The 57,671-nt window shown below is 66.6% G+C and carries 46 protein-coding genes and 1 tRNA gene (1 of these 47 running past the window's edge); 19 read left to right on the forward strand and 28 right to left on the reverse strand.

Annotated elements, in window-relative coordinates; genetic code table 11:
• Nucleotides 1–1,154: aconitase family protein (locus ABDV78_RS12670; RefSeq protein ID WP_343527743.1), on the forward strand; the 1,154-nt coding region annotated here is incomplete at its 5' end.
• A 207-nt stretch (nucleotides 1,155–1,361) separates the two neighbouring features.
• Here ABDV78_RS12670 and ABDV78_RS12675 read toward each other — a convergent pair.
• Nucleotides 1,362–2,093, reverse strand: a complete 732-nt coding sequence (locus tag ABDV78_RS12675) for a hypothetical protein (protein ID WP_343527744.1) — start codon at nucleotides 2,091–2,093, stop codon at nucleotides 1,362–1,364.
• A complete protein-coding gene (locus ABDV78_RS12680; protein ID WP_343527745.1) occupies nucleotides 2,090–3,310 on the reverse strand; it encodes a TIGR04063 family PEP-CTERM/XrtA system glycosyltransferase in 1,221 nt (406 codons plus the stop codon). The genes ABDV78_RS12675 and ABDV78_RS12680 overlap by 4 nt, the downstream gene beginning before the upstream one ends.
• A 112-nt stretch (nucleotides 3,311–3,422) precedes the next feature.
• Between ABDV78_RS12680 and ABDV78_RS12685 the strand changes: the two genes are divergently transcribed.
• Nucleotides 3,423–3,587 carry a hypothetical protein gene (locus ABDV78_RS12685; protein WP_343527746.1) on the forward strand — a complete coding sequence of 55 codons (165 nt, stop codon included), beginning with the start codon at nucleotides 3,423–3,425 and terminating at the stop codon, nucleotides 3,585–3,587.
• Nucleotides 3,580–4,956: a putative O-glycosylation ligase, exosortase A system-associated gene (locus ABDV78_RS12690; RefSeq protein WP_343527747.1), complete on the forward strand. Its 1,377-nt coding sequence runs from the start codon at nucleotides 3,580–3,582 to the stop codon at nucleotides 4,954–4,956. Before ABDV78_RS12685 ends, ABDV78_RS12690 begins: the two co-directional genes overlap by 8 nt.
• Here the strand turns inward: ABDV78_RS12690 and ABDV78_RS12695 are convergent.
• Together ABDV78_RS12695 and ABDV78_RS12700 are read right to left on the reverse strand one after the other, a co-directional pair.
• Nucleotides 4,931–5,809: a right-handed parallel beta-helix repeat-containing protein gene (locus ABDV78_RS12695; RefSeq protein WP_343527748.1), complete on the reverse strand. Its 879-nt coding sequence runs from the start codon at nucleotides 5,807–5,809 to the stop codon at nucleotides 4,931–4,933. The two genes, ABDV78_RS12690 and ABDV78_RS12695, sit on opposite strands and share 26 nt — an antisense overlap.
• 143 nt (nucleotides 5,810–5,952) lie before the next feature.
• Entirely contained in the window at nucleotides 5,953–6,525 is a 573-nt protein-coding gene (locus tag ABDV78_RS12700) for a type 1 glutamine amidotransferase domain-containing protein (RefSeq protein WP_343527749.1), read from the reverse strand.
• Nucleotides 6,526–6,648: 123 nt separating this feature from the next.
• On the opposite strand from ABDV78_RS12700, the gene ABDV78_RS12705 reads away from it, so the two are divergent.
• Nucleotides 6,649–7,650, forward strand: coding sequence for a DNA topoisomerase IB (locus tag ABDV78_RS12705; protein WP_343527750.1), 1,002 nt, complete (start codon nucleotides 6,649–6,651; stop codon nucleotides 7,648–7,650).
• 25 nt (nucleotides 7,651–7,675) lie between these two features.
• Nucleotides 7,676–8,845, forward strand: coding sequence for a mechanosensitive ion channel family protein (locus ABDV78_RS12710; protein WP_343527751.1), 1,170 nt, complete (start codon nucleotides 7,676–7,678; stop codon nucleotides 8,843–8,845).
• Between the two features lie 49 nt (nucleotides 8,846–8,894).
• On the opposite strand, the gene ABDV78_RS12715 is transcribed toward ABDV78_RS12710, so the two are convergent.
• Complete coding sequence (locus ABDV78_RS12715) at nucleotides 8,895–11,825, reverse strand: L-glutamate gamma-semialdehyde dehydrogenase (RefSeq protein ID WP_343527752.1); 2,931 nt, start codon at nucleotides 11,823–11,825, stop codon at nucleotides 8,895–8,897.
• A gap of 577 nt (nucleotides 11,826–12,402) precedes the next feature.
• On the opposite strand from ABDV78_RS12715, the gene ABDV78_RS12720 reads away from it, so the two are divergent.
• Nucleotides 12,403–12,882, forward strand: coding sequence for a pyridoxamine 5'-phosphate oxidase family protein (locus ABDV78_RS12720; protein WP_343527795.1), 480 nt, complete (start codon nucleotides 12,403–12,405; stop codon nucleotides 12,880–12,882).
• Nucleotides 12,883–12,995: 113 nt separating this feature from the next.
• Here ABDV78_RS12720 and phaZ read toward each other — a convergent pair whose 3' ends face one another.
• Complete coding sequence (gene phaZ / locus ABDV78_RS12725) at nucleotides 12,996–14,228, reverse strand: polyhydroxyalkanoate depolymerase (RefSeq protein WP_343527753.1); 1,233 nt, start codon at nucleotides 14,226–14,228, stop codon at nucleotides 12,996–12,998.
• A gap of 228 nt (nucleotides 14,229–14,456) precedes the next feature.
• On the opposite strand from phaZ, the gene ABDV78_RS12730 reads away from it, so the two are divergent.
• On the forward strand, nucleotides 14,457–16,250 hold the full coding sequence (locus ABDV78_RS12730) for an ABC transporter transmembrane domain-containing protein (RefSeq protein ID WP_343527754.1): 1,794 nt from the start codon (nucleotides 14,457–14,459) through the stop codon (nucleotides 16,248–16,250).
• Between the two features lie 211 nt (nucleotides 16,251–16,461).
• Nucleotides 16,462–18,411, forward strand: a complete 1,950-nt coding sequence (locus ABDV78_RS12735) for a beta-N-acetylglucosaminidase domain-containing protein (protein WP_343527755.1) — start codon at nucleotides 16,462–16,464, stop codon at nucleotides 18,409–18,411.
• On the opposite strand, the gene ABDV78_RS12740 is transcribed toward ABDV78_RS12735, so the two are convergent.
• Nucleotides 18,395–20,935, reverse strand: a complete 2,541-nt coding sequence (locus tag ABDV78_RS12740) for a family 20 glycosylhydrolase (RefSeq protein WP_343527756.1) — start codon at nucleotides 20,933–20,935, stop codon at nucleotides 18,395–18,397. The genes ABDV78_RS12735 and ABDV78_RS12740 overlap by 17 nt on opposite strands.
• A 155-nt stretch (nucleotides 20,936–21,090) precedes the next feature.
• Between ABDV78_RS12740 and rnr the strand changes: the two genes are divergently transcribed.
• Nucleotides 21,091–23,289, forward strand: a complete 2,199-nt coding sequence (gene rnr / locus ABDV78_RS12745) for a ribonuclease R (RefSeq protein WP_343527757.1) — start codon at nucleotides 21,091–21,093, stop codon at nucleotides 23,287–23,289.
• Nucleotides 23,290–23,370: 81 nt separating this feature from the next.
• Complete coding sequence (locus ABDV78_RS12750) at nucleotides 23,371–24,339, forward strand: glutathione S-transferase family protein (RefSeq protein ID WP_343527758.1); 969 nt, start codon at nucleotides 23,371–23,373, stop codon at nucleotides 24,337–24,339.
• A gap of 153 nt (nucleotides 24,340–24,492) precedes the next feature.
• On the opposite strand, the gene proS is transcribed toward ABDV78_RS12750, so the two are convergent.
• Nucleotides 24,493–26,025, reverse strand: coding sequence for a proline--tRNA ligase (proS, locus tag ABDV78_RS12755; protein WP_343527759.1), 1,533 nt, complete (start codon nucleotides 26,023–26,025; stop codon nucleotides 24,493–24,495).
• A 92-nt stretch (nucleotides 26,026–26,117) separates the two neighbouring features.
• Between proS and ABDV78_RS12760 the strand changes: the two genes are divergently transcribed.
• The gene (locus tag ABDV78_RS12760; RefSeq protein WP_343527760.1) at nucleotides 26,118–27,014 is read left to right on the forward strand and encodes a DMT family transporter; all 897 of its coding nucleotides are present in this window, start codon (nucleotides 26,118–26,120) and stop codon (nucleotides 27,012–27,014) included.
• A gap of 31 nt (nucleotides 27,015–27,045) precedes the next feature.
• Here ABDV78_RS12760 and trxB read toward each other — a convergent pair whose 3' ends face one another.
• Nucleotides 27,046–28,014: a thioredoxin-disulfide reductase gene (trxB, locus tag ABDV78_RS12765; protein ID WP_343527761.1), complete on the reverse strand. Its 969-nt coding sequence runs from the start codon at nucleotides 28,012–28,014 to the stop codon at nucleotides 27,046–27,048.
• 121 nt (nucleotides 28,015–28,135) lie between these two features.
• Between trxB and ABDV78_RS12770 the strand changes: the two genes are divergently transcribed.
• The 3 genes from ABDV78_RS12770 to fdhD are packed head-to-tail and all read left to right on the forward strand — an operon-like array spanning nucleotide 28,136 to nucleotide 31,730.
• Entirely contained in the window at nucleotides 28,136–30,424 is a 2,289-nt protein-coding gene (locus ABDV78_RS12770) for an FdhF/YdeP family oxidoreductase (RefSeq protein WP_343527762.1), read from the forward strand.
• Nucleotides 30,421–30,927: a molybdenum cofactor guanylyltransferase gene (locus tag ABDV78_RS12775; protein WP_343527763.1), complete on the forward strand. Its 507-nt coding sequence runs from the start codon at nucleotides 30,421–30,423 to the stop codon at nucleotides 30,925–30,927. The genes ABDV78_RS12770 and ABDV78_RS12775 overlap by 4 nt, the downstream gene beginning before the upstream one ends.
• A 26-nt stretch (nucleotides 30,928–30,953) precedes the next feature.
• Nucleotides 30,954–31,730, forward strand: coding sequence for a formate dehydrogenase accessory sulfurtransferase FdhD (gene fdhD, locus ABDV78_RS12780; protein ID WP_343527764.1), 777 nt, complete (start codon nucleotides 30,954–30,956; stop codon nucleotides 31,728–31,730).
• Between the two features lie 4 nt (nucleotides 31,731–31,734).
• On the opposite strand, the gene ABDV78_RS12785 is transcribed toward fdhD, so the two are convergent.
• The 4 genes from ABDV78_RS12785 to ABDV78_RS12800 all read right to left on the reverse strand — a co-directional run bounded on the left by ABDV78_RS12785 (nucleotide 31,735) and on the right by ABDV78_RS12800 (nucleotide 35,946).
• Nucleotides 31,735–32,922, reverse strand: coding sequence for a GGDEF domain-containing protein (locus ABDV78_RS12785; protein WP_343527765.1), 1,188 nt, complete (start codon nucleotides 32,920–32,922; stop codon nucleotides 31,735–31,737).
• Nucleotides 32,923–33,349: 427 nt separating this feature from the next.
• Nucleotides 33,350–33,426: transfer RNA gene (locus ABDV78_RS12790), tRNA-Met, on the reverse strand.
• A gap of 55 nt (nucleotides 33,427–33,481) precedes the next feature.
• A complete protein-coding gene (locus tag ABDV78_RS12795) occupies nucleotides 33,482–33,985 on the reverse strand; it encodes a 2'-5' RNA ligase family protein (protein WP_343527796.1) in 504 nt (167 codons plus the stop codon).
• A 29-nt stretch (nucleotides 33,986–34,014) separates the two neighbouring features.
• Complete coding sequence (locus ABDV78_RS12800) at nucleotides 34,015–35,946, reverse strand: potassium transporter Kup (protein ID WP_343527766.1); 1,932 nt, start codon at nucleotides 35,944–35,946, stop codon at nucleotides 34,015–34,017.
• A gap of 214 nt (nucleotides 35,947–36,160) precedes the next feature.
• On the opposite strand from ABDV78_RS12800, the gene ABDV78_RS12805 reads away from it, so the two are divergent.
• Both ABDV78_RS12805 and ABDV78_RS12810 read left to right on the forward strand, forming a co-directional pair.
• The gene (locus ABDV78_RS12805) at nucleotides 36,161–37,438 is read left to right on the forward strand and encodes a threonine ammonia-lyase (protein ID WP_343527767.1); all 1,278 of its coding nucleotides are present in this window, start codon (nucleotides 36,161–36,163) and stop codon (nucleotides 37,436–37,438) included.
• A 117-nt stretch (nucleotides 37,439–37,555) separates the two neighbouring features.
• Nucleotides 37,556–38,341 (forward strand): arginyltransferase, encoded by a 786-nt coding sequence (locus ABDV78_RS12810; RefSeq protein ID WP_343527768.1) that lies wholly within the window; start codon nucleotides 37,556–37,558, stop codon nucleotides 38,339–38,341.
• 57 nt (nucleotides 38,342–38,398) lie between these two features.
• Here the strand turns inward: ABDV78_RS12810 and ABDV78_RS12815 are convergent, their stop codons facing one another.
• The 4 genes from ABDV78_RS12815 to ABDV78_RS12830 form a co-directional block, all read right to left on the reverse strand.
• Nucleotides 38,399–39,178, reverse strand: coding sequence for a transglutaminase family protein (locus ABDV78_RS12815; RefSeq protein WP_343527769.1), 780 nt, complete (start codon nucleotides 39,176–39,178; stop codon nucleotides 38,399–38,401).
• Nucleotides 39,178–40,113 carry an alpha-E domain-containing protein gene (locus ABDV78_RS12820; RefSeq protein ID WP_343527771.1) on the reverse strand — a complete coding sequence of 312 codons (936 nt, stop codon included), beginning with the start codon at nucleotides 40,111–40,113 and terminating at the stop codon, nucleotides 39,178–39,180. The genes ABDV78_RS12815 and ABDV78_RS12820 overlap by 1 nt, the downstream gene beginning before the upstream one ends.
• Nucleotides 40,113–41,606: a circularly permuted type 2 ATP-grasp protein gene (locus tag ABDV78_RS12825; RefSeq protein WP_343527772.1), complete on the reverse strand. Its 1,494-nt coding sequence runs from the start codon at nucleotides 41,604–41,606 to the stop codon at nucleotides 40,113–40,115. Before ABDV78_RS12825 ends, ABDV78_RS12820 begins: the two co-directional genes overlap by 1 nt.
• Before the next feature lie 101 nt (nucleotides 41,607–41,707).
• Nucleotides 41,708–43,735: a protein-disulfide reductase DsbD domain-containing protein gene (locus tag ABDV78_RS12830; protein ID WP_343527773.1), complete on the reverse strand. Its 2,028-nt coding sequence runs from the start codon at nucleotides 43,733–43,735 to the stop codon at nucleotides 41,708–41,710.
• A gap of 69 nt (nucleotides 43,736–43,804) precedes the next feature.
• On the opposite strand from ABDV78_RS12830, the gene ABDV78_RS12835 reads away from it, so the two are divergent.
• Nucleotides 43,805–45,496, forward strand: a complete 1,692-nt coding sequence (locus ABDV78_RS12835; RefSeq protein WP_343527774.1) for an alkaline phosphatase family protein — start codon at nucleotides 43,805–43,807, stop codon at nucleotides 45,494–45,496.
• A gap of 30 nt (nucleotides 45,497–45,526) precedes the next feature.
• On the opposite strand, the gene ABDV78_RS12840 is transcribed toward ABDV78_RS12835, so the two are convergent.
• The 7 genes from ABDV78_RS12840 to ABDV78_RS12870 form a co-directional block, all read right to left on the reverse strand.
• Nucleotides 45,527–46,123, reverse strand: coding sequence for an urea carboxylase-associated family protein (locus ABDV78_RS12840; RefSeq protein ID WP_343527775.1), 597 nt, complete (start codon nucleotides 46,121–46,123; stop codon nucleotides 45,527–45,529).
• Entirely contained in the window at nucleotides 46,120–46,839 is a 720-nt protein-coding gene (gene gntA / locus ABDV78_RS12845) for a guanitoxin biosynthesis heme-dependent pre-guanitoxin N-hydroxylase GntA (RefSeq protein WP_343527776.1), read from the reverse strand. The genes ABDV78_RS12840 and gntA overlap by 4 nt, the downstream gene beginning before the upstream one ends.
• A gap of 82 nt (nucleotides 46,840–46,921) precedes the next feature.
• Nucleotides 46,922–48,082, reverse strand: coding sequence for an EAL domain-containing protein (locus tag ABDV78_RS12850; protein WP_343527777.1), 1,161 nt, complete (start codon nucleotides 48,080–48,082; stop codon nucleotides 46,922–46,924).
• A 200-nt stretch (nucleotides 48,083–48,282) separates the two neighbouring features.
• Nucleotides 48,283–50,880 carry a methionine synthase gene (gene metH / locus ABDV78_RS12855; protein WP_343527797.1) on the reverse strand — a complete coding sequence of 866 codons (2,598 nt, stop codon included), beginning with the start codon at nucleotides 50,878–50,880 and terminating at the stop codon, nucleotides 48,283–48,285.
• 132 nt (nucleotides 50,881–51,012) lie between these two features.
• The gene (locus ABDV78_RS12860) at nucleotides 51,013–52,059 is read right to left on the reverse strand and encodes a homocysteine S-methyltransferase family protein (protein ID WP_343527778.1); all 1,047 of its coding nucleotides are present in this window, start codon (nucleotides 52,057–52,059) and stop codon (nucleotides 51,013–51,015) included.
• A 57-nt stretch (nucleotides 52,060–52,116) separates the two neighbouring features.
• The gene (metF, locus tag ABDV78_RS12865; protein WP_343527779.1) at nucleotides 52,117–53,058 is read right to left on the reverse strand and encodes a methylenetetrahydrofolate reductase; all 942 of its coding nucleotides are present in this window, start codon (nucleotides 53,056–53,058) and stop codon (nucleotides 52,117–52,119) included.
• Complete coding sequence (locus ABDV78_RS12870; RefSeq protein WP_343527780.1) at nucleotides 53,055–54,017, reverse strand: metalloregulator ArsR/SmtB family transcription factor; 963 nt, start codon at nucleotides 54,015–54,017, stop codon at nucleotides 53,055–53,057. The genes metF and ABDV78_RS12870 overlap by 4 nt, the downstream gene beginning before the upstream one ends.
• Nucleotides 54,018–54,140: 123 nt before the next feature.
• Here ABDV78_RS12870 and ABDV78_RS12875 point away from each other — a divergent pair, with 123 nt between their 5' ends.
• Nucleotides 54,141–54,518 carry a hypothetical protein gene (locus ABDV78_RS12875; protein WP_343527781.1) on the forward strand — a complete coding sequence of 126 codons (378 nt, stop codon included), beginning with the start codon at nucleotides 54,141–54,143 and terminating at the stop codon, nucleotides 54,516–54,518.
• Between the two features lie 112 nt (nucleotides 54,519–54,630).
• Here ABDV78_RS12875 and arfB read toward each other — a convergent pair whose 3' ends face one another.
• Both arfB and ABDV78_RS12885 read right to left on the reverse strand, forming a co-directional pair.
• Nucleotides 54,631–55,056, reverse strand: coding sequence for an alternative ribosome rescue aminoacyl-tRNA hydrolase ArfB (gene arfB, locus ABDV78_RS12880; protein WP_343527783.1), 426 nt, complete (start codon nucleotides 55,054–55,056; stop codon nucleotides 54,631–54,633).
• Nucleotides 55,057–55,065: 9 nt separating this feature from the next.
• A complete protein-coding gene (locus ABDV78_RS12885; RefSeq protein WP_343527784.1) occupies nucleotides 55,066–55,710 on the reverse strand; it encodes an RNA pseudouridine synthase in 645 nt (214 codons plus the stop codon).
• Between the two features lie 91 nt (nucleotides 55,711–55,801).
• Here ABDV78_RS12885 and ABDV78_RS12890 point away from each other — a divergent pair, with 91 nt between their 5' ends.
• Nucleotides 55,802–56,542, forward strand: coding sequence for a M15 family metallopeptidase (locus ABDV78_RS12890; RefSeq protein WP_343527785.1), 741 nt, complete (start codon nucleotides 55,802–55,804; stop codon nucleotides 56,540–56,542).
• Nucleotides 56,543–56,723: 181 nt separating this feature from the next.
• Here ABDV78_RS12890 and wrbA read toward each other — a convergent pair whose 3' ends face one another.
• The gene (gene wrbA / locus ABDV78_RS12895; protein WP_343527786.1) at nucleotides 56,724–57,326 is read right to left on the reverse strand and encodes an NAD(P)H:quinone oxidoreductase; all 603 of its coding nucleotides are present in this window, start codon (nucleotides 57,324–57,326) and stop codon (nucleotides 56,724–56,726) included.
• Nucleotides 57,327–57,354: 28 nt separating this feature from the next.
• On the reverse strand, nucleotides 57,355–57,671 hold the 3' end of the coding sequence (locus tag ABDV78_RS12900; protein ID WP_343527787.1) for a pirin family protein. It continues 406 nt past the right edge of the window; 317 of the gene's 723 nt are visible here — the last part of the coding sequence; its start codon lies off the right edge, out of view; its stop codon occupies nucleotides 57,355–57,357.

The following is a 57,671-nucleotide window of genomic DNA, read 5'->3' on the forward strand; positions in this document are numbered from 1 at the left end:
ATTCGGGTCCGCTCGCCGAGCCGATCTCGAAGGCGATCAACGGCAACGACATCGTCGCCGCCTCGGTCCTGTCGGGCAACCGCAACTTCGAAGGCCGCGTGTCGCCCGACGTGCGCGCCAACTTCCTTGCCTCGCCGCCGCTGGTGGTGGCCTATGCGCTGAAGGGCACTGTCACGCAGGACATGCGTGAGACTCCGATCGGGCAGGGCAAGGACGGCCAGGACGTCTATCTCAAGGACATCTGGCCCTCGAACGAGGAAGTCCGCACCCTGATGGACGCGAACATCGACGACGAGATGTTCCGCTCGCGCTACGGCAACGTCTATGCGGGCGACGCCAAGTGGTCGGCGATCGAAGTCACCGGCTCGGACACCTACGCCTGGCCGTCGGGCTCGACCTATGTCGCCAACCCGCCCTATTTCGAGGGCATGGAGATGACGCCGAAGCCCGTCACCGACATCATCGAGGCCAAGCCGCTCGCGATCCTGGGCGACTCGATCACCACCGACCACATCAGCCCGGCCGGTTCGATCAAGGCCGACAGCCCGGCAGGCATCTTCCTGCAGGAGCATCAGGTCGCCAAGAAGGACTTCAACTCCTATGGCGCGCGTCGCGGCAACCACGACGTGATGATGCGCGGCACCTTCGCCAATATCCGCATCAAGAACGAGATGGTGCCGGGTGTCGAAGGCGGCATGACCAAGTATGAAGGCGAAGTGATGCCGATCTATGACGCCGCGATGCGTCACAAGGCCGACGGCACGCCGCTCGTCATCGTCGCGGGCAAGGAATATGGCACGGGTTCGTCGCGCGACTGGGCGGCGAAGGGCACCAACCTGCTCGGCGTGCGCGCGGTCATCACCGAGAGCTTCGAGCGTATCCACCGCTCGAACCTGGTCGGCATGGGCGTCCTGCCGCTTCAGTTCGCCGAGGGCGTGACCCGCGAGACGCTGAAGCTGGACGGCAGCGAGACCTTCACCATCCAGGGCGTGGCCAATCTGCGTCCGCGTCAGGATGTCGAAGTGATCCTGGCGCGCAAGGACGGCTCGACCGAAACCTTCCTGACCAAGTGCCGCATCGACACCGTCAACGAGCTGGAATATTTCCTGAACGGCGGCATCCTGCAGTACGTGCTGCGCAACCTGGCGGCGTAAGCGGCCCGGCGGGGCGGGCCATGCGGTCCGCCACCGAATGCATCGAATGACGAAAGGCCCGCCCGGATCACCTCCGGGCGGGCCTTTTGCATGGGTAAGATCGGCGGTTCGATCGGCGCGGGGCGACGGTTTTCGGAACGAGGTCGGGACGGGGCAGGCGTCATGCCCCGCTATCCCATGACCTTCCTCGCCAGGCGAAGAAGGGGTTTAGTTTGACCGACCCGATTTGCGCAGCGCTGTTTCGCGCTCCAGCCGTTCGAGCATCGTCTCGATCGACATGGTGCTGTGATCGGGAGGCGCATCGGGCCGGGGCAGCGCAGCGCCCTGGTCGGCGACCTCGCCCCCAGGCGCGGGCATCGGCATGGGGCCGGCAGAGGGAGTGACAGGGCGGCGAGCGGACTCAGGCGTCAGCGGCGGCACCGGGCGGACCGGTTCGCGCGGCGACGACAGGATCGCGTCGGGATCGAAGGCTGCCAGCGGCTGGTCCAGATCGACGGGCAGGGCCCGCTCCTCCTCCGGTTCGTCGCCGCCCGGCGGGGGTGGCGGCACACCGAGTTCGGCGGCCAGCAGCGGACGGCGCGGCGGCGCGTCGGGATGACGATCGGAGCGGCGAACCGACGGCACATAGTCCTCGCCCCCATCCTCCGCGACGGGCTTGCGCCTGGCCATCAGGCCATCCGGCCCCCAGAGAAGATAGGTCGCGGCCCAGGCGACCGCCCCGCCACCGAACCCGGTTGCCAGGGCCAGCATCAGCCGAGCCTTGATGCCGAGCGGCGGCTGCGCCGCCGCCAGCAGGTCGGCCAGACCCGATTGCGTCACCGCCATGTCCAGTCGCCAACCCGGTGTGAGCAGCACCAGAAGGACGAGGAAAACAGCGATGGCCCCGCCGATCAGGGCGGGTGCAAAGCGTTGGGGCGAGGGTGTGGCGGTGAATGTCATGGGCGTAGCGTCGCTGGCTTCTCTACCAACCTTTGGTAAACGGGATCGTAACAGATAATATTGGACGCCCAGTCGCGTTCGTCTTCAACGAAATTCCGCGCGGCGACGCGCCTGCCGTCCCATATGGAGCGCTCGGCGAGCAATCCGGCCAGCGCATCGGCCAATGCGTCCGCATCGCCCGGCGGGAACAGCGTTCCCGTCTCGCCGTCTCGGATCAGTTCGCGATGGCCACCCACGTCCGACGCGGCGACCAGCCGATGCTGCGCCATCGCCTCCAGCGGTTTGAGCGGCGTCACCAGGTCGGTGAGCCGCATCCTCTTGCGCGGATAGGCGAGGATATCGACCAGCCCATAATAGCGTTCGACCTCCTGATGCGCCACCCGGCCGATGAAGCGGATTGCATCGGCGACGGGCGAAGCCTCCGCCTGCGCGCGCAGGCTCGCCTCCATCGGACCGCCCCCGACCAGCATCAGCCGGGCGCCGGGCCGTTTGGCGACCAGCCGGGGCATGGCGGCAATCAGGTCGTCCAGACCTTCATAATCATAGAAGCTGCCGATGAAGCCGATGACCTCCGCCCCGTCCAGCCCCAGCCTGCCGGCCAGATCCGCATCCCGCCCAGGCGGCTGGCCGAACAGGGTCAGGTCGACACCGTTGGGGGAAACGACGATCTTGTCCGCCGGAATGCCGCGCGCGATCAGATCGCCGCGCAACCCCTCGCAAATGACCGCGACCGCATCGGCCCGGCGACAGGCCCAGGTCTCGACCGCCCGCGTCGCACGGTAGCGCAGGCTTCCCTCGACCCCGGTGCCGTTGCCGACGGCCGCATCCTCCCAAAAGGCGCGAATCTCGTAAACGAGGGGCAGGCCGAAACGCCGCGCCACCATCCAGGCGGCCAGCGCATCGAGCACCGGCGAATGGGCATGCAGGATATCGGGCCGAAACGCCCGCACCGCCGCCGCGATGGCGCGGACATGCGCCCAGAGCCCATGTGCCTCGCGAACGATTCCACCGCCGCGCGCCGGACCGACGACCGGCGTGCGATGGAAGGACAGCCCGTCAAGCGTCTCCACCCCGCCCGACCCCGCCCCCTGACGCGGCCCTGTTACGGCCGCGACGTCGTGCCCCTGCGCGCCCTGCGCCTTCATGATGGCGCGGGTGCGAAAGGTGTAACCGCTTTGCAGCGGCAGTCCGTGATCAAGGATATGGAGGATACGCATGGGACGATGCCTGCCATGCCAGCCCTTAACGCAGCGTCAACCGTGCGCTTATAAGGATCGCCCGGGCCGGTTCTTCGGACCGCATCTGGAAATGGTCCGTCGGGAGGGGCGCATGATCGACAGCTTTGCCCTTTTGCTGACCCACGGCCTGATGCTGGTCGCTGCCTGGCGACTGCTCGGACGGCGTGATCTGGACCGGGACGAGGATTCGCCGCCCGCCGCCCCCCCCCTCCGAAATCGCGGTCGCGCGCGCCGGGATCACGCCCGCGATGCGTGACCTGTTCCTGATCGGCTTTCTCGTCAGCCTGTTCGCCGCAGGGCTGCGCCGCCCGTTCCTGCTGGTGCTCGTCTATATCTATATCGACATCGTCTCGCCCCAGCGGCTGACCTATTATCTACTGAACACCGTGCCGATCTCGCTGATCGCGGTCGTCGCGGCGGTGGGAGGCTGGGCGCTGGTCGACGACAAGCGCGACAGCCGCTTCACCGCGCGACAGGGCGCGATCCTGCTGCTGCTCGCCTATTGCGGCATCACCACCTATTTCGGCGCCGACTTTCCAACCGAGGCGGCAGAGAAATGGAGCTGGGTGTGGAAGGCGCTGGCCTTCGCCGTCTTCCTGCCGCTGACCCTGCGCACCCGGTTACGGGTCGAGGCGCTGCTCCTGTTCATGATCCTGTCACTGTCCTCGATCGTCATCGTCGGCGGGGTCAAGACGCTGATCACCGGCGGCGGCTATGGCGAGCTGAACCTCATGGTGAGCAACAATACCGGCCTTTATGAGGGCAGCATCATCTCCGCCGTCGCGATTTCGGCGATCCCGATCATCCTGTGGCTGATGCGCCATGGGACGATCTTTCCCCCCGACTGGCGGGTGCGGTTGTTCTGCGCGGGGCTGATCCTGGCGTGTCTGCTGATCCCGATCGGCACCTCGGCGCGTACCGGGTTGCTGTGCATAGGACTGCTCGCCGTCCTGATGCTGCGCGACGTGAAGCGGCGGGTCCTCTACATCGCCACGATCATGGCGGCGGGGGTCGCGGTCGTGCCGCTGCTCCCCGCATCCTATACCGAGCGGATGGACACGATCCGCACCTATCAGGGCGATCAATCGGCCTCGACCCGCCTCGCCGTATGGCGATGGACGCTGGAATATGCCGGCAGCCACCCGTTCGGCGGAGGCTTCGAGGCCTATCTCCAGAATTCGCTGCGCTACGATACGACCACGGTCGAAGGCACCGCGCATGATTCGCGAATCGAAAGGCGCGTCACCACCGACCGCGCCCGGGCCTATCACTCCAGCTATTTCGAGATGCTGGGCGAACAGGGCTGGCCCGGCCTGTTCCTGTGGCTGGGCATCAACATCGCGGGGCTGCTGCGGATGGAGGCGCTGCGCCGCCGCTATCGGCTGACCACCGATCCGATGCACTGGGGCGGGCAATTGGCGGGCGCGCTGCAACATGCGCAGCTCATCTATCTGCTCGGCGGGGCGTTCGTGGGGATCGCGTTCAACCCCTTCCTCTATCAATTGATGGCCGCACAGATCGGGCTCGACACCTATCTGTCGCGCAAGTCCCGCGAGGCACGAGCGAAACCGAATCCGCGCCGCCCCCTGTCGGCCGCGCCTACCATTTCCGGGCCGTCGGCGTGATCCCGGCCCCCAGGATGTTCCCCCGGATCACCAGCGGTTCGCCCGACCAGTTGCCGACGAAAACCGGCTTGAAATCCGCCCCCGGCGCCAGCCGGGCGCGATTATTCTCGACGATCAATCCCGAGGAGTCGTTCTTCGCCCCCTCTGGCGCGACGGTGATCAGCGTCGAGTGGTTGTCCTTGTCGCGGCCGACGACGAATTCATTACCCGCGATCCGCCCCTTCGCGCCGTTGGACAGGTCGATCATATAGTTGGTCATATGGCCGTGGCTGTCGTCGAAGCTGCTGTCCAGCACCTCGACCTCAGGCGCGCGCGTCTTCACATAATGGCCGCCCTGCCCGCGCTCGAACCGGCAGGCGGTGACGCGCAAGGACTTGTAGCGCCCCATATAGATGCTGTGCGCGCCATTGCCGGTCGGATCATGGCCCAGGCCGGAGAATGTCGAATGGTCGACGGTGACGCCGCTACCCGGATCCTCGGCGGACAGGATGCCCGACTGGCTGTCGAGGAACATCGCGTTGTGGACTGCGAGCGGCCCCTTCTCGATTCGGATGCCCGCGCCATTGCCGTCGCCGACCTCGATATGGCTGAACACGATTCCATCCACCGTCGCGCCCCGCCCGCGCAGGACGAAGGCGGCCTTCCCTTCACAGGCGACCCGGGTGAAGATCACGCTGCCCGGCTGGGTCGCGACATAGGTGATGCGGCCCGCCCCCTGCACCGCGCATTCGCGGTAGGTGCCCGGCGCGATGCGGATCGTCCCCTCTCCGTCGCCGATCGCGGTCACTGCCTGCTGCAACGTCGCGAAGCCGCGTCCGCCGACGGTGAAGGGCTGCGCAGTTCCTTGCGCCATAACCGCAGCGGACGTCATGCCGAGGAGGAGAAGCGGAACCAGACGCATGGGATCATCCTGGAAAAAACGAACGGACGCCGCATCTTGCCACGCCTGATGGCCCGATGCGACGCCCGTGATCGTCCCGTGACGGGATGAAGGGCTTACGCCTCTTCGGTTTCTTCCTCGTCGGCCAGTTCCTCTTCCAGCGCGGTCAGGATCGCCCGGTTGAAGGCGGGGATGTCGTCGGGATTGCGGCTGGTGATCAGATTGCCGTCGACCACGACCTCCTCATCGACCACATCCGCGCCCGCATTGGACAGGTCGGTTCGGATCGAGGGGTAGCTGGTCAGGCGGCGACCGTCGATCACGTCGGCCTCGGCCAGCAGCCAGGGCCCGTGGCAGATGGCGGCGACGATCTTGTCGTCCTCCATGAACTCGGTGACGATCTCGACCGCGCGCTCGTTCAGGCGCAGCTTGTCGGGATTGCAGGTGCCGCCGGGGATGACGAGCGCGTCGTAATCATCGGTGTCGACCTCATCGACGGTCAGGTCGGGGGTCGCGGTCTCGGCCTTGTTGATGTCGCCTTCCATGCCCTGGATCGGGTCGGACTTGAGCGAGGCGAGCGTCACCTTCGCGCCCGCTTCCTCCAGCGCCTGGCGGGGCTTGAACAGCTCGACGGTCTCGAAGCCGTCGGCGGCGAGCATCAGGACGCGTGCCTGGGAAAGATCGGCCATGATGAAAAACTCCTGTCGGGAATGCCTTTGGGGGATCGGCCCAGTCAGAACCCGCGACCGCATCGGCCGTTCCGGAACGAAGCGACCAGCGACGCATTTGCAAGGACGACCCGAGAGAGAGCGATGGCCACCCGATTAGTCTATTGCGACGACAGCAAGCCCGGCATCACCCGGACCAAGATCCGCGGCAAATGGGCCTATTGGAGCCCGGATGGCGAACGGATCACCGATGCGGAAGAGATCGACCGGCTGAACCGCATCGGCCTGCCGCCAGCCTATAAGGACGCATGGTTCTGTCCGCGCGCCAATGGCCATATCCAGGCGGTCGGCTGGGACGAAAAGGGGCGCAAGCAATATCGCTATCACGCCGATTTCCGCGAGGCACAGGAAGCGGCGAAATATGAACGCTGCGCCGCGTTCGGCCACGCCCTCCCTGCGTTGCGCAAGCGGGTAGAGGCGGACCTGAAGAAGCGTGGCCTGTGCAAGGATCGCGCGGTCGCCGCCGTCGTCCGATTGCTCGACAATGGGCATCTGCGGGTGGGGAACGAGGCCTATGCCGCGACCAACAAGAGTTTCGGCGCAACCACGCTTCGCAAGCGTCACGGGCAGGTGAAGGGCACGACCCTGCGGCTGCGCTATCGGGGCAAATCGGGCAAGATGCGCGACATGACTCTGACCGACCGATCGCTCGCCAGCTTCGTGAAGCGGTGCCAGGACCTGGATGAACAGCATCTCTTCGCCTGGGTGGACGAGGACGGGGAAGCGAACCCGGTCACATCCTCCGACGTGAACAGCTATATCCGCGACGCGACCGGCTGCGACTTCACCGCCAAGCATTTCCGCACCTGGGCCGCCAGCGTCGCCGCCTTCGAGGCGCTGGCGCTGGCCGAGGCGGACCTCAGCCTGAAGGCGATGCTGGAGCCGGTGGTCGAAAAGCTGGGCAATACCCCCGCCATCGCGCGCAAATCCTATGTCCACCCCTCGCTGATCGCGCTCGTCAAGGACGGGCAGGCCGCATTCCGCAAGGCGCTGCGCCTGCCGCGTGCCCGCGTCGGGCTGTCCCGCGTCGAATGCGGGCTGATCGCGTTTCTCGAGGCCGGAACCCCGGCCACCAAGGCGGCCTGACCGCCCACGATTTCAAGGAGTCCCCATGGCGACGAGCAATACCTCGCCCAAGGCGCCGATCTTCGACGGCTCCCGCATCCCCGACCAGGTCGGGGGCATCCTCAACGCGACCTATAACTGGGTCCAGGATTACTGGCTGAAGGTGCTGATCGCGATCGGCTTCGGCGCGCTGATCGTGCTGGCGCTGATCTGGGTGCGCAAGCTGGGCGACAAGCTGTGCAGCCGCCCGGGTTTTGCCGGCGGCTGGGGCGTGATCCTGGGCCATGCCATTGCCCGGACGAACCTGTTCTTCATCGTCACGCTCGCCGCGCGACTGGTGGCTGGCTATGCGGGCGCGCCGGGCGAGGTCGCCAAGACGATCAGCTTCCTCTTCACCATCGCCACCACCTTCCAGGCCGCGATCTGGGCGCGCGAACTGATTCTCGGCACGATCGAGCATCGCACCCAGTCCGAACATTATTCGGGCGAGGCGCTGCTGTCGGCGATGGGGCTGATCCGCCTTCTCGTGACGGTGGTGCTTTTCGCGATCGCGCTGGTCGTGGTGCTCGACAATCTGGGCGTCAACGTCACCGGCCTGGTCGCGGGCCTGGGCGTCGGCGGTATTGCCATCGGCCTGGCGGCGCAGGGGATTTTCGGCGACCTGTTCGCCGCGCTCGCCATCATCTTCGACCGGCCGTTCCGGCGCGGCGACAAGATCAGCTATGGCACCACCAGCGGCGTCATCGAGTCGATCGGCCTGAAGTCGACGCGCATCCGCGCCTTCACGGGCGAGTTGCGGATCATCTCCAACCGCCAGTTGCTCGACAAGGAAATTCAGAACACGACCGTGCGCGACCATGTCCGCCTGTCGTTCATGATCGGCGTCGCCTACGAAACCCCGCCCGAGACGCTCGCGCGCGTGCCCCAGATGCTGACCGAAATCGTCGAGAGCGAAGGCGGCAAGGTCGCCCGCGCCGGGTTCGAGAATTTCGGCGCGTCGAGCCTGGACTTCGCTTTGCAATTCGACGTGCCCGGCGACGACTGGGCCACCGCGCACGATCTGCGCAATCGGGTGCTGGTCACGCTGATGAAGCGGTTCGCCACAGAGGGGATATCCATCCCCTACCCCACCCAGACCACCTATACCGCCGCACCGGACGGGACGCTGGTCATGCCCTATCCGCAGGTCCAGCCGGTCGAGGTGCATCGGCCATGAAAAGGCCCCCTCCCTCGCCCGTTGGGAGAGGGAGGGTAGGACGGCCGGATTAAATCCCGCCTTCGTCCAGCGACAGCAGCGTGGCGTTGCCGCCCGCCGAGGTCGTGTCGACCGACACCGCCCGCTCCGCACAGAAACGATAGAGATAGTGCGGCCCGCCCGCCTTGGGGCCGGTGCCCGACAGGCCCTCGCCGCCGAAGGGCTGGCTGCCCACCACCGCGCCGATCATCGAGCGGTTGATATAGAGGTTGCCGACCGCCGCCTCGCTCTCCGCGACCTCGCCGGCGCGGGCGATGCGGCTGTGCAGGCCCATGGTCAGGCCATAGCCCTTGGCATTCACCTTCGCGATCGTCTCGGACAGCGTGCCCGCGTCCCAGGTCGCAACGTGCAGGATCGGGCCGAACCATTCCTGCGTCAGGTCCTCCACCCGGTCGAGCCGGATCAGCGTTGGCGGCACGAACAGGCCCTCGGCGGGCGCCTCCAGCGTCTTGATCGTGCTTCCCGCCATCGACGCACGGTACGCCATCAGCTTGTCATAGGCCGCCCGGTCGATCACCGGCCCTACATCGGTCGCCGGATGGCCGGTGGGGCCGAGCACCAACGTCTCCATCGCGCCTTTCAGCATTTCGATGACGTTGTCCGCGACATCCGCCTGCACCAGCAGCAGCCGCAGCGCCGAGCAGCGCTGCCCCGCCGAGCGGAAGGACGAGGTGATGACGTCGGCGACCACCTGTTCGGGCAGCGCGGTCGAGTCGACGATCATCGCGTTGATGCCGCCGGTCTCGGCGATCAGCGGCACGATCGGACGGTCATCATCCGCCACCAGCGTCCGCGCGATCCGCTTGGCGGTCGCGGTCGATCCGGTGAAGGCGACGCCCGCGATGCGGTGATCCTCGGTCAGCGCCTGGCCCACATCCGGCCCGCCGACCGCGAGCAGCAATGCGTCGCGCGGCACGCCCGCACGGTAGGCCAGCTCGACTGCGGCGGCGGCGATGGCGGGGGTCTGTGGTGCGGGCTTGGCGATAACGGTGTTGCCGGTGACGAGCGCGGCGACCGTCTGGCCGAGGAAGATCGCCAGCGGGAAGTTCCACGGCGCGACCGTCGCCCACACACCGCGCCCTTCGAGGTGCAGCGTGTTGCGCTCGCCCGTCGGCCCAGGGAGTTCGACCGAACCCAGTCGCGCCCGCGCCTGCTGCGCATAGTAACGACAGAAATCGGCGGCCTCGCGAACCTCGCCGATCGCGTCGGGAATGGTCTTGAACGCCTCCTGCACCAGGATCGCCATCAGCCGCTCGCGATCCTGCTCCAGCAGATCGGCCAGCGTTTCCAGCACGCTCGCGCGGGTATCGAGCGGCGTCGCATTCCAGGCCGGGAAGGCCGCATGGGCGCGGGCGATCAGCGCGGACACGTCCGTCGTTTCGGCCACCGGCTTCACGGCAGGAACGTTGACTGCCTTCACCGTGGCGTCGAGCGTCGCAATATCGCTCAGATCGATGCCGGTCGAATTGCGATGCCCCGGCGCGAACAAGTCGATGGGCAGCGGGATGCTGGGATGGCGCGCACCGCCGACCGCGGCGATCTTGGCGACCGGATCGGCGAGGATTTCCGCCTCGGTCAGCCGCGCATCGGCGAGTTGGTGCACGAAGCTGGAATTCGCGCCATTCTCCAGCAAGCGGCGGACCAGATAGGCCAGCAGGTCGCGATGCCCGCCGACCGGCGCATAGATGCGGCACTTATGCCCCTGCTCGCGCACCAGCCGCTCGTACAGGCCATCGCCCATGCCGTGCAGCCGCTGGAACTCGAAGTCACGGCTGTTGCCCGCCCATTCCAGGATGGTCGCGACGGTCAGCGCATTGTGGCTGGCAAAGGCGGGGCGGATATTCTCCGCCGCCAGCATGTCCTTGGCGACCGCCAGATAGGACACGTCGGTCGCCGCCTTGCGGGTGAACAGAGGATAGTCGGCGAGGCCCTCGACCTGGGTCCGCTTGATCTCGCTGTCCCAATAGGCGCCCTTGACCAGGCGCACGTTCATGATCCGGTCGAGCCCGTTCGCCCAGGCGATGACGGCGCGGGCGCGCTTACCATAGGCCTGCACCGCCATGCCGAACCCGTCCCAGCCCTTCAGCGCCGGAAGCGCCGCGACGCCGCCGATGATGTCGAGGCTCATCTCCAGCCGCTCGGACTCCTCGGCATCGACGGTCAGCGCGATGCCCTTGTCCGCCGCCTGCCGCGCAAGCTGCGTCAGCATGTCGGTCAGTGCTGGCACGCACTCATAGGCGCGCGGCAATTCATAGCGCGGGTGGAGCGCCGACAGCTTGACCGACACCGAATGCCCCGCCGCCGGGTCCGAACCCACCGCGTCGATCGCCTTCACATAGGCCTGGAAGTAGCGCTCGGCATCCTCATGCGTACGCGCCGCCTCGCCCAGCATATCGAAGCTGGCGGTGAAGCCCTTGTTCTCGGGCTTCTTCATGCGGCGCATCGCTTCCTCGATGGTGCGGCCCATCACGAAGATCTCGCCCATCATCCGCATCGCGGCGCCGACCGCCTGCCGGACAAAGGGTTCGCCCGCGCGCGACAGCAGCCGCTTTAGCGGCCCCGCCTCGCCCTCACCCACCAGCGCCCGGCCGACGACCAGACCCCAGGTGGCCGAGTTGACCAGCTTCGACGCCGATCGCCCGGTATGCGCGCGCCAGTCGGCATCGCCCAGCTTGTCGGCGATCAGCAGGTCGGCGGTCTCGGGATCGGGCACGCGCAGGAACGCCTCGGCCAGGCTGAGAAGGGCTACGCCCTCGGACGAGTTGAGCCGATATTCCTGGAGGAACTGGTTCACCCAGCCGCGATTCTGTGCCGCGCGCAGGTCGGCAAGCAGCCCGGAGGCATGGCCCATGATCCGCTCCCGCGCTTCCGGGGTCGCGGCGGCACGGTCGAGCAACGGCTTCAGGACGTCGGGCTCGGGCGCACGATACAGCGATTTCATGGTCTTACGGGCGTCGGCGGTAACGGCAGAGGTCATGGGTCTTACGTCCGGTCGAGCGGCCCGGCGCGCGACGAAGCGCTGGCGGGTCGCATGGCTATGCTGTGATGCACCAGCGCTTAGCGGGAAATGTGGGGAATGGGTATCGTCTGTTACGATATGATCGGCAGTGGCTGGCAGGGAGGGTTTGTCAAAATATGTTCCAAACACTATATTGGGCTGAGGCGAAGGACATCCGCCTTTCTGTAGAGCCCCGGTCGCGGCTACGACCGGGGCTCAAATCCTTTGGGGCTCGGGCGGCTACCCGAACCCCGCCGGGCACCTTACCTGTTGCGGACCTCAACGATCTTCACGACCAAGGTCGCGAAGGCGATGACGACGCCAAGGATCAGGCACAGATCGGCTACGGACATCCGTATTCCTTTCTGTGAATGACGGCGGAATTGCCGTCGACAAGCTTGTGGCATATTCCGCCGAGCAGTGTCAGCGACCGTTCTTGTAGAGAAGCTCTCTACAAGAATGCGCAACCATCCCCGCCCCCGCATCGTTCTCCCGTCAAACCCCTGAAAGGAGAGCCATGATGGCCGATGACAGCCCCCAGGAAATCGCCGCCAAGTTCCTCGACAAGCTGAAGGACAGCCCGTTTGTCATGATCGGCCTGAACGATGGCCAGCATTCCGAGCCGATGACCGCGCAGATCGATGAGGATCAGCCCAACACGCTGTTCTTCTTCGCCGGCCGCGACAACCGGATCGCGAGCGGCGGTCAGGCGATGGCGCAGTTCGTCGGCAAGGGGCATGACTTCTTCGCCTGCCTGGCGGGTCATGTGTCCAGGGACAATGATCCGGCACAGATTGACAGGCTGTGGAGCAAACAGGTCGAGGCCTGGTTCCCCCAGGGCAAGTCGGATCCCAACCTGACCCTGCTGCGCTTCGACATCAATTCGGCCGAGCTGTGGGAAACCGACATTTCGCTGTCGGGTCGGGTAAAGATGCTGTTCGGCGGCACGATCCGATCGGACGAATCGTCCAGCCATGCGGTGGTCGGCTCGGTCGCGTAAATACGCGATCGCCGGAATGCGAAACGCCCGGAGGCCGTGAAGCCGTCCGGGCGTTTTCTATTCCCCGCCCCTGCCCCCAATTCGGTTAAGTTCGATGTGGCGTCGACGCCCCCTCACCCGTTGGCCTTGATCCATTCCTCGACGACCGGCGCGATGCGGTTGCGCCATTTGGAACCGTTGAAGATGCCGTAATGGCCGACGCTCTCGGCCATGTAATAACGCTTCTTCTCATCCGACAGCTTGGTCGCCAGCGTCAGCGCGGCGCGGGTCTGGCCCAGGCCGGAAATATCGTCGCGCTCGCCCTCGATCGCCAGGATGCCGATATCGGTGATCGCGCCTGGATCGACGCGCTTGCCGCGATGGAGCATCTCGCCCTTCGGCAGCGCATGACGCTGGAACACCAGTTCAACGGTCTGGAGATAGAATTCGGCCGTCATGTCGCACACCGCGCGATATTCGTCGTAGAAGCGCTTGGTTGCCTCGGCGCTCTCGTCGTCGCCCTGGACCAGATGCTTGAACATTTCCCAGTGCGAAATCATGTGGTTGCCCAGATTCATCGACATGAACCCGGCCAGTTGCAGAAAGCCCGGATAGACCCGCCGCCCCGCGCCCGGATAGGTCATCGGCACGGTCGCGATCGCATTCTGCTCGAACCAGGCATGGGGACGGTCGGTGGCGAGCAGGTTGACGGCCGTCGGCGCCTCCCGCGTGTCGACCGGCCCACCCATCAGGGTCAGCGTGCGCGGGGTACAGGGATGCTTGTCCGCGCTCATCACCGAAGCCGCGACATAACAGGGCACCGAGGGCTGGCACACCGCCAGCATATGGGTGCCGCCCGCGCCGCTATTGGGACCGATCTCGGCCAGGAAGTCGATGATGTAGTCGACATAATCGTCGAAATCGAACCGCCCGTCGGACAAGGGCACCAGCTTCGCATCGCGCCAGTCGGTGATATAGACCTCGCACGTCGGCAGCATCCGCTGCACCGTCCCGCGCAGCAGCGTGGCGTAATGGCCCGACATCGGCGCGACGATCAGCAGCTTGGGGCTGTCCTCCACGCCCTCGCGGCGGAAGCGCTTGAGCTGGCCAAAGGGCTTGCGCAGCACGATCTCCTCGTGAACCGCGACCTCGCGACCATCGATCTCGGTCTTGGTCAGGCCGAAGGCGGGCTTGCCACGGGGCGCTGCGGCATGGGCAAAGACCTCCAGCGCGGATCCCATGACCGTACCACCGCCCAGATAGGCAAAGGGATTGGCCGGGTTCTGAAGCAGCCCCGCGCCGAAATTGGCCAGCGCGCTCGCACCCGCCAGCATCGAGCGCTGCATCTCATAGGCGTCATACAACATCGTCGATTCCCCTCCGCTCCGCAGAACGGAGCCCTGATGGCCGCATATCTAGCATGAAACCGTTTGCGCATGATGACCAGAATATGGCCGATCGGTCATAGTGGTGCGTCCATGGCGGGATCATGATCTTCCTTACCCGTTTCGAACGCTCCAAAGCGGCCAAACGATGCGTCACGGCCGATACCCGCCGTTGAGCCCGTGCCCCCACGCTGCTAGGCCGCACACATCATGGCCAGATCCGCCGCGTTCCGCAAACCCGCCAGTCCCCCCGTTCCGGCCAGCCGCCGGCTGAGCAACCTGAAGATGGTCTGGCGCTTCACGCTGCGCTATCCTGGGCATCTTGCCGCGGCCGCGCTCTCGCTGCTCGTGGCGGCGGGGGCGACGCTGTTCATCCCGCGCACCTTCCAGAAGGTGATCGACCATGGCTTCGGCCAAATCACGGACAGCGGCAATATAGCGCCCTATTTCCAGGGGCTGCTCGCCGTCGTGCTGGTGCTGGCGGTGGCGACCGCGTTCCGCTTCTATTTCGTGTCCTGGCTGGGCGAGCGGACGGTCGCCGATATCCGCATCGCGGTGCAGGCCAATCTGCTACGCCTCGCGCCCCGCTATTTCGAGGAGAATCGCCCCTCGGAGATCGCCAGCCGGTTGACCGCCGATACCGCGATCATCGAGCAGGTGGTGGGATCCACCGTTTCGATCGCGCTGCGCAATGTCGTCATCGGGATCGGCGGGACCATCTATCTCTTCGCCCTTTCGCCCAAGCTCACCCTGTCGCTGCTGGTCTGCATCCCGCTGGTCGTGCTGCCCATCGTGCTGCTGGGCAAGAAGGTCCGCAGCTATTCGCGCGACAGCCAGGACCGGCTGGCGGATATCGGCGCGATCGCGGTCGAGACGCTGGGCGCGATGAAGGTCGTCCAGGCCTTTGGTCAGGAACGCCGCGAGGCCGAGCGATTCGAGCAGGCGGTCAGCAACGGCTTCGCCACTTCGCGTCGTCGCTTCCTGCTGCGCGCGATCATGACCGCCATGGTAATCGGGCTGTTCTTCGGCGGGTTGACCCTCCTCCTGTGGGAAGCGGTCGCCGACGTCGCCAGCGGGCGGCTCTCGGGGGGCTCGCTGACGGCCTTCGTCGTGACGGGGATGCTGGTCGCGGGATCGTTCCAGGCGCTGACCGAGGTCTGGGGCGACATATTGCGCGCGTCGGGCGCGGCGCAGCGGCTGGCGGAACTGCTGGCGGAGACGCCCGAAATCGCGCCGCCCCCCGCCCCCGCCGTGCTGCCGGTCGTGCCGATGGGCGCGCTGCGGTTCGAGCATGTCGTCTTCCACTATCCGACCCGGCCAGAGGTCGCGGCGCTGAACGACTTCTCGCTCGACATCCGGCCGGGCGAGACGGTGGCGGTGGTCGGCCCCTCGGGCGCGGGCAAGTCGACGCTGTTCCAGCTCGCCGAGCGCTTCTACGACCCGCAGGGCGGCCATATCTCGCTCGACGGCGTGTCCCTGCGCGATGCCGACCCGGCCGCGATCCGCGCGCGCATCGCGATGGTGCCGCAAGAGACGGTCATCTTCGGCGCCTCGGCTCGCGACAATCTGCGCTATGGCCGGTGGGACGCGAGCGACGACGATCTCTGGGCCGCGGCGGAGGCCGCCAATGCCGCCGATTTCCTGCGTGCGTTGCCGCAGGGGCTGGACACGTTCCTGGGCGAAGGCGGCGCGCGGCTGTCGGGGGGCCAGCGCCAGCGGATCACGATCGCCCGCGCGCTGCTGCGCGATGCGCCGATCCTGTTGCTGGACGAAGCGACCAGCGCGCTCGATGCCGAAAGCGAGCAACTGGTCCAACAGGCCCTGGAGCGGTTGATGGCGAACCGCACGACGCTGGTCATCGCGCACCGGCTGGCAACGGTCCGCGCGGCCGAACGGATCGTGGTGATGGACGGCGGCCGGATCGTCGAACAGGGCCGCCATGCGGAGCTGATCGCGGGCGGCGGCCTCTATGCGCGGCTGGCCAGCCTTCAATTTCACGATTGATTGATAGGTCCGGTTTAGTACCAGCCGGCCGGGACGGATCGCAGCCCCCCCGTCCTCGCTCCATCTGCACGGAAGGCGGGGCCGATACGTCCCGTGACCATAGAAGATAAGCGGCATCGCGGAGCACAGCACGAGCCATCATAACCCGCTTGCCCCCCAAGCCCCGCTCCCCTAGGCTCCGACAATACCATTTAAATACCGGAGATTGTGGATGATGCGCGCGGCGAACAGGTGGAGTGGCGGCGCCCTGCTGTCGATCATTCTCGCAAGCCTCCCTCCGGCCGCACAGGCGAGCCCCGCCACCCTCCCCGCCATATTCCCCGCACCGGTTTCGATGACGCTGGGCGACGGCGCGATCACGCTCGGCCGCTCTGTCACGCTGGTCGTCGCACCGGGGACCGAGCCGGAAACCACCGCGCTGGTCCGCCAGATCCTGACCCGAGCGGGCGTCACCCAGATCACGACCTCCACGCGCCTGCCCGCGACGCTCGACCGGCCGGCCATCGTCCTGGGCCCCGACAGCGCGGCGATCGTCCGCGAGGCCCTGTCCCGCAGCAACGCCGCCGCCGATGACCAGGCCGAAGGCTATACGCTGACCACCCTTGCATCGGGTAGCGGCTGCCTGATCACGCTGGCCGGGCATGATGCGGACGGGCTGTTCCATGCCGCGCAGACGCTTCGCCAGTTGCTCGCCCGGCCGAGCATCCCCGCGCTCGTCATTCGCGATCATCCCGCCATGCCGATCCGCGGCACGATCGAGGGCTTTTACGGCAAGCCCTGGTCGATGACCGACCGCACCAGGCATCTGGATTTCCTGGGACAGATGAAGGCCAACACCTATGTCTACAGCCCCAAGGACGATCCCTACGCGCGCGACAAGTGGCGGGAGGCCTATCCCGCCCAGACGCTGACCGCGCTGGGTACGCTGGCGGCGCGGGCCAAGGCCAATCATGTGAATTTCGTCTATGCCATCTCGCCGGGACCGAGCATCTGCTTCTCCAACCCGGCGGACGAACAGGCCCTGCTGCGCAAGTTCGCGGCGCTGCGCGGAATCGGCGTGCACAGCTTCTATGTCGCGCTGGACGACATCGAGTATCAGAAGTGGAATTGCGACGCCGACAAGGCCGCCTTCGGTCCCTCGGGTGCCGAGGCGGCGGGGGTCGCCCAGTCCAAGCTGCTGAACGCGGTCCAGGCCGATCTGCTCAAGCAGGACCCAGCCTCGCGCCCGCTCATCATGGTGCCGACCGAATATTATGATGCCAAGGAGAGCCCCTATAAGGCCGCCCTGCGCGCCCATCTGAACCCGCGCATCGTCGTGCAATGGACCGGCACCGATGTCGTGCCACCCGCCATCTCCATCCCCGACGCCAAGGCCGCGACCAAGGCGTTCGGACGCAAGACGCTGCTCTGGGACAATTATCCGGTCAACGATTATGCCAGTTCGACTGGACGCCTGCTGCTCGCGCCCTATGCCAGGCGCGAGGCGGGGCTGTCGTCCGAACTGACCGGCATCCTGTCCAACCCGATGAACCAGGAATCGCCCAGCCGCGTGGCGGTGACGGGTGTCCTGGCCTTCGGATGGAACGACAAGGGCTATGACGCCGACCGGACATGGCATTACGCCGCGCGCGATCTGGCGGGGAATGATTCGCGGGCGACCGACGCCTTGCTGGAGTTGTTCGATACCCAGCATCTCGCCCCGACCTTCGGCAGCCAGCCCTGGCAGGAACAGGCGCCCCGCCTGAAGGCGTTGCTCGACCATGTCCGAGAGGTTCTCGCCAATGGTGACACCGCAGCGCGCCAGAAGGCCATCGCCGAATTGAGCCGCAAGGCCGACGCCCTCGCCGACGCCCCCGACACGATCCGCGCGGGCGTCGTCGATCCCGGCTTTGCCGAGCAGTCGGCACCCTGGCTCGACGCGATGCAACTCTGGGGCCGCGCGTTGCAGCAGACCGCCGCCGGGCTGGACGCCGCCGACCGGGGCAATCCGGCCGCGACGCGCTATTTCGCCGATGCCAGGCGGATCGCTGCGCAGGCCGCCGCCGTGCAGAGCATTCCCGGCGCGACCCGTTTCGGCGGGCCGATCAGGATCGCCGACGGCGTGCTCGACACGTTCATCGCCGACGCGCCCGGCCTGATCGCGATTACGGCGAGACCGTGATCGTCCGGCTGGCGCGGCGGCCATCGGGGGTGCGGGTGCGGAGTTCGACCGCCCCCGTCATCGCCACCGGCCCTTCATAACGCCGCCAGGCGGTGCCGCCGGTGCGATACTCGATCGGCGTTCCCGAAAACTCGGCATTCGCCTCCAGCATCCCGCCGGTGATCCGCGCGCCCGGCGGGGCCAGGCGATAGGTCACGCCGGCCCGGTCGAGCATCCGCATCTGCACGCCCATCCGGCCCGCAAAGTCCCGCCAGCCGGTCAGCAGCCCGGCACGGTCCACCCGCGCGTCGCCCGGCGTGTAGCGCGCCCCCGCGACATAAGCGGGCTCCCATTCCGGCTTGCTCCAGGCGCGCTCGGCGAGCGCCAGCAGGCGCGGGAAGAGCATATAGTCGACCTGGCTGTCCCGACGGACCGTCTCGCTCCACAATTGCGCCTGAATGCCTGCGATCGCACGGCCGGGCTGGAGCGGCACGCTGTCCGCGACGGCCCTGGGCTGTGCCAGGATGTTGGGGATCAGCGCGGCATTGGCGGCCAGATTGCCCGGCATGAAGCCGAACACCTGGAAACTGTCCACCCCACGCGACGCCCAGTCATAGCCCGTTTCATCGGGATCGGCGGCATAGGACATGTCGAAATAGCCGAGATCGGGGATCGACAGCACCGTCTTCCACCCGCGATTGGCCTGCTCATGCGCCTCGGCCACCCCGCCCGTATGGAGGCCGCTCCAGATATTGGTCTGGACCTTCGCGGGCATCTTGGCCGGGTCGGTATGCCCCAGGCCGTCGCTCCATCCGGCGACCGCGATGCCGCGCTTGGCGAGGTCGGCGGCAATCCGCTCGATGAAACGCGCGCCCAGTTGCCTGGGCTGAAGGCCCTCGCGCGTCATCACGGCCTTGCAGGCGGGCGACTGGACCCAGGCCCCCGCCGTCTCGTCCGCGCCGATGTGATAGGTGGTCAACGGCACCCCCGCCGCCTTGTGCAGGTCGGCGATGCCGTCGATCACCGTGTCGATGAAGCGATAGGTGCTGTCCAGACAGACGTTCAGCGTGTTGTCGTCATAATGCTGGACACTCGAATAGCGGGTGGTGTCGTCCGGCTCGACCAGCCGATACCGCTCGGCCCCGGCGCGATCGCCCTGCGCCATCAGCCGCCGGTACCGCACTTCCATCGACCGGATCGCGGCACGCGAATGGCCGGGCATGTCGAAGGAGGGGATGACCGTGATCTGCCGCGCGGCGGCGGCGCGCAGGATATCCTTGTAATCGGCGGCGGTCAGATAGCCGTTGGTGGGGGCGTCCTTCGCCGGGTCCGCCCCCAGTTGCGGCGACAGGCACTCCTTCTCGTTGAGGTCGGCGCAGCGATAGGCCCCCGTCTCGGTCAGTTCGGGCAGAGCGGCGATCTGCAACCGCCAGCCCTCGTCATCGCCCAGATGGAGATGCAGCACGTTGAGCTTGTACGCCGCCATCTGCTCGACCAGCTTCAGGATCTTGGCCTTGCTGTGGAAGTTGCGCGCCAGATCGATGTGCAGCCCGCGAAAGCCATAGCGCGGTGCGTCCTCCACCGTCAGCGGGCGCAGCGTCGTCCCCTCCGCCGCCATCTGCTGGGCCAGCGAGCGCAGCGCATAGGAGGCGCCCGCCGCATCCGCCGCCGCGATGGTCACGCCGCCATGTCCGATGGTCAGGCGATACCCCTCCGGCGTGATCCCGGCCTCCCTGCGGATGGTCAGCGGCACCGTGCCGGCCGGCAGTCCGGCCAGCGCCGGCGCGATGGCGGCGCGGTCGATGCCGCTGCTGGTCATCACGCGCAGCCCCCGGGACAGATCGACCGGCGCACCGGCCGGCCGCATCGCCTTCATCGGCCTGGGCAGGATCGCCACGTCCGGCGGTGTCGCCGCACCCCGTTCGGCATAGAGCGCGAAGGCCCGCTCGGGCGTGCGCCACAGCGTCTGGTCGTCGGGCGCGCCGCGCGCCAGGGCGGCTTCGTCGGTCATCGGCGCGACGAAGGGCAAGGTCTCCAGCCCGGTCTCGGCATCGGTCCCGGTCCGGGTGGCGGCGATCACCCGCGGGACCAGCCCGGCCACGGCCAGCGTCGCGTTCGGCATCATGTGGTTGCGCGAAAAGAACGCACCGACGCCCGTCAGCGACACATGATAGGTCCGCCCAGGCTGCAAGCTCTGTCCGGGCTTCAGCGTCAGGACATTGAGGTCGCCGTTGATCGTGCGGTTCGCGAACACATCGCTGTCCGCCTGCAACACCGGGTTGACCAGGCTGTAGCGGATTTCGACCGGCAGGCTGGCCGCATCGGCCGGTACGGCGATCGCGATATCCGCCTGGAAACACCGTGGGACGCCGGTGGGGCAGGATGCCGGACGGTTGGTCAATATGGTGTAGCGATAGCCCATCGTCGCCGCCAGCCGATCGAGATCGGCCTGTGCCGGAGCCGTCGCCAGGACCGCGGCCGAAGCCCATAATGCCATCATCTCACGCCCGTCCCGCTGTGCTTTACTGGTATTACATTGGAACATGATAAGACTGCTTAAGCAAGCGGGGGCCCCCTTCCCCGGCACAGGCCGGGGCGTTTCGCGATGACAGGAACAGGTGGCGAATGATCCCGGGTCCCGCCGGGAGGACGCTCTTTTCCGGGGGTGACGGCGCCCGCCCCACCCCCTATCTCCACGTCATGAAAAAACCCCAGCCGGGTCTCCCGACCCGTGAGCAGATCCTCGCCTTCATCGAACAGTCGGACCAACCGGCGGGCAAGCGCGAGATCGCGCGGGCCTTCGGCCTGTCCGCGCAAGGCAAGATCGGGCTGAAGGCGCTGTTGAAGGACATGGCGGACGAAGGGCTGATCGACAGCGCACCGGGCCGCGCCTTCCACAAGATGGGCGGGTTGCCCAAGGTGACGGTGCTGCGCGTCGTCGATGTCGATGACGGCGGCAATGTCTGGGGCCAGCCCGAGCGCTGGGAGGCGGACGGCATTCCCATTCCCCGCCTGCGCATCCGCGAACGCAAGCGCGGGTCGCTCGGCATCGGCCAGCGGGTGCTGGCGCGGACCGAGGAAGCGGGTGGCGGCTGGATCGCGCATGTCATGAAGACGATCGCACCCGCCTCCGAACAGGTGCTGGGCGTGCTGCGCGAAGAAGCCGGGCGCTTCTGGTTGACCAGCGTCGACAAGAAGGACCGGCGCGAGATGATGGTGTCGGACACCGGCGACGCGGAGGCGGGCGATCTGGTCCTGGCGGAGAAGGCGGGCCGACCGCCCCGCATCACCGCGCGCGTGGTCGAGCGGCTGGGCGATCCCTTCGCGCCGCGCAGCTTCTCGTTGATCGCGATCCACAAGTTCGAGATTCCCGATCGCTTCCAGCCGGAGACGCTGGAAGAGGCCGAGCGCGTCGCGCGCCAGCCGCTGGGTGATGATCGCGAGGACCTGCGCGACCTGCCGATCGTCGCGATCGACCCGGTCGACGCGCGCGACCATGACGATGCGGTCTGGGCCGCGCTCGACGACGATCCCGCCAATCCCGAGGGCTGGCGCGCCATCGTCGCGATTGCGGACGTAAGCTTCTATGTCCGCCCCGGCTCGGCAATCGACAAGGACGCGCGGCGGCGGGGCAATTCGGTCTATTTCCCCGATCGGGTGGTGCCGATGCTGCCCGAGATCCTGTCGGCCGATGTCTGTTCGCTCAAGCATGGCGAGGACCGCGCCGCGCTCGCCTGTCATCTCCAGATCACCAAGGACGGCAAGCTCAAGGGCTTCCGCTTCACCCGCGCGGTCGTGCGGCTGGCGGCGAACATCGCTTATGAGGACGCCCAGGCCGCGATCGACGGCGAACTCTCGCACCCGCTGACCGAGACGGCGCTGCGTCCGCTCTGGGACTGCTGGGCCGCGCTCGCCAAGGCGCGGGATGATCGCGAACCACTCGACCTCGACCTCCCTGAGCGGCGGGTGGTGCTGGACGAAAAGGGCCGCATCCTGTCGGTCGCGCCGCGCGCGCGGCTGGATGCGCACCGGCTGATCGAGGATTATATGATCGCCGCCAATGTCGCCGCCGCCAAGGCGCTGGAGGCCAAGAAAGCCCCGGTCATGTACCGCGTCCATGAGGTGCCCAGCCGCACCAAGCTGGTCGCCTTGAAGGAGTATCTCGAAACCTTCGACATCCCCTTCGCCATGGGCCAGGTGATCCGCCCGGCGACCTTCAACCGGATCGTCGACAAGGTCGGCGACGCCGATTTTAGGCCGCAGGTGATGGAGCAGATCCTGCGCTCGCAGACCCAGGCCTATTATGCGCCGGTCAATCAGGGGCATTTCGGCCTGTCGCTGGGCTCCTATGCGCATTTCACCTCACCGATCCGGCGCTATGCCGATCTGGTCGTCCACCGCGCGCTGGTGGGGGCGTATAAGCTGGGCGATGGCGGCCTGCTGCCCGAGGGCGAGGAGATGGAGCGGCTGGGCACCTCGATCAGCCAATATGAACGCCGCGCGATGGAGGCGGAGCGCGAGACGATCGACCGCTATGTCGCGGCGTATCTTGCCGAACATGTCGGCCAGGTGGTCGAGACGCGGATCACCGGCGTCACCAATTTCGGCTTCTTCGCCACCGTCGACGGCGTGGGCGGCGACGGGCTGATGCCGATCCGCGACCTTGGCGGCGATTACTTCCATTATGACGAGGGTTCGCAGCAGTTGCTGGGCGAGAAGAGCCGCGAAATCTACAAGCTGGGCCAGCGGCTGCCGCTGCGGCTGGCGGAGGCGAACCCGGTGTCGGGGGCGCTGCGCTTCGAACTGCCTGACGGCAAGGGCGCCAAGCCCGAGCCGCGCCGCGTGCTGAAACGACGCGGACGGCCCGCGAACATCCGGCACAACGGCAAGCGGCGCTGACCCACTCCTCCCCTGCAAGGGGAGGAATGGAGGGATCGCTCCCCGGCTCCATGCGTAACCTCCCCCATAGGAGACACATAAATGGGCAATATGGTGGACGGCGTCTGGCACGCCGACGGGCTGTTCAAGTCGGACGAGAAGGGCAGCTTCAAGCGCCCGGACTCCGGTTTCCGCGACTGGTTGACGGCGGACGGCGGGCCCGGCCCGGACGGCCAGCCGGGCCACCGTGCCGAGCCGGGGCGCTATCATCTCTACGTCTCCTATGCCTGCCCCTGGGCGCATCGCACGATGATCGTCCGGGCGCTCAAGGGATTGGAGGGCATGATCGGCCTGTCGGTGGTCGATCCGCTGATGCGCGACGATGGCTGGACCTTCGCCACCGAGCGGGGCGGGACCGGCGATCCGCTGCACGGGTCGGACTATCTGTGGCAACTCTATGCCCGCGCACGCGACGGCTATACCGGCAAGGTCACGGTGCCCGTGCTGTGGGACACCGCGCGCGACACGATCGTCAGCAACGAGTCCGCCGAGATCATCCGCATGTTGAACAGCGCCTTTGACGGGCTGGGCGCGCGGGAGGGCGATTATTACCCCGCCGCGCTTCGCGCCGAGATCGATGCGATCAACGCCGACGTCTATGACCGGGTGAACAACGGCGTCTACAAATGCGGCTTCGCCAAAAGCCAGGAGGCCTATGACGAAGCGGTCGCGCCGCTATTCGCCGAGCTGGACCGCTTGGAAGAGCGGCTGACGGGTCGTGATTGGCTGGTGGGCGACCGGATGACCGAGGCCGATATCCGACTGTTTACCACGCTCGTTCGCTTCGATGCGGTCTATCACGGGCATTTCAAATGCAATGTCCGCCGGATTCAGGACTATCCCGCGCTGGAGGCTCTGCTGGAACGCATGCTCGCCATCCCGGCGATCGCGGACACCGTGCATCTCGATCATATCAAGACGCATTATTATGCCAGCCATCTGGAATTGAACCCGACCGGGATCGTGCCCGCCGGGCCGGATCTGCCCTGGGCGGGCTTGGTGCACGGATAAACTTCCGCCCCGGCGGAGGCCGGGGCCCAGATGCCGTATATTCGACAATGCGGGCAAACATGGCGTGGGAGGCAAATCGGCCAGCGCCTCCGAAGCCACGCAGCAACTGGACCCCGGCCTCCGCCGGGGTGGTTGCGGTTTTGGGGCGGGCTTTTAGTAAGCCCGCCCGATCAGCACCCGCTCGACCGCCGCGCGGCCGGTGAAGATGCAGGGACCATCGTCGCAACCCGTCTGGCCCATCGGCGCGTTGCGGATGGTCAGCTTCAGCCCCTTCAGCTTTTCGACCACCTGCTCCAGTTCCTCGCCCGTCGGCTTGGCCCAGCGGACATCGACCCAGCCGGGGTTCTTCTGCCCTTCGGCGAAATGCGCCTCGACCGCCGCCCAGTCGTCCACGGCCGAGATCTGCGCCTTCAGCCGCTCGGCCGACTGGCGGTGGAGTTCGCCCTGGATATCGGCGAGCAACGCCTCGACACCCGAGACGAAATCGCCACGCGGCTGCACGACCGAGTCCAGCTTGCCGTCCTCGCGGTACAGCCGGTCGCGGCGGATCACCGAGACATTGCCGCCCGCCATGTCGCGGCCGCCGACCTCGATCACCACCGGCGCGCCCTTCTTGACCCAGCCCCAGCGCTTGGTCGCGGCCTTTTGCGCCCGCGCATCGACCATGGCGCGGATCGGCTCGCCGAGCGCGGACTGGCCCACCAGTTCCTTTTGCAGGTCGCGGCAATAGGCCAGCAGTGCCTCGTCCTCGGGCTGTTCGCGCAGCATCGGCACGATCACCACCTGCCAGGGGGCGACCTTGGGCGGCACGCGCATCCCGTCGTCATCGCCATGCACCATGATCATGCCACCGATCATCCGGGTCGAAACGCCCCAGCTTGTCGTCTGCGCGAAGTCCAGGCCACCCTCGGCATTCTGGAAGCGGATATTCTGCGCCCTGGCGAAATTGTCGCCCAGGAAATGGCTGGTCCCGGCCTGCAACGCCTTGCCGTCCTGCATCATCGCCTCGATCGAATAGGTCTCGACCGCGCCGGGGAAGCGTTCATTCTCGGGCTTCTCGCCCGCGATGACGTGCAGGGCGAGGCAATCCTCGGCGAAGCTGCGATAGACTTCGAGCATCTGGAGCGTCTCGGCCCGCGCCTCATCGACCGTGGCGTGCGCGGTATGCCCTTCCTGCCACAGGAACTCGGCGGTGCGCAGGAACATGCGGGTGCGCATCTCCCAGCGGACGACATTGGCCCACTGGTTGATCAGCACCGGCAGGTCGCGCCACGACTGGACCCAGCGGGCAAAGGCGGTGCCGATCACCGTTTCCGAGGTCGGACGGACGACCAAAGGCTCTTCCAGCTTCGCCTCGGGATCGGGCATCAGCCCGCCCTTGCCGTCCGCGATCAGCCGGTGATGCGTGACGACCGCCATTTCCTTGGCGAAGCCATCGACATGCTCGGCTTCCTTCTCGAAATAGCTGAGCGGGATGAAGAGCGGGAAATAGCAATTCTCATGCCCCGTCGCCTTGATGCGATCGTCGAGCAGGCGCTGGATCCGTTCCCAGATGCCATAGCCCCAGGGGCGGATGACCATGCATCCACGGACGCCCGATTCCTCGGCCAGATCGCCCTCGGCGATGACGGACTGATACCAGGCGGAGAAATCCGCGTCGCGGGTGACGGGCAGAGCGTGCTTCATGCCCGCCCGATAGCGGCAAAGACCCATGCTCGCCAAGGGGGCCGGCACGTTCGGGGTTTCTTCGTATCGCACCAATGGCTAGGGACGGCCGCATGACCGGCGACCGCGTGCTCAAAGGCATCGGCCTGCGCCTGATCGCCATCTTCTTCCTGTCGACCATGTCGGCGCTCATCAAGCTGGCCGAAACGCGCGGGGCGACGCTGTTCGAAACCATGTTCTGGCGACAGGCCTGCGCGCTGCCCGTCGTGCTGGGCTTCGTGATGGCGGGGCCGGGGCTGGGCTCGCTGCGCACGACGCGGTTCAAGGGGCATCTGGCGCGGTCGATGGTCGGGCTGGTGGGGATGGTCTTCACCTTCGGCGCGGTGCTGCTGCTGCCGCTGGCCGAGGCGACCACCTTCCAGTTCACCGTGCCGATCTTCGCGACCCTGCTCGGCGCGCTGGTGCTCGGCGAGCGGACCGGCATCCAGCGGTGGAGCGCGGTGCTGATCGGCTTTGCCGGCGTCCTGATCGTGGTGCGGCCGGGTGCGAACGACATGTCGCTGTTCGGCGCGGGCGTGGGGTTGCTGGCGGCGCTGTTCGTCGCGATCGTCGCCATCCTGCTGCGCCAGTTGCGCGACGAGCCGTCGGGGACGACGGTTTTCTATTTCTCGACACTGACCCTGCCGTTCATCGCCATTCCCTATGCCTTCCACATCCAGAACCATGATGCCGGAACATGGGCGGTGCTGGTGTCGATCGGGCTGGTCGGCGGGCTGGGTCAGATCGCGCTGACCGGCGCATCACGGCTGGCGCCGGTCGCGGCGGTGGTGCCGATGGATTATTCGGGACTGATCTGGGCGACCGTCTATGGCTGGCTGATCTTCGGGGCCCTGCCCGCCTCCACCACCTGGATGGGCGCGCCGATCATCATCGCCAGCGGCCTGTTCATCGTGTGGCGCGAGCAGAGGCTGGGCAGGCAGCAGACGCTGACCACGGCACCGGAGGATTAGTCCCCCGGCACCGGGGCATAGCGTGGAGGATTTACTCCGCCGCCTTGGCCATATCCTCGAACTCGGCGGCCGCCAGGAAACGTTCGGCGTCCAGCGCGGCCATGCATCCGGTGCCCGCCGCCGTCACCGCCTGGCGGTACACCTTGTCCGCCACGTCGCCACAGGCGAACACGCCCGGCACGCTGGTGCGGGTCGATCCCGTCTCGACCGCGATGTAACCGTCCGAATCGAGTTCGAGATGCCCCCGGAACAGCTCGGTCGCCGGATGATGGCCGATCGCGACGAAGCCGCCCTCGACATCCAGGCGGCTATGCTCGCCGGTCACCGTGTCGAGCAGGTCGAGCGCGACCAGCCCCGCATTGCCGCCGCCGTCGACGAACTCGCGGACTTCCTTGTTCCACAGCACCTTGACGTTGGGATGCGCGAACAGCCGCTCCTGCAGGATGCGTTCGGCGCGCAGCGAATCGCGGCGGTGGATCAGGGTCACATCGTCCGAATGGTTGGTCAGGTAGAGCGCTTCCTCGACCGCGGTGTTGCCGCCGCCGATCACCGCCACCTTCTTGCCGCGATAGAAGAAGCCGTCGCAGGTGGCGCAGGCCGACACGCCCTTGCCCTTCATCGGCTCTTCGCTGTCGATGCCCAGCCACTTGGCCTGCGCGCCGGTCGCGATCACCAGCACGTCGCCCTCATAGACATCGCCGCCGTCGCCGATCAGGCGGAACGGACGGCTGGTCAGATCGACCTGTGTGATCGTGTCCCACATCATCCGCGCGCCGACATGCTCGGCCTGTTTCTGCATCTGCTCCATCAGCCAGGGCCCCTGGATGACATCGGCGAAACCGGGATAATTCTCGACATCGGTGGTGGTGGTCAACTGGCCACCCGGCTGGATGCCCTGCACCACGATCGGCTGCATCCCTGCGCGCGCACCATAGATGGCGGCGGACAGCCCCGCCGGGCCGGAGCCGAGGATGAGCATGCGGGTGGCGTGGGTGGTCATGTCGGATTCCTGTGAAGCACGATTTCCCTCCTAGATAGTCTCGTCGGCAACAAAAATGAACTGCTTCTCATGCGGCCAATCCCGGCTAGCTTCGTTCTGCGTAGCAGTGGAGATTGGCCCGATGCGCGACGAAGACGATGTGAGGATCACCGACTATACCGCCCCCGCCGGCGGTTGGGGTTCGATGAAGGGGATGGCGAAGATCCTGCCCAAGGAAGGGCTGGGGCCGGAGACGCTCGACACGCTGCGTCGTCAGAACAAACCCGGCGGGGTGATGTGCGTGAGCTGCGCCTGGGGAAAACCGGCCAAGCCGCATATTGCCGAGTTCTGCGAAAACGGGGCCAAGGCGACCGCCTGGGAACTCAGTTCCCTGCGCGTCACGCCGGAATTCTTCGCCAGGCACACCGTGAAGGAATTGGAGGCGTGGCCCGACCATGACCTGGAACAGGCGGGCCGCCTGACCCATCCGATGCGCTATGATCGCGCCACGGACAAATATGTCGCGGTCAGTTGGGACGAAGCCTTTGCCGCGATCGGCGCCAAGCTGAAGACATGCGATCCGACCAAGGTCGTGCTCTACGCCTCGGGACGCGCCTCACTTGAAACCTCGTTCATGTATTCGCTGTTCGCGCGGATGTGGGGGCAGCAGAATCTGCCCGACAGTTCGAACATGTGCCACGAGACGACCTCGGTCGGCCTGAAGTCCGCCATCGGGTCGCCCGTCGCGACGATCCAGATGGAGGATTACGACAAGTGCGACGCGATCTTCTCCTTCGGGCAGAATGTCGCGACCAATGCACCTCGGATGCTCCACAATCTTCAGGCCTGCGCCAAGCGCGGGGTGGAGATCGTGACCTTCAACCCGCTTCGCGAGCGCGGCTGGGAGCGTTTCGCCTCGCCGCAAAACCCGGTGCAGATGCTGACCGGCAGCTCGACCGACATTTCCAGCCAATATCATCAGGTCAAGGCGGGCGGTGACATCGCCGCGCTGACCGGCATCTGCAAGCTGGTGATCGAGGAAGACGACCGCGCTGTCGCCAAGGGCACCAGGCGTATCCTCGACCATCATTTCATCGAACAGCACACGACCCGGTTCGAGGATTTCGCCGATTACTGCCGCAAGGCGGCGTGGAGCGAGATCGTCCGCGACAGCGGCCTGACCCGCGACGCGATCGAGCAGGCCGCCCGCGTCTATATGAAGTCGGAGCGGGTGATCGCGGTCTACGGCATGGGCATCACCCAGCACCGCTATGGCATCGATGCACTGCACATGATCGTCAACCTGCTCCTCCTGCGCGGCAATATCGGCCGCGAGGGTGCGGGCCCCGGTCCGGTGCGAGGGCACAGCAACGTGCAGGGCCAGCGCACCGTCGGCATCACCGAAAAGACCGAACTCGCACCCGTCGAACGGTTGGAGGAACTGTTCGAGTTCGAGCCGCCGACCGAGGATGGCTGGGACACGGTCGAGGCCTGTCGCCAGATCATCGCCGGCACCGCGCAGGGCTTCGTCCAGCTCGGCGGCAATTTCCTGCGCGCCACGCCCGAACATGCCAAGATGAAGGCGGCCTGGGCGAAACTTCCCATCACCGTCCATATCGCGACCAAGCTCAACAAGAGCCATCTGGTGCCCGGCGAGGAAAGCTACATCCTCCCCTGCATCGGACGGCTGGAAACCGACATGCAGAAGGGCGGCCGTCAGGCCGTGTCGATGGAGGATTCGTTCAGCCATATCTATGGCTCGGTCGGCAAGGCGACGCCCGCCGCCGATACCCTGTTGTCCGAACCGGCGATCGTCGCCGGGATCGCCAAGGCGGTGCTGGAGCCCAATCCCAACGTGCCCTGGGACGAATGGGTCGGCGATTACAGCCTCGTCCGCACCGCGATCGAGAATGTCTATCCAGACAAGTTCGCCAATTTCAACGAACGCCTGTTCGAGCCCGGCGGCTTCTGGAAGGGCAATCCCGCCTCGCACCGCCAATGGGAAACGGAGAGCGGCAAGGCCGAATTCAACGTGCCCCGTGCGATGGACGCGTCGGGCATCACCCCTGCCGAAGGGCGGATGCGGCTGATCACCCTGCGCTCCAACGATCAGTTCAACACCACCATCTATGGCTATGACGATCGCTTTCGGGGGATCAGTGGGACGCGTATGGTCGCGATGATGAACAAGGCCGATATCGCCCGGTTGGGCCTGTCCGACGGCCAGAGCATCGCGTTGGAAAGCGACGCGGATGACGGCGAGCACCGCATGGTCGAAGGGCTCCGCGTGGTCGAGTACAATATTCCCGAAGGCTGCATCGGCGGCTATTATCCCGAACTCAACTATCTGATCCCGCTGGAACATCATGCGCTGGAAAGCCATGTGCCCGCGGGCAAGTCGGTGCCGGTCAAGGTTCGCGTCACGGCATGAGCATATTGGGAGCGGTCCTGGCCGGAGGACAGTCCTCGCGCTTTGGTTCGAACAAGGCGGTCGCCATGTTGGGCGATCGCACGCTGGTCGCGCATGCCCGCGCGCGACTTGCGCCTTATTGCGCGCGAGTCGTGCAGATCGGGGGCGCGGACGGCGTGCCCGACCTGCCGTCACCCGGCCTGGGTCCGCTGGGCGGGATTGCGGGGGCGCTGGATCATGCCGCGGGCAACGGCTTTCGCTGCGTCCTGACCATCGGATGCGACATGCCGCGCCTGCCCGATGGCCTGATCGAGGCGATCCTGCGCCGCGAGCCCAGCTATTGCGTCGACGCGCCGGTGCTGGGGCTGTGGCCCGCCGCGCTGGGCGCGCATCTGATGGCGCATCTGTCGCTGGGACAGGATCGATCGGTCCGCGGCTGGGTCCGAACGATCGGGGCGATCCCGATCACATCGCCCGAGCCGATCGCCAATGTGAACACCCCCGCCGACCTCGCCGCGCTGTGAGCGTCTCGAACGCGCCGGTCCGTCGGATGACCCTCCTGCGCCTGCCGCCCGACGGTGCGCGGGAACCGATCGCCCGCGACATCGCGATCGAATGCCCCGTCGCGATCGAGGTGGACGGTTTCGGCTATGCGGTGATGATGATGACACCGGAGCGGCTGGACGATTTCGCCATCGGCTTCCTGCTGACCGAAAGGCTGATCGAGCGGCCGGACGACATGCTGGAGGTCGAGCCCTTTGCGGCGGAGACGGGGTGGGTTGTGCGGATCACGCTTGCCGAGCATTTGCGCGGTCGCATCCATGACCGGGTCCGGCATCGAACCAGCGATACGAGTTGCGGGCTCTGCGGCCTGTCCGGCCTGGAGCAGATCGCCCGCCCCGTCGCGGTCCGCCCCCCTGCCCCGCAGGTGACCGCTGCCACCCTGTTCACCGCACTGGCCGGGTTGCACGATCACCAGCCTCTCAATCGACGGACCGGCGCGGTGCATGGCGCGATCGCCTGTGACGATCAGGGCCGGGTCCTGGCGGCGGCGGAGGATGTCGGGCGGCACAATGCGCTCGACAAGCTGGTCGGCACGCTGGCGAAGCAGTCGGCCCCGGCAGATTTCATCCTCGTCACCTCGCGGATCAGCTATGAGATGGTCGACAAGGCGCTGGTGGCGGGAGTCGGACTGCTGGCCGGAATCTCCGCGCCCACCAGCCTAGCCATCGACCATGCGCAGGCGCATGGGCTGACGCTGATCGCGCTGGCCCGCACCGATGCGATGCTGGTGGCGAACGACCCGCATGGGCGAATCGCCGAATAAGGGCTCAGCCGGCCGAGGCGGCGATGTTGGAGACCAGCGATGCCGTCCAGGGCGGACCATGACGCGTGGCGGGAATATCGCACGCATCATTCAGGATATGATCGCGCCCGGCCCGCTTCGCGCGATAGGCCAGTTGGTCGGCGCGCGCGATCAGGCTGTCGAGCGTTTCCCCCTCGTTCAACCGGGCGATGCCGCCGCTGACCGTCAGCGAGGGCATGCCACGCTCGGCAAAGGGTTCCAGCGCGACCTGGATCGCACGCCCCAGTCGAACGGCGCGGTTCCCCTCGCCGCCGCTCTGGTCCGGCACGAGCAACGCAAACTCCTCGCCCCCCATGCGTATCGCCAGCATGTCCTGCGTGGTCAGGGTCAGCAGCACCTTGGCAAAGGCGATCAGCACCGAATCGCCCGTCGCATGGCCGAACGCGTCGTTGATCCGCTTGAAATGATCGAGATCGAGCACGATCGCATAGAGAGCATGGCCGCGCGCCTCTGCCTCGGCCAGCAATTGCGGACCGATCCGGTACAGGCCGCGCCGGTTGGTCAATCCGGTCAGGGGATCGCTCTCGGCGTCGAGGATGGTTTCCTCCAGCGCCTTCTGGATGACCAGCAGCATCAGGAACAGCCCGGCCGCCACCAGAAGCACGCCGGTCGAGACCTGCGACACCACCGCATAGAAGCTGGTCGCGTAATATTTGGCCGAAGGCCCCGCCCCCAGCGACACCGCAATGAACGGCTTGAGCAGGAAATGCCCGCAGGTCAGGCCGAAAATGCCCATCAGCATTAGGCGGATCGGCCCGGTCTGTCCGATCCGGCGGACCGATAGCAGCACCAATGCCGATGCAACCGCAAAGGGCAGTTGGAAGAGCATCTCATAGGGCAGGGTGTTGCGCGTCCAGCCCATAATCGCGAGGCGCAGCCCCATGCCCAGCCCCCAGGCGACGATCGCCAGCCGCCATTGCGGTCGATATCCGGCAAAGGCCTCTATGCCCACCGACATCATCAGAATGCAGCCCAGGAACGAGCCATAGCCTGCCAGCGAAAAGAGCAGCGTGTAATCGGTGAAGCGGATCAGCAACTCGCAGATCGGGGTCAGACACCCCAGCATATAGCTGCCCATGAACCAAGCCGCCGCCCGCTGTCGCAAATAGGAAAGTGCCACCACGCCATAGGTGATGACAAACAAGGCCGCCACGCAGCTATTACCGATCAGAGCATAAACAGCGGCATTCACGAACGGGGACCGAGCCTTCCAGTGACATGTTGGCAAAAGGGCTCTAGCCATCAATACGTTAAGGAATCGCAGCCTTTTTTGTTACACTTCTGTGCGACCTGCATCACCGCAAGGGAATACGTGACCTCACGTTGTTGAATAGATTGCAATTCTTCGGAAGGTAGCGCGTGGCCAATTCCTTATTGCCTATCGATAGCAAGGAAGTGGTTCGGCGCGATACATTCGACCCAGCAGCGCGACCGAGCGGATTGCCGTTTCCATCACCCGGCAATTCTCACATTCCCCCGCATAGGATCATGATCGCGGTTGGGTACATGCGATCATCCCGGCCGCACGATGTGGGAGGCCATCGACCAAATGTCACAGAAGATGAAGGAAATACACCGGGTGGTAGCGAAGGAGGGACTTGAACCCCCGACACGCGGATTATGATTCCGCTGCTCTAACCAGCTGAGCTACTTCGCCATGCTAGGCGTTCCACCCGGTGGAGGCGCGCCTATAGGCGGCGTTTCCAGGGGCGTCAAGCGAACAAATGCCGCGACAGCATTTCCCATGGACCGCCCCGATACCACCATGCCCCCAGCCCGATCAGCTCGACCGTGCGGGGCCGGAAATCGCGCTCCATCTGCTGGAGAAGCAGCCTGGCGGTGGCAGGGGTCACCTTGTTCTGGATCGTCACATGCGCGCGCCATCCGCCCGCATCCTGCGGTGTCAGCAATCCGGCAAAGGCGTCGACCAGTTCGTGTCGAATCGCGACCAGTTCGGGCGCTTCGATGCGGATCGCGACGCCCCGACCCAGCGACATCAGACCGCTGGCCCTCGCCTGCGGTGCCCGCACCCCGCGCGTCAGGCCGGACAGACGATGCTTCAGCTCCGCCTCCACCGAGGGAGGCAGATGGTGGAACAGCGTGCAATGCGCGTCGAGCACGTTGCGCTCGGGCGGGAAATGCTGGCGCCGCAGTCCGTCGAACCACCCCTGATCGGCGCGACCGAACAAGGCGGTGACGATGATAGGGGCCGGGATGGACGCCGGGATCGGGGCGGGGTCGCCGCTCAGATTTCCACCTGACTGCCCAGCTCGACCACGCGGTTGGTCGGCAGGCGGAAAAACTCCATCGCGCTCTCGGCGTTGCGCAGCATCCACGAGAATAGTTTCTCGCGCCACACCGACATGCCGGGGTGCGAGGCGGGCAACAACGTCTGGCGCGACAGGAAGAAGCTGGTGTCCATCATCTTGAACGCCCCCCCTTCCATCTCCACCCGCTTCAGCGCGGCGGGGATGTCGGCCTCCTCCATGAAGCCGAAGCGCAAGACCAGCCGGTGAAAGCCATGCCCCAGATCATCCCGCTTGGCCCGGTCGGCCTCGGGCCAATAGGGCTGGCTCATGATCTTCACAGTCAACAGGATGATCCGCTGGTGGAGCACCTTGTTGTGCTTGAGATTGTGGAGCAGCGCGTGCGGCACCCCCTCGGGCGAGGAGGTCATGAAGATCGCGGTGCCCGGCACCCGGCTGGCCGCGCCGGCCGCCGAATCGATGAAGATGTGGATCGGCATCGTCCCCTCGCGCAGCCGCTGGATCATCAGCTTGCGCCCCGTCGACCAGGTGGTCAGGAAGGTGAAGATGACGAACCCGACGAGCAGCGGGAACCAGCCGCCCGCCGGCACCTTCGTCAGATTGGCGAGGAAATAGGCCCCGTCGACCAGGAAGAAGAGGGCCAGCAGGGGTGCGGCGGCATAGATCGGCCATTTCCACAGCCGGGTCAGCGCGACGCCCAGCAGGCACGTGTCGATCAGCATCGCCCCCGTCACCGCGATGCCATAGGCCGAGGTCAGGTTGGACGAGGAGCGGAAGAACAGGACCAGCAGGATCACCATCACCATCAACATCCAGTTGATGAGCGGGATGTAGATCTGCCCCGCGGTCGCCGCCGAAGTATGCTCGATCCGAAGACGCGGCATGAAGCCGAGCTGGATCGCCTGTTGCGTCACCGAAAAGGCCCCGGTGATCACCGCCTGGCTGGCGATGACGGCAGCGGCGGTCGCCAGGATGACCAGCGGCAACTGCAACCCTTCGGGCGCCAGCATGTAGAAGGGGCTCTCCAGCGCCGCCGCGCCCTCACGGACCAGCAAAGCCCCCTGCCCCATATAGTTGAGCATCAGGGCAGGCAGCACGAAGAACAGCCAGGACACGCCGATCGGCCGCCGCCCGAAATGCCCCATATCGGCATAAAGCGCCTCCGCCCCCGTCACCGCCAGAACCACCGAGCCCAAGGCGAGGAAACCGCGTACCGGCTCGATCAGGAAGAACTGCACCGCATAATGCGGCGACAGTGCCAGGAGCACGCCCGGCGTCTGCACGAAACTCATCACGCCCAGCACCGCGATCGCGGCGAAATAGACCAGCATGACCGGCCCGAAGAACAGGCCGACCCGCTCGGTCCCCGAACGCTGGATCTTGAACAGCACGATCAGGATGGTGATCGCGATCGGCAGGACGAAGCTGCCGAACGCGGGCGCGGCGACCGCCAGACCCTCGACCGCGCCCAGCACGGTGACGGCCGGGGTGATCATGCTGTCGCCATAGAAGAGCGCGGTGGCGAACACGCCGAGCAGGACGATCCCCCGCGACCAGCGCCGGGTCTTGGTCTGTCCCGACACCAGCGCCAGCAGGGCCAGGCTGCCCCCCTCGCCCTTGTTGTCCGCACGCATGATGATCGCGACATATTTCACCGTCACGACGATCATCATCGACCAGAAGATCAGGCTGATGACGCCAAGGATATGCGCATTGTCGAGCGGCAGCGGATGGTGCGGATTGGCGAAGGTTTCGCGGAAGGCATAAAGCGGGCTGGTGCCGATATCCCCGAACACGACGCCGATGGCACCGAGCGCGAGACGCCCCATGCCCTGAGGGGGATGGGGTGCCTGATGCGGGTGTTCATGCTCGGCCGCCGTCGTCGCGATACCCGTGGGTGCGCCGCTCATCGCGGCACGTTCGGGTCAGTGACGGGCAGGATCATCGGCGACATCCGTGGCAACCCTTCAATCATCGCCGCCCCCTAGCATGGCCCTGAAAGGCCAGCAACGCGGGCGCATCGGGGTTGTTGCACCTCCGCCATATTTCGGGGCGACAGCGATGCCGCGATGCAACAGTGTCGAAATGGTTCACCTGTCGCCGCCGATCGGCTAGGGCAGGTCCATGGCTAGTCGTACCGCCCCAGAGGCCGCTTCGGAATTCCCGTCCTCCGTCACCGCGCCGGCCGCGCCGATCGTCACCATCGACGATGTGCGCGCCGCCCATGCGCGAATTTCGGACCGGGTCATCCGCACGCCGACCCTGATCAGCCGTACCCTGTCGCAACTGACCGGCGCGACGGTCTATCTGAAGTTCGAGAATCTCCAGTTCACCGCCGCCTACAAGGAACGCGGCGCGCTCAACACCCTGCTGCAACTGTCCGACGAAGCGCGTGCCAAGGGCGTGATCGCCGCGTCGGCGGGCAATCATGCGCAGGGCCTGGCCTATCACGCCAACCGGCTGGGCGTCCCCGCGACCATCGTGATGCCGCGCACCACCCCGATCGTGAAGGTCGTCCAGACCGAAGGGCACGGCGCGACCGTCGTGCTGGAGGGCGACACCTTCGACGCCGCCTATGCCCATGCCCGCGTGCTGGAGGCCGAGCGCGGCTATACCTTCGTCCATCCGTTCGACGATGCGCGCGTGATCGCGGGGCAAGGAACGGTGGCGCTGGAGATGTTGGAGGACGCGCCCGACATCGACACGCTGATCGTGCCGATCGGCGGAGGCGGCCTGATCTCCGGCATCGCGACCGTCGCCGCCGCCATGCCCCGCCCGGTCGAGGTGGTCGGGGTGCAGGCCGAGCTGTTCCCGTCCATGTACAACCGCCTGAACGGCACCACCCTCCCTTGCGCCGGCGATACGCTGGCCGAGGGGATCGCGGTGAAGGAGCCGGGTGGCCTGACCTCGCAGATGGTCGCCGCGTTGGTCCGCGAAATCCTGCTGGTCGACGAACGCCATCTGGAGGAGGCGGTCAGCGCGCTGCTTCAGATCGAGAAGACCGTGGTCGAGGGCGCGGGCGCGGCGGGCCTCGCCGCGCTGATGTCGCATCCCGAACGGTTCCGGGGCAAGACGGTGGGCATCGTGCTGTGCGGCGGCAATATCGACACCCGCCTGCTCGCCAACGTCCTGCTGCGCGACCTGGCGCGTTCGGGGCGGCTGGCGCGCCTGCGCATCCGGTTGCAGGACCAGCCGGGCGCGCTGTTCAACGTCGCGCGCATCTTCGACCGCGAACGGGTGAACATCATCGAGGTCTATCACCAGCGCGTCTTCACCACCCTGCCCGCCAAGGGCCTGATCACCGATATCGAGTGCGAGACGCGCGACGCGCTCCACCTGCACCGGCTGATCGAGGCGCTGCGCGCAAGCGGTTATGAGACGACGCAGGTGGAACTCGCCTGATCGACGGGATTTTTTATCCGACCGATCGTCCCGTTTCCGAACGATGCTTTCCCATCCCATCCGGGCGCAAGCATCGCTAAAGAGGGGTCGTTATATCCCTGAAGGAATTGCCCGGCGGTGACCGCGCCCTTTCGTTTTCCGCGCTTCTTCGTCACCAGCCCCGCGCCCTGCCCGTATCTGCCCGGGCGTGACGAGCGGAAGGTGTTCACCGAACTCAACGGCGAACATGCGGGCGAGTTGAACGAGGCGCTGAGCCGCATCGGCTTTCGCCGCAGCCAGGGGGTGGCCTATCGCCCCTCCTGCGCCGGCTGCACCGCCTGTGTTTCGGTACGGGTGGTGGCGGGCGGGTTCCGCCCCAATGCCACGCAGCGCAAGCTGCTGCGCCGTCACGCCGATCTGGAGGTGACCGCCTGCCAGCCCTGGGCGACGCCCGAGCAGTTCGACCTGCTGCGCCGCTATCTGGTCGAACGGCATCCCGGCGGCGGCATGGCCGCGATGGACGACAGCGACTATGCCGACATGGTGGAGTTGTCGCCGGTCGAATCGATGCTGATCGAGTATCGCGAACCGACCGGAGAGGATGGACGGCGCGGGCGGCTGGTCGGCACCTGCCTGACCGATCGGCAGGGCGACGGGCTGTCGATGATCTACAGCTTCTACGAAACGCGGGACGGCAGCCGCCCGGGCCTGGGCAATTTCATCATCATGGACCATATCCTGCGCGCCCGCGCCGCCGGTCTTCCCTATGTCTATCTCGGCTATTGGGTGAAGGGCTCGCCGCGCATGGCGTACAAGACCCGCTATCAGCCGCTGGAGGCGCTCGGCCCGCGCGGTTGGGCCCCGTTGAGGGATGACGGCACCGCCGTCCCCGCCGCGCCGCCGCCCGTCGAGACGCTGATCTGATCTTCGCCAGCCACCGTCATGGCGAGCGGAGCAGCCCAGCCATGACGGGATTCCGACCTATTGCTCTTCGGCCTCCCTGGCGGTGCCCGCGCTCCAGGGCTGGCCCGCGACCGGCGCCGCGCCTCCGGCATCCAGCGCGATGGCGACGCGGACATGCCGATCCTGGGGGCTGAGGCCGATACAGGGATCGAAGCCGATCCAGCCCAGGCCATCGACATGCGCCTCTACCCAGCAATGGGCCCGCGCCTCCGACTCGAGCGTGGCGAAGCCCGACACATAGCGCGCCGGAATACCGAGCGAGCGCGCGGCTACGCACAGGATATGCGCCAGGTCACAGGGGCTGGCCGCCGCCGCCTCGAACGCATGGGCCGCATCCTGCCCGGTCGGGGCAGCCTTCCAATCGACCGCAAATCGCCGATGCAGCGCGACGTTCAGCGCATGGAGCGCGGCCAAGCGATTCTCCGTCCCCGCCATGGCCTCACGCGCGAAGGCCGCGATGGCGGCATCCGCCGGGGTCGCCTCGGTCGCGCGCAGGAACAGGGCGGGCGGCAGGGTCTCGCTCGTGCCGCGGACCACGCCATGCGCATCGCTGGTCAGGATGTCGCCCGACGCGGTGATCGTCACGACCTCGACCGGCTCCTCGACATAGAGCATGGTCACCGCATTGCCGAACCCGTCCTGGCCGGGGCGCATCCGCGCGTCGCAATCGACGTCGATCCGCCAGTTCGCCACCGTCTGGTCGTCGCTGGTCGCGGGTGTCAGCCGCAGCATCTGCGCGACCGCCCCCATGCGCGCCGGCAGGCGATGGACGATCTGATGCTCGATCACGATCCGCATCAGGCGAACTTGAACTGACGGCCGATGGCGGCGTGCAGTTGGGCATTCTCCAGAATAAAGGCTTCGAGATACTGGTGAAGCCCACCCGCGATCACGTCGCCCGACCGCGTCTTCGCCATCCGATTGGCCCGCACCCTTGCCATACGATCCGCCTCCCCATGTTGCCCCGTCCGGCGGGCAAGCTGCCCCAACACGTCCAGCGTTTCCTCGACCGACGCCGCCAGGCTGCGCGGCAATTCGGTGCGCGCGATCAGCAGGTCGATGACGTTGGCGGGCTTCAGCCCGTCGGAATAGAGCCAGCGATAGGCGGTGACGGCGGAGACGGTCTGAAGGATCGTCGTCCACTGGTCCCGGTCCACCACGCCGCCGATCCGCTCACCCGCGGGCAGCAGGATGTGGTATTTGACGTCGAGCAGCCGCGCGGTGTTGTCCGCGCGTTCGACCGCCTGACCCAGGCGGATGAACCAGGTGGTCTGGTTGCGCAGCATCCGGTGGACCGCCCCCTCGAAACCGCGCGTCTCGTTCTTCACCGCCTCGACGAGGCTCAGGACCGCCGTAGGCTCATCCGCGGCGGGCCGCGCCTCGAAATTCAGCCAGGCACGGTTGATCGCGCTCCAGGCCTCGCGCGTCAGCGCGGTGCGGACCGCGCGCGCGTTGGACCGCGCCATGTCGACACAGCGGACGATCGAGCCGGGATGGCAGCTCTCGACCGTCAGGAAGCGCGCGACCTCGCGCCGTCGCAGCTCGCGACCGCCATCGGCAAAGGCGCTCGCGGTGTCGGTGACGGCCAGCGCCGAGCCCCAGGCCGCCAGTCCGGCCGAACGCGGCGACAGCACGTCGAGCCGCACGGTCGCCTCGACCAGCCGGGCGATGAAATCCGCCCGCTCGAAATAACGGCCCAGCCAATAGAGCGAGGATGCGGTGCGCGAGAGCATCAGCGGACCCCCTGCGTCTGGATCTGCGAGTTCTGGCCCTGCACCTGAACCCAGCCATCGGGTTCGGGGTGCATCAGCACGAAACTGTCCTTGGTGCCGCCGCCCTGGCTGGAATTGACGACCAGCGAGCCTTCGCGAAGCGCGACGCGGGTCAGGCCGCCGGGCGTCACCTCGACACCAGCGCTCCCGGTCAAGACGAAGGGACGAAAATCGACATGGCGCGGCGCGACCCCGCTTTCGACCAGCGTCGGCACCGTCGACAGCGCCAGGGTCGGCTGCGCGATATAGCGGTGCGGCTCGGCGATCAGGGCGGCGCGGAAACGTTCGATCTGCGCCTTGGTCGCGGTCGGCCCGACCAGCATCCCGTAACCGCCCGATCCGTCGACCAGCTTCACGACCAGCTCACCCAGATTGTCGAGCACATAGGACAGCGCCTCGGGCTCCCGGCACCTCCATGTCTCGACATTCTTCAGCTTGGGCTCGCCCCCCGAATAATAGCGGACGATATCGGGCATATAGCTGTAGATCGCCTTGTCGTCGGCGATGCCGTTGCCCGGCGCGTTGAGGATGGCGACATTGCCCGCCGCATAGGCCGCGATCAGCCCCGGCACGCCCAGCATCGAGTCGGCCCGGAAGACCAGCGGATCGAGGAAATCATCGTCCACCCGGCGATAGATGACATCGACCTTCACGCGGCCCGCGATGGTGCGCATCCAGACGATATCGTCGTCGACGATCAGATCGGCGGCCTCGACCAGTTCGATCCCCATCGAATCGGCCAGGAAGCTGTGTTCATAATAGGCCGAATTGTAATGGCCCGGCGTCAGGACGACGCAGGTCGGCTCGGCCACGCCATGCGGCGCCACCGACTTCATCGTCGCGAGCAGCCGGTCGGGATAGCTGTCCACCGCCGCGACCCGGAATTGCCGGAACAGCTCGGGACACAGGCGCAGCATCGCCTCCCGGTTCTCCAGCATATAGCTGACGCCTGAAGGCGTGCGGGCATTGTCCTCCAGCACGAAGAAATCGTCCGGTCCGGTGCGTACCAGGTCGATGCCGCAGATATGCGCCCAGACGCCATGCGGCGGCCGCATGCCCGCGATCTCGGGCCGGAATTGCGGATTGCCGAAGATCAGGTCGGGCGGCAGGATTCCATCGCGCAGGATCTTCCGCTCGCCATAAATGTCGTCGAGAAAGGCGTTGATCGCCTCGACCCGCTGGACCAGCCCCTCGGACAGGCGCGCCCATTCGTCGGGCAGGAAGACGCGCGGCACGATATCGAAGGGGATGATCCGCTCCGCCGCGTCGCTCTCGCCATAGACGGCGAAGGTGATGCCAAGCTGGCGGAAGGTCGCTTCTGCCGCTTGCTGGCGACGGCGCAGTTCGGTGTCGGGAGTGGTATCGAGCCAGCGATGCAAAGCGGATAATTCGGGCCGTAGCGCGGTCGCACCTGAAGCCCCCATGATTTCGTCGAACGCGGCGATAGTCCCCATCCGGTTGTTACGCTCCCCCATCGGTCCAGGTTCCATGCTGCACCGCATGGTGGCAGGGCACAAGGGGGGAAGTTGATGGAGATCATCCGGCAGGTAGCAGACTACGCGCCCAGCTTCTCCAGCATCGACGGGGTCAGCACTTGCGGCAGGACCTGCGGCTCGCCGGCACCCGGCGCATAGTAGAGATAGAGGGGGACACCCGCCCGGTTATGGCGCTCGATAAAGCGTCCCAGGACCGGATCGCCATCGGTCCAGTCGCCGACCAGCACCGCCACCTTGTTCCGCTCGAACGCCGCGCGCACCGAGGACCGCTCGATCGCGGCGGCCTCGTTGACCTTGCAGCTCAGGCACCAGTCGGCGGTGAAATAGGCGAAGACCGGCCGCTTCTGCTGGCGCAGGCTCTCCAGCTTCGCCTCGGTGAAGGCGGTGTCGGCGCTCGGCCTCGCCACGGCGGCGGCGGGCCGGACGCTGATGACGATCCCGACCGCCAGGACCAGCGCCGCCATGGCGGGCCAGCCGGAACGCCCCTTGCCGCCATGCTGGCGCAAGCCGGTCCACCAGAAGCCCAGAGCGGCCAGCAACGCGGCGGCGAGACCCAGCGTCATGCCCGTCACCCCCGCCTCCTGCCCCAAGATCCAGGCAAGCGCGAGCGCAGTGACGAACATCGGCACCGACAGGATATGGCGCAGCCGCACCATCCACATCCCCGGCTTGGGCAGTCGCCGCCGGAGTGGGGGCACGAACCCGATCGCAATGAACGGCAGGGCGATGCCGATCCCCAGCCCAGCGAACACCGCCAGCGCGGCGGGTGCGGGCAGGACCAGCGCAGCGCCCAGCGCGCCCGCCATGAACGGCCCCGAACAGGGCGTCGCGACGAACGCCGCCAGCGCGCCGGTCGCGAACGCGCCCATCGCGCCCGAGCGTCCCGCAAAGGCCGGCGTCGGCAGCTCGAACAGCCCCGCCAGGTTGAACGCGATCCCCGCGACCAGCAGCAGCAGGACACCGATCACACGCGGGTCCTGCAACTGGAATGCCCAGCCCGCGCTCTGCCCGCCCGCGCGGAGCGCCAACAGGATCACGCCCAGCCCGACACAGACCAGCACCACACCCGCCGTATAGGCCAGCGCCTCGGCCCGTGCATGACGCTCGTCACCGCCGCCGCGCGCCAGGCTGAGCGCCTTCAGGCTCAGGATCGGGAAGACGCAGGGCATGATATTGAGCAGCAACCCGCCCAGCACCGCGCCCAGAAAGGCCAGCGCGACGGCACCGAAGCCGGTGTCCGCGCCCGGCTTGCCGCCCGCGATCGTGCCCGGCCTGGCGACGAAGGCCAGGCCCTGCCCCTCACCGATCGACAGCACGCCCGATACCGGCCCCGGGGTCGGCACGGCGGCGGCGGGGATGGCGAGGATCAACTGGTCGCCATCGCGGGTCAGCGCTTGCGCGGCGGCATGGTCGATCACCCCGCTGCGATCGGGAAAGAAATAGACGTCCTTGACCGCGACCGAGGCGGGCAGCGGCACGGCGATCCGCACCCCCTTGCCCCGTGTCTCGATCACGCCGTCACCGCCCAGCGGCTTGGGCAGCGCGGCACGCCAGCGGTCGAACGCGGCGCGTGTCGCAGGATCGACCGCGCCATCGCCCACGGTCAGCGTCGTCGCCAGCGTCTGGGTCTCGGGCACGCAGATCGTGTCGGTGCAGACCAGATAGTCGAGCTTGACCGAGACGGGCAGCGCGGTGCCCCTGGCGAGGCCGGCGGGGACGTTCAGGTCGACCAGCAACGCGAAAGGCCGCTCATAGACATAGTTCATCAGCCCGGCGATCTTCAGCCGCCCCGGCACCGGATAGCGCAATTCCCCGGCGCTCACGCCCTTGGGCAGGGTCCAATGCGCCTCCGTCGGCAGGCCCGCATCGCCGCCATTCTTCCAATAACCGTGCCAACCCTTGTCCGGCGTGGCCGCGATGGCCAGCGTCACGGAATGGCCTGCCGCCGGGGTCGTGCTTTCGGCGACGAGGCGCATCGGCAGATGGATCGCGCCGAGGGCCGCCGGGGGACCGCTTTCCGCCATGGCGGGGACGATGCCCGTCATCATGAACAGCGCCGTCATCAGGATGTAAAACCAACCGCGCATCGACACCTTGCCCTAACACCGTTTCGCGCTCCATAGCGTCCCTATCCCCGCTTTGCATCAAGGTTGCCCATGAAGTCCCTGACTGCCGCGCTCCTGGCCTCCGTCGCCCTGTTCTCCACCGCAGCGCCCGCCCAGACGGCAAGCCCCGAGCCCGGCGGCACCACCGCGCCCGCCGCCGTCCCGCCGGGGACGCCACAGCCGCCCTTCCCCACGACGCCGCCCAAGCTGATCGTCGCGATCTCGGTCGACCAGTTCTCCGCCGATCTCTTCGCGCAGTATCGCGACCGCTTCACCGGCGGCATGGCGCGGCTGCTGACCGGCGCGGTCTTTCCCTCGGGCTATCAGAGCCATGCCGCGACCGAGACCTGCCCCGGCCACTCGACCATCCTGACCGGCTATCGCCCGGCGCATACCGGAATCATCGCCAACAACTGGATCGACCAGTCGGTGAACCGTCCCGACAAGATCGTCTATTGCTCGGAGGACGAACGCGTCGCGGGCAACGACCATAACAATTACACCGTGTCGGACATGCACCTGAAGGTGCCGACACTGGGCGAGCGGATGAAGACTGCCGACCCGCGCGTCCGCACCGTATCGGTCGCAGGCAAGGACCGCGCCGCGGTGATGATGGGCGGCCACAAGATGGACGAGATCTGGTGGTGGGACGGCAAGACCTATGTCTCCTATGCCGGGCGCGCCGTGCCGCCGGTCGTCGAGCGCACCCGCAAGGCGGTTGCCGATCTGGTCGCCCGTCCGCAGGACGCACTGCCGCTTCCCGGCTATTGCAAGCCGCTCGACCGGCCGATCACGGTGGGCAGCCAGACGCTGGGCACCGGGCGGTTCCAGCGCGCGGCGGGCGACCTGAAGGGCTTCCGCGTTTCCCCGGCCGCCGACGCCGCCGTGCTCGCCATGGCGGCGGGCTTTGTCCAGGACATGAAGCTGGGCCAGGGGCCGCAGACCGACATCCTGTCGGTCGGGCTGTCCGCGACCGACTATATCGGCCATGCGCTGGGCACCCAGGGGGCCGAGATGTGCATCCAGATGGCGGAACTGGACCGTTCGCTGGCCGGATTCTTCGCCGTGCTGGACGCGACCGGCGTCGATTATGAGGTGATGCTGACCGCCGATCACGGCGCGCACGACATGACCGAACGGCAGCAGATTCGCGCCATGCCGATGGAAAGCCATGTCGCGCCCGAGGCGAAGACAAAGGCGATGGCCGCCGCGATCGCACGCGACCTGGGGCTGTCGAACACGCCGCCGATCATGATGAGCGCGGAGGGCGACATCTATATCAATCGCGACCTTCCGCCCGCGACCCGCGCGAAAGTGCTCGCCGAAGCCAAGCGCCGCTTCGAGGCCCTGCCGCAGGTCGCCGCCGCGCTGACCCGCGACGAGATCGCCGCGACGCCATGGCCGAAGACCCCGCCCGAAACCTGGACGCTGAGGGAAAAGGCGCGGTCATCCTATGATCCGACGCGCTCGGGCGACCTGCTGATCCTGCTCAACCCGCGCGTCACGACGATCGAGGAGCCCACGCCGGGCTATGTCGAGACGCACGGCTCGCCCTGGGACTATGACCGGCGCGTGCCAATCCTGTTCTGGCGCAAGGGGATGGCGGGATTCGAGCAGCCGCTATCGGTCGAAACGGTCGATATCGCCCCGACGCTGGCCGCGACCATCGGCCTGGCCATGCCGGGTATCGACGGACGCTGCCTGGACCTCGATCCCGGCCCTGCGGACAGCTGCAAGCGGTAATCCCATCCTCCCCGGTCCGGGGAAGGCGGGTCAGCCTCGTTCAAGCCGATATTCGATCGGCTTGAACGACCCGCCGTTCGATGCGGGGGCGGAGCAGGCGGTGAGCCCGATCACCAGATCCATATGCGCCACGAAGCGGATATGGTCGCCCGGCCCGCTGAGCGGCGGCAGCACCTCCAGCTTGCCGGTCTTGCCGTCGATGGGCACGTTCATGAAACAGTTGAAGGCCACCGGAATCCGGTCCGGCATCACGCCATAAGGCTCCAGCGCTGCGGCCAGATTGCCGAAACAGCCCCGATGCCGCGGCAGGTCGGGATAGAAATGGTCGAACGTATCGACCGAACACGGCGTCAGCAGGAAGTCGTGCATCCCGACCGTATCCTCGACGATCTCCAGCATCACCCGTGACCGATTCGAGTAAAGACGATGCCCCGTCGTCAGCCGGATCGTCTCGGCATAATCGAGCGTCCGGCCCGAGGAGATTACCTCGTCCAGATCGTCGGCGTTGAAGGCCAGCAGATCGGCGACCTGTCGCCCGCGCGGATCGATGACGGTCAGGCTGTCGCCCCTGGCCATGCGAAAGGCGTCCCCGCTGCGCGGCGGGATCTCGACCTGGGTCGCGCTCATTGATCGACTCCGTCCGCCGCCCCGGCATAGTGGAAAGGACAGCGCCAGCCTTCGTCCACCGCGCGGCCGCTATATTGCCGGGCCTCGCTCATCTCGCCATGCCGCGCGAGCATGGGGTTGCGCGACCCCGCCAGCGCCTCGTCCCGGAGCATGATCTTCTCGCGCATCGTCTCATATTTCCCCTGGGCGCGCAGCGTCTCGAACTGGTCGTGCAGGTTGAAGATCATCGCTGGCCGTGGAAAGCGGCGCGCCGGGCGGCTGGCATGGGGATGAAGCCCGACGACGAAGAACGCCTCGCCGCCGAAGGATAGCGAGAAATGCGGATCTTCTGGATTGGGACTGACCCGTTCGTCCCAATCCTGTCCCAACCAGACATCCTTGTCCGACAGCGACTGGATACGGGCCCAGACCGCGCGCTCGAACGCCGCTTCGTCCAGCGCGCCGGGCCCGGAAAAGACCACCGCCAGGCTGCGGAAGAGTTGCGGTTCGGCGCGGTAGCGTTCGGCAAAGCGGCGCAGACAATCATGGATGCGCAGATCGTCCCAGGCACTGGCGATGTCGCGCGCGCCCAGTATCTCCAGCGTCCCGCGCGCCATTGCCGCCTTGGCGCCAACGCACGGAAAGTCGGCCGCCGCGATATGTGCCCGCAACAGCGCCGCCGACTCCGGCTCGCTGGGATCATGAGCGGGAAAGAGGCTGCTTGCGATTTTCGACATGGGATGCCCCAACGCCGTCGAAGTCGCGCACGTTCCCAAGAAAACCAATCAATTCTAATGAATTGATAAGGATCAAGATCACTTAATTCTTGGCGGCCATGACCTTTTCATAAAGGCCTGGAACGCCACCATGGCCGCCACGCGCCGGTGACGGACGGGCATAATGATAGCCCTGCTGCCACCGCGCGCCGCTGACATACGCCAGGTCGGCCATGCCTTGCGTCTCCACCCCTTCGATGATGACCGTGCCGCCCAGTTCGCGGATCAGGCCGACCAGATGCGGCAGGCTGTCGCAGAGTTTGGGTTCCTGGATCGCGCGCTTCAGGAAGAGGCCGTCGATCTTCACCAGCGCGGGCACCAGTTCCATCAACTGCCGGATCGAGGTGAAACCCGCGCCGAAATCGTCCAGCGCCAGCGTCACACCGATATCCCGCAATCGCCGGGCAAAGGCGACCGCCTTCTCGATCTGGGGTATGGGTTCGGTCTCGGTGATTTCGACGACCAACCGGTTGGCCATGTCGGGGCGGGTCGCCAGATCGGCCAGGATGATGGCCCACCATCCGTTCAGATGCGCCGAGGTGGCCGAGATATTGACCGCCAGTGTCGCGCCGGGGTCGCTCCGCAGTTCCTCCAGGACATGGCGGACCATCAGCCAATCGAAGGTCGATGCCGTGCCTGTCCGCGCCAGCGCCGGGAAGATGACGCCGGGCGACAGCGCCTCGTTCTCCTCGCCGAAACGGACCAGCCCCTCATGATAGAGGATCCGATCGGACTGACCATAATCGCAGACGGGTTGCCAATGCGGCATCATTCGCCCCTCGCTGACGCAACGAAAGGCATGGGCGATGATCTGCATGTCGCTCTTGTAGATGGCGAACCAACGCTCGCCATGGTCGCGCTGGATGTCGCGGGGGCAGCGGTAGCGCGGCGGATCATCATATTGCCACGCCATCACCGCGTGCAACACCGCGCCGGGCTCCCCGGTGGTCAGCGCGACCGAAATGGGCTCGGCGGTCAAGCGGCACGTCAGGTCGGCCATCCGCTCCCATTCGGCCATACCCCCGGTGCGAACGTCGCTGACGATCCGAAACCGCCCCGGCGCGCGGCACCGCTCCAACCCCAGTCCCGCACGACGCAGGCGCATTTCCACATGACTGATGACCTGCTCGGCGACCACCGGCCCCCAGCAGGCTTCGATCAGCGCGACATTGCTGATCTCGATCTCATGATGCCCGATCGGCACTTCACCCACCCCTCAGCAAGGAAGCCCACCACAGCCCAATCCCCAGTGGTAATGGCCAACAACTTGCGAGTGCTAGCCGTGAGTCATCCCATTGCAAAGGTGAAACCGGTTTTGTTAACCATGTTTCCCTAATATTTAACCAATCTTCACCAGATTCCTGAAACTATCGCACCGCAACAATAGCTTGGAGGTGCGTCGGATCAATCCAGATTGGGCCGCAGCCAACGCGTCGCCTGGGTAAGATCGACTCCGCGCCGCACCGCGTAATCGGCCACCTGATCTTCACCGATCCGGGCGACACCGAAATATTCGGCCTGCCCATGGCCGAAATAGAAACCACTGACGGCGGCGGTGGGCAGCATCGCGAAGCTGTCGGTCAATTCCAATCCGACCGCCTGTTCCGCCCCCAGCAGATCGAACAGCGTCCGCTTGATGCTGTGCTCCGGGCAGGCCGGATAGCCGGGCGCGGGGCGGATGCCGCGATATTGCTCGCGGATCAGCGCCTCGTTGGTCAATTGCTCGCCCGCCGCATAGCCCCACAGGTCGGTGCGGACATGCGCATGGAGCCGCTCGGCGAACGCCTCGGCCAGGCGGTCGGCCAGCGCCTTCAGCAGGATGTCGTTATAATCGTCATGGTTCGCCCGGAAGCGTTCGATATGCGCGTCGATGCCGTGGATGCCGACCGCGAAGCCGCCGATCCAGTCGTCGGACGTGTCGATGAAGTCGGCCAGGCACATATTGGCGCGCCCCTCGCGCTTGGCGATCTGCTGGCGCAGGAAGGGGATGCGGGTTTCTTCGCCCTTGGCGGTCAGGATGACATCATCGCCGTCGCGGCGACACGGCCAGAGCGCGGCGATACCGCGTGCTGTCAGCCACTTCTCGGCGATGATCGTGTCGAGCATGGCCTGCGCGTCGGCATAGAGGCCGCTGGCACTCTCGCCCACGACCTCGTCGGTCAGGATGGCCGGGAAATTGCCCGCCAGTTCCCAGGCACGGAAGAAGGGCGTCCAGTCGATATAGTCGCGCAGATCGGACAGGTCCCAATCCTGATAGACATGGATACCCGGCTGCTTCGGATCGCCCGCCTTCAGCGCCATGTCGGCGACGAAGCCGCGTGCGCGGGCTTCTTCCAGCGGCAACAGGGCATTGGCACCCTTGCCCTCGCGTGCCTTGCGGACGGCTTCGTAATCGGCGGCAACCTGCGCGACATAAGGGTCGCGCTGGGTATCGGACACCAGCGTCGTCGCCACGCCGACTGCGCGGGATGCGTCGAGGACGTGCACCACCGGCCCCGAATAGGCCGGCGCGATGCGCAGCGCGGTGTGCACCTTGGAGGTCGTCGCGCCGCCGATCAGCAGTGGCATGGTCATGCCCGCACGCTGCATCTCCTCGCCCACCGTCACCATCTCATCGAGGCTGGGGGTGATCAGGCCCGACAGGCCGATCATGTCGGCGTCATTCTCGTTCGCCGCCGCGATGATCTTCGACCAGGGTACCATGACGCCCAGATCGACCACCTCGAAGCCGTTGCACTGGAGCACGACGCCGACGATGTTCTTGCCGATATCGTGGACGTCGCCCTTCACGGTCGCGAGCACGATCCGCCCCTTGCCCTTGGCGCCGGGTTCCTTCGCGGCCTCGATGAAGGGGAGCAGATGGGCGACCGCCTTCTTCATGACGCGGGCGGACTTGACCACCTGCGGCAGGAACATCTTGCCCGAGCCGAACAGGTCGCCGACTACGTTCATCCCGTCCATCAACGGCCCTTCGATCACCTCGATCGGGCGGGCAAAGGCCTGGCGGCACTCCTCGGTGTCGTCGACGACATGCGCGTCGATGCCCTTGACCAGCGCATATTCCAGCCGCTTGACCACCGGCAGGCTGCGCCACTCGGCCGCCTGCTTCTCCGCCACCGCATCGGTGCCGCGATAGCGCTCGGCCAGCGCGACCAGCCGCTCGCCAGCCTCCGGGTCGCGGTTGAGGATCACATCCTCGCAAGCGGTGCGCAGTTCGGGATCGATCGTGTCGTACACGTCGAGCTGACCCGCATTGACGATTGCCATGTCCATGCCCGCCGGGATGGCATGGTAGAGGAACACCGAGTGCATCGCGCGGCGCACCGGCTCGTTGCCGCGAAAGCTGAACGACAGGTTCGACAGGCCGCCAGAGATATGGACGTGCGGACAACGCGCCTTGATCTCGCGACAGGCCTCGATGAAATCGACGCCGTAATTGTTATGCTCTTCGATGCCGGTCGCGACCGCGAAGACATTGGGGTCGAAGATGATGTCCTCGGGCGGAAAGCCGATCCCCATCAACAGGTCATAGGCGCGCGCGCAAATCTCGACCTTGCGGTCCTTGGTATCGGCCTGCCCCACCTCGTCGAACGCCATGACGACCACCGCCGCGCCGTAAGCCATGCAGCGGCGGGCATAATGGAGGAACGACTCCTCGCCTTCCTTCATGCTGATCGAATTGACGATCGGCTTGCCCGAGACGCATTTCAGACCCGCCTCGATCACGCTCCATTTCGAGCTGTCGATCATGATCGGCACGCGCGCGATATCGGGCTCGGCGGCGATCAGCTTGAGGAAGGTGGTCATGGCGTATTCGGCGTCGAGCAGCCCTTCGTCCATGTTGACGTCGACCACCTGCGCGCCATTCTCGACCTGGCTGCGCGCCACCTCCACCGCGCGGGCATAGTCGCCCGCCAGGATCATCTTCTTGAACGCCGCCGATCCGGTGACGTTGGTCCGCTCGCCGACATTGACGAAATTGGTGGAGGTGTTGGTGGTCATCATGTTGTTCCTAGCCCCTCCCCTTCAGGGGAGGGGTTGGGGGTGGGGTCTGTCCAGGCAGTCAAAAGGTCCGGGATGAAGGCCACGCCCCACCCCCCGACCCCTCCCCTGAAGGGGAGAGGGCCATTCAGGTCACGCCGCCATGGTGAACGGCTCCAGCCCCGCCAGGCGGGTGACGACCGGCGGGGTCGGGATGGTGCGGGGCTTCATGCCCTTCACCTTGTCGGCGATCGCCTTGATATGCGCAGGCGTCGAGCCGCAGCAGCCGCCCAGCACATTGACCTGCCCCTCGACCGCCCATTCGCCGACCAGCCCGGCCGTAGTCACCGGCGCCTCGTCATAGGCACCCAGTTCGTTGGGCAGTCCGGCATTGGGATAGATCATGATCAGCGTGTCGCAGATTTCGCTCAGGGTCTTCACATGCGGGCGAAGCTGCTCGGCACCGAACGAGCAGTTCAGCCCGATGGTCAGCGGCTTGGCGTGGCGGACCGCGTGCCAGAAGGCCTCAACCGTATGGCCCGACAGATTGCGGCCCGACAGATCGGTCAGCGTCATCGACAGCATGATCGGGATGTCGCGGCCCAGCGCCTCGCCCGCCTCGATCGTCGCCATGATCCCGGCCTTGGCGTTCAGCGTATCGAACACCGTCTCGATCAGGATGAAGTCCGCCCCGCCCTCGACCAGCGCGTCGATCTGTTCGCGGTACACGTCCTTCAGGTAATCGAAGTCGATCTCGCGATAGCCCGGATCGTTGACGTCCGGCGACAGCGACAAAGTCTTGTTGGTCGGCCCGATCGCGCCCGCGACGAAGCGGGGACGGCCATCCTTCGCGGCGAACTCGTCGGCGATACGGCGGGCGAGCCTGGCGCTCTCGACATTGATCTCGCGCACCAGATGTTCAGCGCCGTAATCGGCCTGGCTGATCCGGTTGGCCGAGAAGGTGTTGGTCTCGGCGATGTCCGCCCCCGCCTCGAAATAGGCGCGGTGGATCGCCTCGGGCACCTCGGGCTTGGTGAGCGCGAGGATATCGTTATTGCCCTTCTGGTCGTGGGTCAGGCCCAGCGTGCCCGCATAGGCCGCCTCGTCCAGCTTCCAGTTCTGGATCTCGGTGCCGAACGCGCCATCGGTGATGAGGATGCGCTTGGCGGCTTCGGCGAGGAACGTGTCGCGGGTCGTCATGATCTACTCCTGCCCCTCCGGCGAAGGGCGTATTGGCATTCGTCGAGGGCGGAGGGGTTACGCCGCCGCTACCGTCTCGACCTTCTTGCCGCGCACGCCCAGCATATGGCTGATCGCATAGGCCAGTTCGGCGCGGTTGAGCGTGTAGAAGTGGAAGCCCTTCACCCCGCCCGCATAGAGCCGGCGGCACATCTCGGCGGCGATGGTCGCCGCGACGAGCTGGCGCGCGCCGGGATGGTCGTCCAGCCCCTCGAACAGCCGGTCCATCCAGTCGGGGATCTGCGCCCCGCACATCGCAGCGAACTTGCGGGTCTGCGCGACATTCGACACCGGCAGGATGCCCGGCACGATCTCCGCCGTGATCCCCGCCGCCGCCGCCGCATCGCGGAACCGGAAATAGGCTTCGGGCGAGAAGAAGAACTGCGTGATCGCCCGGGTCGCGCCCGCATCGATCTTGCGCTTCAGATTGTCGATATCGGCCTTCTGATCCACCGAGTCCGGGTGGCATTCGGGATAGGCCGCGACCGAAATCTCGAACGGATGCAGCTTCTTGAGACCCGCCACCAGATCGGCGGCATTCTCATAGCCGCCCGGATGGCTGACGAACCGCGCGCCCTCGGCGGGGGGATCGCCGCGCAACGCGACGATGTGCCGCACGCCGGCCGCCCAATATTCGTTCGCGATCTGGTCGACTTCCTCGCGCGTCGCCTCGACGCAGGTGAGATGCGCCGCCGCCGCCAGCGTCGTCTCGCGCTGGATCCGCGCGACCGTCGCATGGGTCCGCTCACGGGTCGAGCCACCCGCACCATAGGTCACCGACACGAAGCGCGGGTCCAGCGGCTCCAGCGCGCGGATCGCGTCCCAGAGCTGCGCGTCCATCTTCTCCGTCTTGGGCGGGAAGAATTCGAAGCTGACCGCGATATCGCCGCCGACATCGGCGAACAGCGGCTCGTCATGCGCCAGCGCGGCCGCTCCCTGAGTCAGGATCGTGTTCGTCATGCCGCCTTCACCCTATTCGTCTCGACGGGCCGAAGCCCCTTTTTCACACCCAGCCAGAGTTTGACGGTCAGTTCGCCGCCCTCCAGCGTCTCGGTCTGCGCCAATGTCAGCCCGGCGGGGCCGAACCAGCCCGCCATCTGCTCATCGGCAAAGCCCAGGCGGCTATGCGCCGCCTTTTGCCGCAATTCCTCGCGATCATGCGGCGCGAAGTCCGCGATCAGCAGGCGCCCGCCCGGCCCCAGCACCCGCGCCGCCTCCGCGATCGCCGCGCCCGGCTGCTGCGCGAAGTGGAGAACATGGTGCAGGATGGCGATATCCGCGGCCCCATCGCCCATGGGCAGTGCATACAGGTCCGCCTGCCGCAATTCGGTGTTGCTGCGCCCGTGCAGCTTGGCGCGGGCCAGGCGCAGCATCTCGGACGAACGGTCGATGCCCAGGGCCGCATCGGCGCGCTCGCCGAACAGCTCCAGCATCCGGCCGGTGCCGGTGCCGATATCGATCAGCGTGCCGAGATGGCCTTCGCCGATCAGGCCCGCCATCGCATCCTCGATCTCGCTGTCGGCGACATGGAGCGAGCGGATCGCATCCCACTCGCCCGCATGATCCTCGAACCAGGCCGCCGCGCTCGCCGCCCGGTCGGCACGGACCGCCGCCAGCCGTGCGACATCGGCCACCACCCAGGGGTCGGGCGTCTCCGCCGTCCAGCGATCGAGCGCGGCCATGACCGGCTCCACCGCCTCGCGATCGCCCAGCGCGACGAAGACCCAGCTTCCTTCCTTGCGCCGCTCGGCCAGTTCGGAATCGACCAGGATCTTCACATGGCGACTAACGCGCGGCTGGCTCTGGCCCAGCACCTGCGCCAGTTCGCCCACCGACAGCTCCATCGAGCGGAGCAGCGCCAATATGCGCAGCCGCGTCGGATCGCCCAGGGCGCGAAAGATTTCCAGCGCGTTCGCCATGGATCACGATATAAAGATATCTTTATATGCGGTCAACGGAAGGAACTGATTTCGGCCGACACGGACCCGAAACGGATCATCTGCGTTGGCACGCCGATCACAGTTTAAACGGGAGTGTTTGTCATGAAGAAGGTCCTCATCCTCGCCCTGACGGGTGCCGCCGCGATGACGCTGGCGGCGTGCAGCCAGAACAGCCGCACCCAGACCGAACAGGCCGCCGACGCGATCGCGGCGGATGCCAAGGCGACGACGCAGAACGCGTCCGACGATGTCGAGGCCGCCACGGCCCGCGCGCTGAACTCGGCCGAGAACACCATCGATCGCGCGGGCGACAAGCTCGACCGGGCCGGCGATCGTGCCGCGGCCCATGCCGACCGTGCGGGTGACAATATCGACCGCGGGCTGGACCGGGCCGGCGACAAGATCGAGCAGGGTGCCAACAATGCCCGCCAGGCGACCGGCAACGCGCTGGTCCGCGCGGGCGAGGATGTCCGCCGCTAAAGCCCTTGCCCTTGGACAATATGGAAGCGTCCTTGGACAGTATGGAAGCGGGCCGACGAGGGTGTCTCGTCGGCCCGTTTTTCATGGGTCCATGCCGGGCCCGAGCCAGGCCTCAATCGAAACGAACCTTGCCCCGCCCGGCCTTGACCTGGCTCCGCCCCTTCTTGGCGTCCACCCGCCGGGTCTGCGACGCCCGCGTCGGTTTGGTCGGACGACGCTTCTTGGGTATGATGGTCGCCTCGCGGATCAGCTCGATCAACCGCTCGCGCACCTCGCGCCGGTTCATCTCCTGCGACCGGCTGGCATCGGCGCGCAGGGTCAATACCCCGTCCTTGCTCAGCCGCTGCCCCGCCAGGACCGCGAGGCGCATCTTCACCGCCTCGGGCAAGCTCGGCGAGTTCTCCACGTCGAAACGCAGCAGCACCGCGCTGTCGGTCGTGTTGACATGCTGTCCGCCCGGCCCGGAGGCGCGGGTGAAGCTCTCGGAAATCTCGCGCTCGTCGATCGCGATGGCGCGGGTGACAGGGATCAGCGCCACGTGCGGCGCCTATCCGGCGAACACGCCGAAGCGCTCGGGCGTCGGGGCCTCCGCCGTGATCGGGTCCTTGGCGTCGCCGCGCGGCACCGTCAGGCTGGCGGCGTGGAGCAACATGCCCCCCGCTTCACCTGCGCCGTAAACCAGATCGCCGACGACCGGAGCCCCCAGGCCCGTGGCCGCATGGACGCGAATCTGATGCGTGCGCCCCGTCTCCGGCCGGAACTCGACCAGCGTCCGTCCGCCCTCATGCCGCAGCGCGCGCCAGGCGGTTCGGGCCGCCTTGCCCGCCGGGTCCGCGACCATCCGCCAACCCGTCTCGCGCGTCGAGACCTTGGCCAGCGCCAGATCGATCATCCCCTCGCCCTCGACCAGGCCGTTCAGCACCGCAAGATAGCGTTTCTGGACCAGCCCCGCCTCGAACGCCTGCTGCAACCGGGCATGCGCCTTGGGATTGCGCGACAGGAGCAGGCAGCCGCTGGTGTCCCGATCCAGACGGTGGACCGCCTGCGGCCATCGCTTGAACCCGAATTTCAGCGATTCCATATGGTTTTCGAGGCTGATCGACCCGTCGCGGGGCCGATCGACGGGCAAGCCCGCCGGTTTGTCGATCACCAGCGCTTCGCCGTCGATGAATAGAACGCGATCTCCGTGCATGGCGCTCCCTTGCCACCGCGCGCGCCGACATGCCAGAGGCGCGGGCGTCATGTCGCGTGTCGCCCGCCTTTTCCCCACCACTATTGTCCGGTTGACCGCGCTCCTCACGCTCGCGGCAGCGCCGACGCTGGTCCAGGCCCAATCCTGTGATGGGCCGCTGCCACCGCCGGGGCCGGATGGACGGGTCGCAGGGCATTTTCCTTATGCCGACGCGCCGCCCGGCGAGCTTCTTCCCGCACCCCCTGGTTTCGCGCTGGGCAAGCCCTGCTATGTGCGGCGCGAGATGCTGGCCGATCTGGAGCGGCTGCTCGCCGCCGCACGGGGCGATCCGGCGGTGATGGGGCAGTTGCGCGGGCTGTCCTGCCACCGTGCGGCGATGCGCCAGGGCCATGTCTTTTGCCGCGAACGGGACGATTCGGCGGCCGAACGCGCGCTGTCGGTCGCGCCGCCGGGCCATAGCGAGCACGCTACCGGCTATGCGATCGACTTCGCGGTGCGCCCCTCGCCCAATTGCCCCGATGCCGAGGCGTGCATGGCGGCGACGCCCGCCGCGCGCTGGCTGTTCGCCAACGGCCCGCGTTTCGGATTCGAGATGAGCTTTCCAGCGGGCAACCAGCAGCGGGTGAAATGGGAGCCATGGCACTGGCGCTGGGTGGGCACGAGCGCCTCGGCCCCCTGGGCCGCGCAGGCCCGTGCGATCTTCGCCAAGGCCCGGGCGCAGTTTCCCGCCAATCCGCGGGTCCGCGATCCGTTCAAGGTAACGGTGGCAAGCCAGCCACCGATTCCGGCACCCCCGCCCGTTCCGGTCAAGCAAAAGGGCAGGCGTCGGTAAGACGTTCCCTGCCCCGCCATTCCCTCAAGAGGTGTCGAGGCCTGCGCCCCGACCATGTCCCGCGATCGATCGATTCCCGCAATCTTCGACTTGGATCACGCCGAGCGGGATCAGGCCGAGCGGGAATGGGAATCACGGTCCGAAAAAACGGGGGCACCACCCGGCGCCCCCGTCCTCCGCATCATCCGAACAGCTTGGCGGCCGTCTCGGCGATGCGCTTGCCCTGATAGCGGGCACCGTCCAGGTCGACCTGGCTGGGCTGGCGGCTGCCATCGCCGTCCGCCAGCGTCGAGGCACCATAAGGCGTGCCGCCATGGACTTCCTTCACGCCCATCTGGCCCTGGAAGCCATAGTCGAGCCCGACGATGGTCATGCCATGGTGGATCAGGTTGGTCAGGACCGAGAACAGCGTCGTCTCCTGCCCGCCATGCTGGCTGGCGGTCGAGGTGAAGGCGCCGCCGACCTTGCCGACAAGCCCACCGCGCATCCAGACCCCGCCGGTCGTGTCCCAGAAGGCCGCCATCTGGCTCGCCATCCGGCCATAGCGGGTCGGCGTGCCGACGATGATCGCATCATAGTTGGTCAGCGCATCGGGGCCCTCGATCTCGGGATGGGCGGTGTCGGTCTTGAAGTGCGCGGCCTTGACCACCGCCTCGGGCGCGGTTTCGGCGACGCGGCGGATGTCCACCTCGGCCCCGGCCGAGCGGGCGCCCTCGGCAATGGCATCGGCCATCTGCTCGATATGACCGTAGGACGAATAATAAAGGACCAGAACCTTGGCCATGTGATGTACTCCCTTCCAGAAAATTGAATTACGCGGCGTCGACCAGTACGATCTCGGCATCCTCGATGGCCGTGATCGTCACGGTCCGGCCGCCGGACAGGGCCGCGCCGTCCCGGGCGGCGAACGGCATACCGTCGATTTCGATCCGTCCCGTGGCGGGGACGAGATAGGCGTGACGCCCCGCCCCCACGCTATGGGTCAGGCTTTCCCCGGCGCGCAGCGTCGCGCCCAGCACGCGGGCATCGGCGCGGATGCGCAGGCTGTCGCCATCCTCCTCGAACCCGCTGGCCAGCGTCACGAACTTGCCCGACCGCTCGCCCTTGGGGAACGGCTTGGCGCCCCAGC

The sequence above is a fragment of the Sphingomonas sp. genome, from assembly GCF_039594485.1.
Lineage (GTDB): Bacteria > Pseudomonadota > Alphaproteobacteria > Sphingomonadales > Sphingomonadaceae > Sphingomonas.

What these genes read in the sequence shown, in the direction of transcription:
- proS (WP_343527759.1), bottom strand. Translation starts at nt 26,025, where the DNA reads ATGAAGCACGCTCTGCCCGTCACCCGCGACGCGGATTTCTCCGCCTGG.
- ABDV78_RS12710 (WP_343527751.1), top strand. Translation starts at nt 7,676, where the DNA reads ATGGCGACGAGCAATACCTCGCCCAAGGCGCCGATCTTCGACGGCTCC.
- ABDV78_RS12860 (WP_343527778.1), bottom strand. Translation starts at nt 52,059, where the DNA reads ATGACGACCCGCGACACGTTCCTCGCCGAAGCCGCCAAGCGCATCCTC.
- ABDV78_RS12800 (WP_343527766.1), bottom strand. Translation starts at nt 35,946, where the DNA reads ATGAGCGGCGCACCCACGGGTATCGCGACGACGGCGGCCGAGCATGAA.
- ABDV78_RS12680 (WP_343527745.1), bottom strand. Translation starts at nt 3,310, where the DNA reads ATGCGTATCCTCCATATCCTTGATCACGGACTGCCGCTGCAAAGCGGT.
- ABDV78_RS12685 (WP_343527746.1), top strand. Translation starts at nt 3,423, where the DNA reads ATGATCGACAGCTTTGCCCTTTTGCTGACCCACGGCCTGATGCTGGTC.
- ABDV78_RS12760 (WP_343527760.1), top strand. Translation starts at nt 26,118, where the DNA reads ATGACCGGCGACCGCGTGCTCAAAGGCATCGGCCTGCGCCTGATCGCC.
- phaZ (WP_343527753.1), bottom strand. Translation starts at nt 14,228, where the DNA reads ATGTTGTATGACGCCTATGAGATGCAGCGCTCGATGCTGGCGGGTGCG.
- ABDV78_RS12825 (WP_343527772.1), bottom strand. Translation starts at nt 41,606, where the DNA reads ATGGGGACTATCGCCGCGTTCGACGAAATCATGGGGGCTTCAGGTGCG.
- rnr (WP_343527757.1), top strand. Translation starts at nt 21,091, where the DNA reads ATGAAAAAACCCCAGCCGGGTCTCCCGACCCGTGAGCAGATCCTCGCC.
- ABDV78_RS12885 (WP_343527784.1), bottom strand. Translation starts at nt 55,710, where the DNA reads ATGCACGGAGATCGCGTTCTATTCATCGACGGCGAAGCGCTGGTGATC.
- ABDV78_RS12815 (WP_343527769.1), bottom strand. Translation starts at nt 39,178, where the DNA reads ATGCGGATCGTGATCGAGCATCAGATCGTCCATCGCCTGCCGGCGCGC.
- ABDV78_RS12840 (WP_343527775.1), bottom strand. Translation starts at nt 46,123, where the DNA reads ATGAGCGCGACCCAGGTCGAGATCCCGCCGCGCAGCGGGGACGCCTTT.
- ABDV78_RS12830 (WP_343527773.1), bottom strand. Translation starts at nt 43,735, where the DNA reads ATGCGCGGTTGGTTTTACATCCTGATGACGGCGCTGTTCATGATGACG.
- ABDV78_RS12735 (WP_343527755.1), top strand. Translation starts at nt 16,462, where the DNA reads ATGATGCGCGCGGCGAACAGGTGGAGTGGCGGCGCCCTGCTGTCGATC.
- ABDV78_RS12875 (WP_343527781.1), top strand. Translation starts at nt 54,141, where the DNA reads ATGAAGAAGGTCCTCATCCTCGCCCTGACGGGTGCCGCCGCGATGACG.
- ABDV78_RS12770 (WP_343527762.1), top strand. Translation starts at nt 28,136, where the DNA reads ATGCGCGACGAAGACGATGTGAGGATCACCGACTATACCGCCCCCGCC.
- fdhD (WP_343527764.1), top strand. Translation starts at nt 30,954, where the DNA reads ATGACCCTCCTGCGCCTGCCGCCCGACGGTGCGCGGGAACCGATCGCC.
- ABDV78_RS12750 (WP_343527758.1), top strand. Translation starts at nt 23,371, where the DNA reads ATGGGCAATATGGTGGACGGCGTCTGGCACGCCGACGGGCTGTTCAAG.
- trxB (WP_343527761.1), bottom strand. Translation starts at nt 28,014, where the DNA reads ATGACCACCCACGCCACCCGCATGCTCATCCTCGGCTCCGGCCCGGCG.
- ABDV78_RS12740 (WP_343527756.1), bottom strand. Translation starts at nt 20,935, where the DNA reads ATGTTCCAATGTAATACCAGTAAAGCACAGCGGGACGGGCGTGAGATG.
- gntA (WP_343527776.1), bottom strand. Translation starts at nt 46,839, where the DNA reads ATGTCGAAAATCGCAAGCAGCCTCTTTCCCGCTCATGATCCCAGCGAG.
- metH (WP_343527797.1), bottom strand. Translation starts at nt 50,880, where the DNA reads ATGACCACCAACACCTCCACCAATTTCGTCAATGTCGGCGAGCGGACC.
- metF (WP_343527779.1), bottom strand. Translation starts at nt 53,058, where the DNA reads ATGACGAACACGATCCTGACTCAGGGAGCGGCCGCGCTGGCGCATGAC.
- ABDV78_RS12870 (WP_343527780.1), bottom strand. Translation starts at nt 54,017, where the DNA reads ATGGCGAACGCGCTGGAAATCTTTCGCGCCCTGGGCGATCCGACGCGG.
- ABDV78_RS12700 (WP_343527749.1), bottom strand. Translation starts at nt 6,525, where the DNA reads ATGGCCGATCTTTCCCAGGCACGCGTCCTGATGCTCGCCGCCGACGGC.
- ABDV78_RS12805 (WP_343527767.1), top strand. Translation starts at nt 36,161, where the DNA reads ATGGCTAGTCGTACCGCCCCAGAGGCCGCTTCGGAATTCCCGTCCTCC.
- ABDV78_RS12720 (WP_343527795.1), top strand. Translation starts at nt 12,403, where the DNA reads ATGGCCGATGACAGCCCCCAGGAAATCGCCGCCAAGTTCCTCGACAAG.
- ABDV78_RS12835 (WP_343527774.1), top strand. Translation starts at nt 43,805, where the DNA reads ATGAAGTCCCTGACTGCCGCGCTCCTGGCCTCCGTCGCCCTGTTCTCC.
- ABDV78_RS12775 (WP_343527763.1), top strand. Translation starts at nt 30,421, where the DNA reads ATGAGCATATTGGGAGCGGTCCTGGCCGGAGGACAGTCCTCGCGCTTT.
- ABDV78_RS12820 (WP_343527771.1), bottom strand. Translation starts at nt 40,113, where the DNA reads ATGCTCTCGCGCACCGCATCCTCGCTCTATTGGCTGGGCCGTTATTTC.
- ABDV78_RS12690 (WP_343527747.1), top strand. Translation starts at nt 3,580, where the DNA reads ATGCGTGACCTGTTCCTGATCGGCTTTCTCGTCAGCCTGTTCGCCGCA.
- ABDV78_RS12675 (WP_343527744.1), bottom strand. Translation starts at nt 2,093, where the DNA reads ATGACATTCACCGCCACACCCTCGCCCCAACGCTTTGCACCCGCCCTG.
- ABDV78_RS12695 (WP_343527748.1), bottom strand. Translation starts at nt 5,809, where the DNA reads ATGGCGCAAGGAACTGCGCAGCCCTTCACCGTCGGCGGACGCGGCTTC.
- wrbA (WP_343527786.1), bottom strand. Translation starts at nt 57,326, where the DNA reads ATGGCCAAGGTTCTGGTCCTTTATTATTCGTCCTACGGTCATATCGAG.
- ABDV78_RS12715 (WP_343527752.1), bottom strand. Translation starts at nt 11,825, where the DNA reads ATGAAATCGCTGTATCGTGCGCCCGAGCCCGACGTCCTGAAGCCGTTG.
- ABDV78_RS12730 (WP_343527754.1), top strand. Translation starts at nt 14,457, where the DNA reads ATGGCCAGATCCGCCGCGTTCCGCAAACCCGCCAGTCCCCCCGTTCCG.
- ABDV78_RS12705 (WP_343527750.1), top strand. Translation starts at nt 6,649, where the DNA reads ATGGCCACCCGATTAGTCTATTGCGACGACAGCAAGCCCGGCATCACC.